This is a genomic window from Caulobacter sp. GW821-FHT10C03, from assembly GCF_059415485.1.
Genome location: NZ_JBWKNI010000003.1, coordinates 106,227 through 163,897, shown reverse-complemented (window position 1 = coordinate 163,897; position 57,671 = coordinate 106,227). Strand labels below are relative to the sequence as shown.

The 57,671-nt window shown below is 70.0% G+C and carries 44 protein-coding genes (2 of these 44 cut by a window edge); 30 read left to right on the top strand and 14 right to left on the bottom strand.

The genetic code is table 11. The features are described 5' to 3' along the window. On the top strand, positions 1–354 hold the 3' portion of the coding sequence (locus tag AC07NG_RS04820) for a DUF7684 family protein (RefSeq protein WP_494592551.1). The gene continues 78 nt to the left of window position 1, outside the view; 354 of the gene's 432 nt are visible here — the last part of the coding sequence; the start codon falls outside the window, past its left edge; it ends in the stop codon at positions 352–354. A gap of 173 nt (positions 355–527) precedes the next feature. Here the strand turns inward: AC07NG_RS04820 and pbpC are convergent, their stop codons facing one another. Continuing rightward, on the bottom strand, positions 528–2,681 hold the full coding sequence (pbpC, locus tag AC07NG_RS04815) for a multimodular transpeptidase-transglycosylase PbpC (RefSeq protein ID WP_494592549.1): 2,154 nt from the start codon (positions 2,679–2,681) through the stop codon (positions 528–530). Between the two features lie 53 nt (positions 2,682–2,734). Here pbpC and AC07NG_RS04810 point away from each other — a divergent pair, with 53 nt between their 5' ends. The 3 genes from AC07NG_RS04810 (at position 2,735) to AC07NG_RS04800 (ending at position 5,631) form a co-directional block, all read left to right on the top strand. Then, positions 2,735–3,223 (top strand): YcgN family cysteine cluster protein, encoded by a 489-nt coding sequence (locus AC07NG_RS04810; RefSeq protein ID WP_494592547.1) that lies wholly within the window; start codon positions 2,735–2,737, stop codon positions 3,221–3,223. Positions 3,224–3,427: 204 nt separating this feature from the next. Beyond that, complete coding sequence (locus AC07NG_RS04805) at positions 3,428–4,144, top strand: DUF6250 domain-containing protein (protein ID WP_494592545.1); 717 nt, start codon at positions 3,428–3,430, stop codon at positions 4,142–4,144. A 287-nt stretch (positions 4,145–4,431) separates the two neighbouring features. Continuing rightward, a complete protein-coding gene (locus AC07NG_RS04800; RefSeq protein ID WP_494592544.1) occupies positions 4,432–5,631 on the top strand; it encodes an acyltransferase family protein in 1,200 nt (399 codons plus the stop codon). Here AC07NG_RS04800 and AC07NG_RS04795 read toward each other — a convergent pair. Continuing rightward, complete coding sequence (locus AC07NG_RS04795) at positions 5,628–6,179, bottom strand: hypothetical protein (RefSeq protein WP_492853841.1); 552 nt, start codon at positions 6,177–6,179, stop codon at positions 5,628–5,630. The genes AC07NG_RS04800 and AC07NG_RS04795 overlap by 4 nt on opposite strands. Positions 6,180–6,388: 209 nt before the next feature. On the opposite strand from AC07NG_RS04795, the gene AC07NG_RS04790 reads away from it, so the two are divergent. From AC07NG_RS04790 to AC07NG_RS04775, 4 genes are all read left to right on the top strand, one after another. Further along, positions 6,389–8,221, top strand: a complete 1,833-nt coding sequence (locus AC07NG_RS04790) for an ABC-F family ATP-binding cassette domain-containing protein (RefSeq protein WP_494592541.1) — start codon at positions 6,389–6,391, stop codon at positions 8,219–8,221. A 757-nt stretch (positions 8,222–8,978) separates the two neighbouring features. Then, positions 8,979–9,908: a hydrogen peroxide-inducible genes activator gene (locus AC07NG_RS04785; protein ID WP_494592539.1), complete on the top strand. Its 930-nt coding sequence runs from the start codon at positions 8,979–8,981 to the stop codon at positions 9,906–9,908. Positions 9,909–10,023: 115 nt separating this feature from the next. Further along, positions 10,024–11,595 carry a catalase gene (locus AC07NG_RS04780; protein WP_494592537.1) on the top strand — a complete coding sequence of 524 codons (1,572 nt, stop codon included), beginning with the start codon at positions 10,024–10,026 and terminating at the stop codon, positions 11,593–11,595. Positions 11,596–11,652: 57 nt separating this feature from the next. Further along, positions 11,653–12,189 (top strand): ankyrin repeat domain-containing protein, encoded by a 537-nt coding sequence (locus AC07NG_RS04775; RefSeq protein WP_494592535.1) that lies wholly within the window; start codon positions 11,653–11,655, stop codon positions 12,187–12,189. A gap of 4 nt (positions 12,190–12,193) precedes the next feature. Here the strand turns inward: AC07NG_RS04775 and AC07NG_RS04770 are convergent, their stop codons facing one another. Continuing rightward, the gene (locus AC07NG_RS04770; RefSeq protein ID WP_494592533.1) at positions 12,194–15,430 is read right to left on the bottom strand and encodes a glycoside hydrolase family 2 TIM barrel-domain containing protein; all 3,237 of its coding nucleotides are present in this window, start codon (positions 15,428–15,430) and stop codon (positions 12,194–12,196) included. Positions 15,431–15,654: 224 nt separating this feature from the next. On the opposite strand from AC07NG_RS04770, the gene pseG reads away from it, so the two are divergent. The 4 genes from pseG (at position 15,655) to AC07NG_RS04750 (ending at position 20,467) form a co-directional block, all read left to right on the top strand. Continuing rightward, positions 15,655–16,683 (top strand): UDP-2,4-diacetamido-2,4,6-trideoxy-beta-L-altropyranose hydrolase, encoded by a 1,029-nt coding sequence (gene pseG / locus AC07NG_RS04765; protein ID WP_494592532.1) that lies wholly within the window; start codon positions 15,655–15,657, stop codon positions 16,681–16,683. 69 nt (positions 16,684–16,752) lie between these two features. Beyond that, entirely contained in the window at positions 16,753–17,316 is a 564-nt protein-coding gene (gene pseH, locus AC07NG_RS04760; RefSeq protein WP_494592530.1) for a UDP-4-amino-4,6-dideoxy-N-acetyl-beta-L-altrosamine N-acetyltransferase, read from the top strand. Between the two features lie 240 nt (positions 17,317–17,556). Continuing rightward, positions 17,557–20,091, top strand: coding sequence for a hypothetical protein (locus AC07NG_RS04755; protein WP_494592528.1), 2,535 nt, complete (start codon positions 17,557–17,559; stop codon positions 20,089–20,091). Between the two features lie 10 nt (positions 20,092–20,101). Continuing rightward, complete coding sequence (locus AC07NG_RS04750; protein ID WP_492853850.1) at positions 20,102–20,467, top strand: hypothetical protein; 366 nt, start codon at positions 20,102–20,104, stop codon at positions 20,465–20,467. Positions 20,468–20,480: 13 nt separating this feature from the next. Here AC07NG_RS04750 and AC07NG_RS04745 read toward each other — a convergent pair whose 3' ends face one another. Then, the gene (locus AC07NG_RS04745; RefSeq protein ID WP_492853851.1) at positions 20,481–21,605 is read right to left on the bottom strand and encodes an aldo/keto reductase; all 1,125 of its coding nucleotides are present in this window, start codon (positions 21,603–21,605) and stop codon (positions 20,481–20,483) included. 18 nt (positions 21,606–21,623) lie between these two features. After that, positions 21,624–22,619 (bottom strand): aldo/keto reductase, encoded by a 996-nt coding sequence (locus AC07NG_RS04740; protein WP_492853852.1) that lies wholly within the window; start codon positions 22,617–22,619, stop codon positions 21,624–21,626. A gap of 102 nt (positions 22,620–22,721) precedes the next feature. Between AC07NG_RS04740 and AC07NG_RS04735 the strand changes: the two genes are divergently transcribed. Further along, positions 22,722–23,615, top strand: coding sequence for a LysR family transcriptional regulator (locus AC07NG_RS04735; protein WP_492853853.1), 894 nt, complete (start codon positions 22,722–22,724; stop codon positions 23,613–23,615). Between the two features lie 17 nt (positions 23,616–23,632). On the opposite strand, the gene AC07NG_RS04730 is transcribed toward AC07NG_RS04735, so the two are convergent. From AC07NG_RS04730 to AC07NG_RS04720, 3 genes are all read right to left on the bottom strand, one after another. Continuing rightward, positions 23,633–24,352, bottom strand: coding sequence for a cytidylyltransferase domain-containing protein (locus AC07NG_RS04730; protein ID WP_492853854.1), 720 nt, complete (start codon positions 24,350–24,352; stop codon positions 23,633–23,635). Next, on the bottom strand, positions 24,349–26,184 hold the full coding sequence (locus AC07NG_RS04725; RefSeq protein WP_494592525.1) for a tetratricopeptide repeat protein: 1,836 nt from the start codon (positions 26,182–26,184) through the stop codon (positions 24,349–24,351). Before AC07NG_RS04725 ends, AC07NG_RS04730 begins: the two co-directional genes overlap by 4 nt. Positions 26,185–26,458: 274 nt before the next feature. Next, positions 26,459–28,807, bottom strand: coding sequence for a beta-L-arabinofuranosidase domain-containing protein (locus tag AC07NG_RS04720; RefSeq protein ID WP_494592523.1), 2,349 nt, complete (start codon positions 28,805–28,807; stop codon positions 26,459–26,461). 261 nt (positions 28,808–29,068) lie between these two features. On the opposite strand from AC07NG_RS04720, the gene AC07NG_RS04715 reads away from it, so the two are divergent. Continuing rightward, entirely contained in the window at positions 29,069–30,442 is a 1,374-nt protein-coding gene (locus tag AC07NG_RS04715; protein WP_494592520.1) for a glycoside hydrolase family 27 protein, read from the top strand. Between the two features lie 205 nt (positions 30,443–30,647). Next, positions 30,648–32,216 carry a tryptophan halogenase family protein gene (locus tag AC07NG_RS04710; protein ID WP_494592518.1) on the top strand — a complete coding sequence of 523 codons (1,569 nt, stop codon included), beginning with the start codon at positions 30,648–30,650 and terminating at the stop codon, positions 32,214–32,216. A gap of 169 nt (positions 32,217–32,385) precedes the next feature. Here AC07NG_RS04710 and AC07NG_RS04705 read toward each other — a convergent pair whose 3' ends face one another. Then, complete coding sequence (locus AC07NG_RS04705) at positions 32,386–33,756, bottom strand: cation:proton antiporter (protein ID WP_492853859.1); 1,371 nt, start codon at positions 33,754–33,756, stop codon at positions 32,386–32,388. A gap of 218 nt (positions 33,757–33,974) precedes the next feature. On the opposite strand from AC07NG_RS04705, the gene AC07NG_RS04700 reads away from it, so the two are divergent. The 4 genes from AC07NG_RS04700 (at position 33,975) to AC07NG_RS04685 (ending at position 39,346) form a co-directional block, all read left to right on the top strand. Beyond that, entirely contained in the window at positions 33,975–34,250 is a 276-nt protein-coding gene (locus tag AC07NG_RS04700) for a type II toxin-antitoxin system Phd/YefM family antitoxin (protein ID WP_494592516.1), read from the top strand. After that, complete coding sequence (locus AC07NG_RS04695) at positions 34,250–34,747, top strand: type II toxin-antitoxin system VapC family toxin (protein ID WP_110133299.1); 498 nt, start codon at positions 34,250–34,252, stop codon at positions 34,745–34,747. Before AC07NG_RS04700 ends, AC07NG_RS04695 begins: the two co-directional genes overlap by 1 nt. A gap of 270 nt (positions 34,748–35,017) precedes the next feature. After that, positions 35,018–37,195 carry an ATP-binding protein gene (locus AC07NG_RS04690; protein ID WP_494592513.1) on the top strand — a complete coding sequence of 726 codons (2,178 nt, stop codon included), beginning with the start codon at positions 35,018–35,020 and terminating at the stop codon, positions 37,193–37,195. Between the two features lie 72 nt (positions 37,196–37,267). Continuing rightward, positions 37,268–39,346, top strand: a complete 2,079-nt coding sequence (locus AC07NG_RS04685) for an ATP-binding protein (RefSeq protein WP_494592510.1) — start codon at positions 37,268–37,270, stop codon at positions 39,344–39,346. 11 nt (positions 39,347–39,357) lie between these two features. Here the strand turns inward: AC07NG_RS04685 and AC07NG_RS04680 are convergent, their stop codons facing one another. Continuing rightward, positions 39,358–41,109, bottom strand: coding sequence for a hypothetical protein (locus AC07NG_RS04680; RefSeq protein WP_494592507.1), 1,752 nt, complete (start codon positions 41,107–41,109; stop codon positions 39,358–39,360). After that, positions 41,106–44,852 carry a hypothetical protein gene (locus AC07NG_RS04675; RefSeq protein WP_494592505.1) on the bottom strand — a complete coding sequence of 1,249 codons (3,747 nt, stop codon included), beginning with the start codon at positions 44,850–44,852 and terminating at the stop codon, positions 41,106–41,108. Before AC07NG_RS04675 ends, AC07NG_RS04680 begins: the two co-directional genes overlap by 4 nt. 248 nt (positions 44,853–45,100) lie before the next feature. Between AC07NG_RS04675 and AC07NG_RS04670 the strand changes: the two genes are divergently transcribed. The 7 genes from AC07NG_RS04670 to AC07NG_RS04640 all read left to right on the top strand — a co-directional run bounded on the left by AC07NG_RS04670 (position 45,101) and on the right by AC07NG_RS04640 (position 52,433). Next, positions 45,101–47,161 (top strand): hybrid sensor histidine kinase/response regulator, encoded by a 2,061-nt coding sequence (locus tag AC07NG_RS04670; RefSeq protein WP_494592503.1) that lies wholly within the window; start codon positions 45,101–45,103, stop codon positions 47,159–47,161. Between the two features lie 239 nt (positions 47,162–47,400). Beyond that, positions 47,401–48,381 (top strand): ABC transporter substrate-binding protein, encoded by a 981-nt coding sequence (locus AC07NG_RS04665; RefSeq protein WP_494592501.1) that lies wholly within the window; start codon positions 47,401–47,403, stop codon positions 48,379–48,381. Positions 48,382–48,535: 154 nt separating this feature from the next. After that, the gene (locus tag AC07NG_RS04660; protein ID WP_494592499.1) at positions 48,536–49,267 is read left to right on the top strand and encodes an ABC transporter ATP-binding protein; all 732 of its coding nucleotides are present in this window, start codon (positions 48,536–48,538) and stop codon (positions 49,265–49,267) included. 160 nt (positions 49,268–49,427) lie between these two features. Beyond that, a complete protein-coding gene (locus AC07NG_RS04655) occupies positions 49,428–50,186 on the top strand; it encodes an ABC transporter permease (protein WP_492853868.1) in 759 nt (252 codons plus the stop codon). Positions 50,187–50,194: 8 nt separating this feature from the next. Continuing rightward, a complete protein-coding gene (locus AC07NG_RS04650; RefSeq protein ID WP_494592496.1) occupies positions 50,195–50,476 on the top strand; it encodes a hypothetical protein in 282 nt (93 codons plus the stop codon). Between the two features lie 137 nt (positions 50,477–50,613). Continuing rightward, the gene (locus AC07NG_RS04645; protein WP_494592494.1) at positions 50,614–51,342 is read left to right on the top strand and encodes a hypothetical protein; all 729 of its coding nucleotides are present in this window, start codon (positions 50,614–50,616) and stop codon (positions 51,340–51,342) included. Continuing rightward, entirely contained in the window at positions 51,342–52,433 is a 1,092-nt protein-coding gene (locus tag AC07NG_RS04640; protein WP_487290476.1) for a DUF2336 domain-containing protein, read from the top strand. Before AC07NG_RS04645 ends, AC07NG_RS04640 begins: the two co-directional genes overlap by 1 nt. A 97-nt stretch (positions 52,434–52,530) precedes the next feature. On the opposite strand, the gene AC07NG_RS04635 is transcribed toward AC07NG_RS04640, so the two are convergent. Continuing rightward, positions 52,531–53,286, bottom strand: a complete 756-nt coding sequence (locus tag AC07NG_RS04635; RefSeq protein WP_494592492.1) for a phosphatase PAP2 family protein — start codon at positions 53,284–53,286, stop codon at positions 52,531–52,533. 162 nt (positions 53,287–53,448) lie between these two features. On the opposite strand from AC07NG_RS04635, the gene AC07NG_RS04630 reads away from it, so the two are divergent. From AC07NG_RS04630 to AC07NG_RS04620, 3 genes are all read left to right on the top strand, one after another. Then, positions 53,449–53,823, top strand: a complete 375-nt coding sequence (locus tag AC07NG_RS04630) for an RcnB family protein (protein ID WP_487290474.1) — start codon at positions 53,449–53,451, stop codon at positions 53,821–53,823. A 283-nt stretch (positions 53,824–54,106) separates the two neighbouring features. Then, positions 54,107–55,114, top strand: coding sequence for a cobaltochelatase subunit CobS (gene cobS, locus AC07NG_RS04625; protein ID WP_487290473.1), 1,008 nt, complete (start codon positions 54,107–54,109; stop codon positions 55,112–55,114). A 115-nt stretch (positions 55,115–55,229) separates the two neighbouring features. Continuing rightward, positions 55,230–55,748 (top strand): DUF805 domain-containing protein, encoded by a 519-nt coding sequence (locus tag AC07NG_RS04620; RefSeq protein WP_494592490.1) that lies wholly within the window; start codon positions 55,230–55,232, stop codon positions 55,746–55,748. Here the strand turns inward: AC07NG_RS04620 and AC07NG_RS04615 are convergent. Continuing rightward, the gene (locus tag AC07NG_RS04615; RefSeq protein ID WP_494592488.1) at positions 55,745–55,987 is read right to left on the bottom strand and encodes a hypothetical protein; all 243 of its coding nucleotides are present in this window, start codon (positions 55,985–55,987) and stop codon (positions 55,745–55,747) included. The two genes, AC07NG_RS04620 and AC07NG_RS04615, sit on opposite strands and share 4 nt — an antisense overlap. A gap of 348 nt (positions 55,988–56,335) precedes the next feature. On the opposite strand from AC07NG_RS04615, the gene AC07NG_RS04610 reads away from it, so the two are divergent. Beyond that, positions 56,336–57,460: an NADH:flavin oxidoreductase/NADH oxidase gene (locus AC07NG_RS04610; protein WP_494592486.1), complete on the top strand. Its 1,125-nt coding sequence runs from the start codon at positions 56,336–56,338 to the stop codon at positions 57,458–57,460. A 142-nt stretch (positions 57,461–57,602) separates the two neighbouring features. Here the strand turns inward: AC07NG_RS04610 and AC07NG_RS04605 are convergent, their stop codons facing one another. Beyond that, positions 57,603–57,671 carry the 3' end of an Lrp/AsnC family transcriptional regulator gene (locus AC07NG_RS04605; protein WP_110120596.1) on the bottom strand. It continues 390 nt past the right edge of the window, so the window shows 69 of its 459 coding nt (coding positions 391–459); its start codon lies off the right edge, out of view; the stop codon is at positions 57,603–57,605.

The window sequence follows — 57,671 nt, the reverse complement described above, 5'->3', positions numbered from 1 at the left end:
GTGCTGGTGCTGGAAGCCGCCGCCGACCCGGCCTGGCGCGCCCGGATCACCGCCTGGCTGGTCCGGGCCGGCTGCCGCTACGCCCTGGCCTGGGGGATCGACTGCGAGGCCTGGCACGACGCCGTCGATGACGATGCGGCCCTGGTCTCGATCCAGGCTGATCCGTCCGGCGAAAACCTGTCCGACGACGACGACGTCATGACCACCTGGCATGCCGACGAGCCGCTCGAAGAGGTTGCCTGGTTCGCCGCCCACGCGGCCCTGCACCCGTCCCTCGACCTGCCCGCCACCCTGATCGTCCACATCGCCGCCGCGCCGGACGAGGCGCGACTGCGGGCGATCTTCCAGGCGTAAAAGCGTCCTTCTCCCCTTGCGGGAGAAGGTGGCGGCCGAAGGCCGACGGATGAGGGGTCGCACCAACGAGAAACGCCGCGAAAGCCGATCAGCTTTCGCGGCGGTGAGATCTGAGAGACCCCTCACCCGACCTCCCTCCGGGAGGCCACCCTCTCCCGCAAGGGGAGAGGGATCTAGTAAGGCAGCTCCGGCGGCGTCTGCGGTTGCGGCCCCGCCCCCGGCGCCGGCTCGTCCGGCGCGGCGTCGGCCTCCAGCTCCGAAGCCGTCCGCGCGAACTCCGACGACAGGGTCTCGTAAAAGCCGTTCCTCGGATCCGGCGAGGTCCTCGGCTCCGGGTCGGGCAGCAGCCACGGGAAATCCCGGATCGCCAGGTTCTGGTGCGCGGCCAGCATGAACCGCCGCCAGATGCTGGCCGGGATGTCGCCGCCGACCACCTTGTTCATCGGCTTGTCGTCGTCGTTGCCCACCCAGACGCCGGTCACGAAGTCGGGGGTGAAGCCCACGAACCAGGCGTCGCGCCAGTTCTGGCTGGTGCCGGTCTTGCCCGCCGCCGGCCAGCCGAACGCCGCCCGCTTGGCGGTGCCCTGGTCGACCACCTTCTTCATCATCTTGACCATCATGCTGGCCTTGGCGACGTCATAGACCTGGGTCGGGGCCAGCGGCCCGCGGCTGTAGATCGGCCGGCCGTCCTGGGCGGCGATGCTCTCGATGACGTAGGGCGCCACGCGCTGGCCGCCCAATTGGAACACCTGGAAGCCCGAGGTCATCTGCAGCAGATTGACCTCATAGGCCCCCAAGGCCACCGACAGGTCCGGCCGCTCGGGCAGGCTGGTCACGCCGAACCGGCGGGCCAGGTCCGCCACCCGCGCGCCGCCGGCCTCCTGGGCCAGCTTGACGGCGATGGTGTTGGTCGAGGTCACCAGGGCCTGCTCCACCGTCATCGGGCCGCGATAGTCGCCGCCATAGTTCTCCGGCTTCCAGTCGCCGAACTGCACCGGCGCGTCGACGCGGATGTCGGTCGGCAGCACGCCCTTCTCCAGGGCCGCGGCATAGACGAACGGCTTGAAGGTCGAGCCCGGCTGGCGACGGGCCTGCACAGCCCGGTTGAACGGGCTGGCGATATAGTCCGTGCCGCCCACCATCGCCCGGATCGCCCCGTCGGCCGAGATCGACAGCAGCGCCGCCTGGCTGGCGCCCGCATGCTCGCCGCCCAGGGCGATGGCCTGGCGCACGATGTCGGCGCCCGCCTTCTGCAAACGGCTGTCGATGGTCAGGCGCACCACCAGATCCGGCGCGTTCTGGCCGGCGATGCGGATGGCCTCGGTGGTGGCGTAGTCCAGCACCCAGCCATAGTCGCCCTCGTCGCTGACGGCGTCGGGCGACAGGCGCGGGGTGTCGTCCAGCGCCTTGGCCTCCTCCTCGGCGGTGATCCAGCCTTCCTTCTTCATGTTGGCCAGCACCAGCCGCGAGCGGGCCAGCGCCCCCTCCATGTCCCGCGTCAGGGCCAGGCGCGACGGCGCCTTGGGCAGCGAGGCCAGCAGGGCGGCTTCGGAAAGGGTCAGCTGGCTGGCCGGCTTGCCGAAATAGGTCCTTGCCGCGCCATCGACGCCATAGGTGTTGGCCCCGAAGAACACGCGGTTGAGATAGAGCTCCAGCACCTCGTCCTTGGTCAGGACCTGCTCGAGCCGCCAGGCCATCAGCATTTCCTGCAACTTGCGCTCGACCGTGCGGTCGGGCGTCAGGAACAGGCCCTTGGCCAGCTGCTGCGAAAGCGTCGAGGCGCCCTGCACCGTGCGGCCCGCCCGCCAGTTGACCCAGGCCGCGCGGGCGATGCCGTAGAGGTCGATCGGCCCGTGCTTGTAGAAGCGCTTGTCCTCGGCCGCCAGGAAGGCCAGCGGCACGTAGCCTGGCACCGTATTGACCGTCACCCGCTGGCCATAGCGCGGGCCGCGCGTGGCGATCACCTGGCCGCTGCGGTCCTCGAACCGCACGCCCGGCGCGCGGTTGATGGCGAACAGGGCCTCCCGGCTGGGCAGCTCCGGCGTGTCCTTCAGATATTTGAACCACACATAGGCCGCGCCGCCGCCCACGGCGATGAAGCCGATCAGGGCGCTGACCAGCAGGGTGATCCACACCCAGCCCCAGCCGCCCTTCTTGCGCGGCGGCTTCAGGTCGGCCCGGAACGGCTCTTCCGGCGGGCGCTGCGGAGGCTGTTGCGGGGGCTCCGGCGGAGACGGCGGAACAGGCGCGAATCCGCCCTGCGCCGGCGGCGTCGGGCGCGCGGGCGTGTCCTCGAACTTGTAGGGCGGCAGCGTCCAGTCGTTCACGTGCGGTGTTGCGTCCAGTTGGTCTTCTTGGCGATTGGGTTTAGGACGCCCCGATGATGGCGCGCAAACCTTTCTGGGAGACGAAATCCCTTCACCAGATGACCGTCCCCGAGTGGGAGAGTCTATGCGACGGCTGCGGCCTTTGCTGCCTGGTTCGCTTCGAAGACGAAGATACGGGCGAAGTGATCCCCACACGGGTGCACTGCCAGCTGCTCGACGCCCATCTTTGCCGCTGCAGCGACTACCCCAACCGTCGCAAGACCGTGCCCGACTGCATCAAGCTGACGCCGCACAACATCGAGGACCTGGAGTGGATGCCCCCCTCCTGCGCCTATCGCCGCCTGCACGAGGGCAAGACCCTGCCCCAGTGGCACCCGCTGATCACCGGCGACCCCGACAGCCCGCACAAGGCCGGCGTCTCGATCCGCGACCAGACCATCAGCGAAACCAGCCTCGACGACCCCGAAGACGCCATGGACTTCGTCGCCACCGACCTGATGGTCGACAAGGGCGACTGGCCGTATGAGCCGGACGAGGACTGAACCCTTCTCCCCTTGCGGGAGAAGGTGGCGGCCGAAGGCCGACGGATGAGGGGTCTCTCAAAAGGAAATCGCCTCACCCAGCCTGACCGCCGCCGCGGCGGTACGGCCTGAGAGACCCCTCACCCGACCTCCTTCGGAGGCCACCCTCTCCCGCAGGGGGAGAGGGGCTTCGCGAGCGTCTCCGGCCCTGCTACCCCTGCCCCCATGCTCACCCGCCGCGCCCTCGCCCTGTCCGTCCTCGCCCTGCCGCTGGCCACGACCGCCCGCGCGCAAACCCCAGAGCCCTGGCGCAAGGCAAACCGTCTCTATACGGACGATTTCACCCAAGGCCTCGCCAACTGGACGATCGAGGCCGAGAAACCCGCCGCCGCAAAAGCCGAGAACGGCGTCCTCGAGCTCGACGCCCCGGCCGGCCTCACCGCCTGGTTCAAGCCGCGCCTGCAAGGCCCGCTGCTGATCGAATACCAGGCCCAGGCCGTCTACGAAGGCGGCCGCAACGACCGGATCAGCGACCTCAACGCCTTCTGGATGGCCACCGACGTCCGCTCCCCGGACGACCTCTTCGCCAGCCCCCGCAGCGGCGCCTTCGCCGACTACGACCTGCTCAAGACCTACTATGTCGGCCAGGGCGGCAACTACAATTCCAGCACCCGCCTGCGCCGCTATGTCGGCCGGGCCGGCGACCGCCCGATGCTGCCCCAGCACGACCTCAAGGACGCCCGGACCTTGCTTCAGCCCAACCGCTGGGTCGCCGTCCGGCTGGTGGCCTATGACGGCCTGATCCAGTACTGGGCCGACGGGCGGAAACTGTTCGAGCTGGCCGACACCGATCCCTATCGCACCGGCTGGTTCGGACTGCGCACGACCTGGAGCCGGCTGCGGTTCAAGGAGTTTTCGGTGTGGCGGCTGGCGGGGGCGTAGACCCCCTCCGGCCCTCCGGGCCACCTCCCCCAGAGGGGGAGGATTTAGCTCAGCAGATGCTCCCCCTCTGGGGGAGCTGTCGCGGAGCGACTGAGGGGGCCGGCGCGGCGTCTCAAGTCTGAGAGACCCCTCATCCGTCGGCTATCGCCGACACCTTCTCCCGCAAGGGGAGAAGGACGATCGAAATCTTCCGAAACCTCGCCTCCGCCCCGTGACGACTCAAGGTTGATCGCGCACCATCCTCCCCGGCCGCCGCCCTTGCCTCCCGGCGGCCTTTCGGGATCATCATGAACGCCGTCTCCAGGGCCCTCGTCGCCCTCTTCGCCCCATCGCGCGACCAGCATGGGCGCGACCAGCATCGCCGCGCCTACGGACCCGACCTGCTGCGCGCCGCCGCCATCCTGCTGGTCATGACCTGGCACATGCCCAAGCCCGCCCGGCCCGAGCCGCTGCTCACCGTCCAGCCCTTCGGCTGGCTGGGGGTCGACGTGTTCTTCGTGCTCAGCGGCTACCTGATCGGCGCCCAGCTGCTGAAGGGGATCGCGGCGGGGAACGGCGTCGACTTCAAGCGCTTCTGGACCAGCCGCGCCTTCCGCATCCTGCCGGCCTTCCTGGTGGTGCTGACGCTCTATTTCCTGCTGCCCGGCTTCTCGGACGGCAAGGCGATCCAGCCGCTGTGGCGGTTCCTGACCTTCACCATGAACGTCGGCCTCGACTACCGCGTCACCGGCGCCTTCACCTCGGCCTGGTCGCTGTGCGTCGAGGAGCACTTCTACTGGATCCTGCCGCCGCTGGTCCTCCTGTTGGCCCGCTTCAGGGGATGGGGACCCAGCGTCGCCGTCGGCGTCGCCCTGATCCTCGGCGGCATGGCCCTGCGCTGGGGGATCTGGCACGGCCCGGCCGCCGATCCGTCCACCCGGCCGGCCGATTTCCTGCGGCTGATCTACTACCCGACCTGGACCCGGCTGGACGGCCTGGCCCTGGGCGTGCTGCTGGCCGCCGCCCGGATCTTCCGCCCCGCCCAGGTCGCCCGCTTCGCCCCGCCGACCGTCACCGGACCGCTGGGCCTGGCCGCCGCCGTCGCCACCGTGATCCTGTGCCTGCGCACCGCCGACGGCGTGGCGCTGGACCTCACCGGCGCGGTCTTCCTCTATCCGCTGGCCTGCCTGGCCACGACCCTGCTGCTCTGCGCCCTGCTCGACCTGGAGCCGGCCCTGCAGCGGCTGCCGCTCCAGCCCGTCACCGCCGTGGCGACCCTCGCCTACAGCCTCTACCTCGTCCACAAGCCGGTGCAGCACATGCTGCGCGAGGCCCTGGGCGACACCGTGCTGCGCGGCTGGACCGGCCTTGGCGCCTATCTCGCCGCCGACTTCGCGGCCGCCGTCCTGCTGTGGCTGCTGATCGAACGCCCCTTCCTGCGCCTGCGCGAGCGGGTGCTGCGCAAGCCGGTCCCGGCGCAGGCGGAGGAGATGAAGCGGGCGGCTTAGACCTGCCCCTGGGGCTTGGGGCGGAAGAAGGCCGCCAGCACGACCATCAGCAGGCAACCGCAGGCGAACAGGGCCAGCAGCACCGGCCCGCCCTCGCGCCAGCCGCCTTCAAGGAAGCGGATCAGCAAGGGCGCGCCGGCGACGCCCGAAAGCAGCACCCAGAGCAGGAACCCCGCGATCTTTTCGAGGAGCGATTCCGGTGCCGTCCCGCGTCCAAGGCTGTGCGCCTTGAACGCCAGCCCGGCCCAACCGGCGACGATCGGCGCCAGGCCGAGGGCCGTCGCGGTCAGGCGCTCGGTCGGGGGAATGATCGGCGCCGCCCAGGCGCAGAAGCCTAGCCAGATCGCCGTGCCTAGCACCGCCCAGACCAGGGCCTGGCGGGGCCCCCCCCGTGGCCTGTCGAGCAGATGAAGGGCCACGAAGAAGATCAGGAAGGCGGCCAGCAGGCCTGCCAGCCAGACGGTGTCGATCACGCCGTCCCGCCCGCCGCTGAAGAAGAATCGCAGGACGCTTTCGCCCACCCCGATCCACAGGAGGAACAGCGTCATCAACCACTCGCCGAGGCGGCGAAGGTGTTTGCTAAAAGACGACAGGGCCGGCGCGTTCATGCCCGCCAAGGTAGCGCTTCACCCAAACACCCGCAATCGGCTCGCCCGCCCGTCAAACTTTCCGCCTTCCCCCTCCCCGCGCCCTGCTATAGGCCCCATCTCCTTCGCCTCCCCCGCCTCGCCGCCCTCCCAGACGTAAAGACCGCTCCATGGCCGCCCCCGCCCGCGCCCCCGTGCTCGCCCTCAAGGACGTTCGTCTCGCCGACGGCGCCAAGCCGCTGTTCGACGGCGTGGACCTGGCCCTGGAGCCGCGCGTGCGCGCCTGCCTGGTCGGCCGCAACGGCGCCGGCAAGTCGACCCTGCTGAAGGTGCTGGCCGCCCAGGGCGCCGAGGCCGACAGCGGCGAGCGCGCCGTGCAGCCGGGCGCCAAGGTGGTGTTCGTCAGCCAGGAGCCGGACATCACCGGCGAGACCCTGCTCGACTACTGCACGGCCGGCGGCGCCCAGGATTACGAGGCCCACGCCACGCTCGCCGACTTCGGCCTGGACTTCCAGAAGAGCACCCAGGGCCTCTCGGGCGGCGAGCGCCGCCGCGCCGCGCTCGCCCGCGCCTTCGCCGAACAGCCCGACGTGCTGCTGCTCGACGAGCCGACCAACCACCTGGACATCTTCGCCATCCAGACGCTGGAAGAGGAGCTGGCCAACTCCAAGTGCGCGGCCCTGATCGTCAGCCACGACCGCGCCTTCCTCAACCGCGTCACCCAGCGCACCTTCTGGCTGGAGCACCGCAAGGTGCGTCGCCTCGACAAGGGTTTCGCCGAGTTCGAGACCTGGAGCGAGCAGGTGCTGGCCGCCGAGGCCGACGAGGAGCGCCGGCTGAACAAGCAGCTGGAGAAGGAAAACGCCTGGCTGGCCCGCGGCGTCCAGGGCCGCCGGGCCCGCAACGAAGGCCGCCGCCGCGCCCTGATGGACCTGCGCGCCCAGAAGCGCGACATCGTCGCCGACAAGCGCGGCTCGATGACCATGGCCGTCGAGAGCTCGGGAACCTCGGGCAAGCGCGTGGTCGAGGCCAAGGGCCTGACCAAGACGTTCGGCGAGCGCACCATCGTCGAGAACTTCTCGACCCGCATCCTGCGCGGCGACCGTGTCGCCCTGGTCGGCCCCAACGGCGCCGGCAAGACCACGCTGGTGCGCCTGCTGCTGGGCGAGCTGGAGGCCGACGCCGGGACCGTGCAGCTGGGCACCAATCTCGAGGTCGCCTACGTCGACCAGAACCGCATGGCCCTGTCGGAAAAGATCACCGTCTGGGACTTTCTCACGCCGTCGGGCGGCGACTCCATCCTGGTGCGCGGCCAGCCCAAGCACGTGGCCGGCTACGCCAAGGAGTTCCTGTTCACCGAGGCCCAGCTGCGCCAGCCGGTCACCAGCCTGTCGGGCGGCGAGCGCAACCGCCTGCTCCTCGCCCGCGCCCTGGCCACGCCGATGAACCTGATGGTGCTCGACGAGCCGACCAACGACCTCGACATGGACACGCTGGATCTGCTGGAAGAGCTTCTGGCCGATTTCGAGGGAACCCTCATTCTTGTCAGCCACGATCGCGACTTCATCGACCGCCTGGCCAGCTCAACCATCGCCATGAACGGCCACGGCCAGGTGCTGGAGACCCCCGGCGGCTGGAGCGACCTGATCGACCAGGCCCCGGACTTCTTCAAGGGCGCCCGCGGCGCGGCCGGCGACTTCGCCACCGGAACCGGCTCGCACAAGGCCATCGTCACCCCCGCTGCTCCGACCGCGCCCAAGAAGGCCGTCAAGCTGTCCTACAAGGACCAGCGCCGCCTGGAGGAATGCGAGGCCCTGATCGCCAACTCCCCCAAGATCCTGGCCGACCTCGAGAAGAAGCTGGACGACCCCAACCTCTACGCCCGCGACCCGGCCGGCTTCGACAAGATCATGAAGTCGCTCGACAAGGCCCGGGCGGACCTGGCCCAGGCCGAAGAGGACTGGCTGGCGCTGGAGGAGAAGCGGGAAGCGCTGGCGGGGTGATAGCGGGCTGAGCCTGGAATTGCTAATCGCTGCGAAGTAACATCAGGTTGATTTTTCAACCTCACGAAGTTATGATGGCCACACAAGTTCGGTGGCAATGCTCTTTTTGGGTTGCCCAATCGATCTTGCGATGTGGGGTGTTGCTCTCACTGGCTTCATTTTGGCAAAAACTAAAGTGAAATCGGAGATGCACATGAAACTACACATCAAAACTAAGTCTGAGGTTGGTAAGAACAAGAAGTCTGGCAAGCCTAGAAAATCTCGTTCTTTCAAATTTGAGACGACGTTCGGGACAAAGGTGTTGCTCGCGGTTGCGTGGAGCCTTGGTAGGACGCAGCACCCCACGTCAGCAAGATGATCTGGCATCTCCTAGAGGGAGCAGCCGAAGCGCCGCGGGAGGGGTTCGATCCCCCTCCCTCCACACCACCCCAAATTCCACAAGTTAGATAATTCAGTTACTTAGAACTTTTCATCCCGGCCGCAGCGAAGCGGAGCGCCGGGATCTCCTACCGTTCCGAACTGCCGACTTGGGAGGTCCCGGCTCTACGGACCGCTGACGCGCTCCTTCGGCCGGGATGACAATGAAGGGCCCCCATCGACCCGCTCAATCGAGCCGATGAAAACTATCAATTCGCCTTATCGGCCGGCACGGTGAAGTCTGGGAGCCGAGGAGCTCCCGCATGACACCCCGCCCGCTCGACGGCCCGCCCGTCGTCCTTTCCCGCGCGCCCGAAACGGCGATGGCGGGCGCTCGCCGATGATCCTGCCCACCTTGCGGCAGCTGCAATATCTGGTCAGCCTGCACGAGCACATGCACTTCAGCCGGGCGGCCGACGCCTGCAACGTCACCCAGTCCACGCTTTCGGCCGGGCTGAAGGAGCTGGAGACCATCCTCGGCGCGCGGCTGGTCGAACGCACCCGGCGGGTGACGATCTTCACGCCGCTGGGCGTGCGGGCGGCGATGCGGGCGCAGGACATGCTGGCCCAGGCCCGCGACCTGGCCGCCCTGGCCGGGGCCCCGGCCACGCCGCTGAGCGGCGCGCTGCGGCTGTCGGTGATCCCGACCATCGCCCCCTTCCTGCTGCCGCGCCTGCTGCCGGCGCTGGAGAAGAGCTGCCCCGAACTGCAGGTCGTGCTGCACGAGGAGATGAGCCACTGGGCCTGCGAGTCCCTCAGCCGGGGCGCGCGCGACTGCCTGGTGCTGGCCCTGCCCTATCCTTGCGACGGCCTCGACCACGTCACCCTGTTCGAGGACGAGATCCTGGTCGCCCTGCACGTCGATGACCCGCTGGCCCGGCGCCCGTCGATCGCCCCCCGCGACCTGCCGGCCGAGCGCCTGCTGCTGCTCGACGACGGCCACTGCCTGCGCGACCACGCCCTGGACGCCTGCGAACGTCGCGATCTCGACCGCGCCCCCGGGCGCGGGGCCGGCGTGCACACCCTGGTCCAGTTGGTCGAGGCGCGGATGGGCGTCAGCCTGATCCCCGCCATCGCCGTCGAGGCCGGAGTCATCGACGGCGCGCCGATCGTCACCCGTCCGCTCGACGCGCCCCGGGCGCACCGCACCATCGCCCTGGCCTGGCGGCGCAACACCCCGCGCGCCGAGGAGTTCGCCCTGCTGGCCCAGCATATCCGCCAGAGCCTGGCCAGCGCCGCACGGCCTGGACGCAAAGCCCTGGCCGGCTGATCGGCCCAGTCGATCAGGGCCCGAGATTCTATTCGTTTCCGTCGGTCAGGCCCCGTCCCTATTCGAAAGGACGCATCGCCAAAGACATCGCCACGACTGGCCGACAGGAGACCCGATGACGTCCCGCCCCTCCACCGCCATCCTCGCCGCCCTGGCCCTGAGCGCCACGAGCGCCGCCGCCTCACAGGCCGCCGACACGCCCCGCCAGACCCCCAGCCAGACTCAGGACAGCGGCGCCCCGGTGGGCGACAACCAGAATTCCAAGACCGCCGGCGAATGGGGCGGGGTGATGCTGGAGGACTTCCACCTCATCGAGAAGCTGGCCCGCTTCGACCGCGAGCGCATCCCCGAGCGCGTCGTCCACGCCCGCGGCACGGGCGCGGAGGGCCAGTTCGTCTCCAACGGCGAGCTCGACAGATACACCAAGGCGGCCCTGTTCAAGGCCGGCGTCACCACCCCGGTGTTCGTGCGCTTCTCGACCGTGATCCACCCGCAGGGCTCGCCCGAATATCTGCGCGACCCGCACGGCTTCGCCACCAAGTTCTATTCGAGCGAAGGCAACTGGGACCTGGTGGGCAACAACCTGCCGGTGTTCTTCATCCGCGACGCCATGAAGTTCCCCGACATGGTGCACTCGCTGAAGCCCTCGCCGGTGACCAACAAGCAGGACCCGACCCGACTGTTCGACTTCTTCAGTCACCAGCCGGAAAGCACCCACATGATCACCCAGCTCTATACGGACCTCGGCACGCCGCAGAGCTACCGGACCATGGACGGCAATGGCGTCCATGCCCTGAAGCTGGTGGATGAAGACGGCAAGGTGGTGTTCGCCAAGTTCCATTGGAAGAGCCAGCAGGGGATCAGGAACTACACCCCCGACGAGGCCCAGAAGGCCGGCTTCAACTACCTGACCGACGACCTCTACGCCACGATCGGCAAGGGCCAACCCGCCAAGTGGGACCTCTACGTCAAGATCCTCAAGCCCGAGGACATCGCCAAGCTGGGCTACAACCCCTTCGACGCGACGAAGGACTGGTACGACATGCCCGAGATCAAGGTCGGGACCATGACCTTGAACCGCATGCCGGAGAACTTCTTCCAGTCGACCGAGATGAGCGCCTTCTCGCCGGGCGTCCTGGTGCCTGGCATCGAGCCCTCGCCCGACCGCCTGCTGCAGGGGCGCCTGTTCAGCTACGCCGACACCCAGCGCCACCGCCTGGGCCCGAACTACCAGCAGCTGGCCGTCAACGCCCCCAAGGTCGCCGTCAGGAACGGCGCCCAGGACGGGGCGATGAACACCGTCCCGCGCGTCGGCGACGTCAACTACCAGCCCTCGCGCCGCACCGATGCGGGCGTCTATGCCGACACGGCCGCCTACAAGCTCAGCCCCTATGAGGTGACGACCACGATCCAGCAGAAGGCGATCGGCAAGCAGGAGCCGTTCGTCCAGGCGGGCCTCTTCTGGAAGCGCCTGCCGGAGGACCAGAAGGCCGCCCTGATCCGCAACCTGTCGGGCGACCTCAACGGCGTCACGGTTCCGGAGATCAAGGAGATCATGGTCAGCCACTTCTACGCGGCCGATCCCGACTACGGGACGCGCCTGGCGGCGGCGACCAAGGTCGACCTGGCCGCCGTAAAGGCCCGGGCCGCCAAGGCGCTGGAAGCCGCCAAGCTGGCCAGCAACTAAGCCTCCTCAGGACCCGGTCGGAAACGGCCGGGTCCGCTCTCCTTTCGGATCCCCCACATGTTCACCGCCATCCTCCTGGCCGCCGCCCTGCAAGGCGCGCCCGCCGCACCTGCGCCCGACCCCAAGGCCGCCTTCTTCGCCGCCGCCCGCGAGGGCCGGGCGGACATCGTGCTCGCCCTGCTCGACGCCGGCGCCCCGCTCAACGCCCGCGACGCGCGCGGCTACACCGCCCTGACGCTCGCCGCCTACAACAGCAAGGTCGACCTCGTCCGCACCCTGATCAAGCGCGGCGCCGACGCCTGCGCCGGCGACACCAGGGGCAACACCGCCCTGATGGGCGCGGCCTTCAAGGGCGACGACGCGGTCGCCCGCCTGCTGCTCGACGAGACCGCCTGCCCGGTCGACCAGGCCAACGCCCAGGGCCAGACCGCCCTGATGCTGGCCAGCCTGTTCGGCCGCGAAACCCAGGTCCGCCTCCTCCTCGCAAAAGGCGCCTCCCCCACCCGCCCCGACGCCACGGGCCAGACCGCCCGCACCCTGGCCGCCGCCCAGGGCGCGAGCGTGATCCAGGGGCTGTTGGGAGGAGCGGACTGAGGGGCTATTCCACCTCCGTCGCCCGCGCCGGCTTCGCCTTGCCCGCCTCCGTCCCCTCGCCCGTGAACGGCTCCAGGCGGAAGCTCACCCGCGTGGGTTCCAGCTTCGTCCGGTACTTCACGTGCGGCTGGCCGACGAAGTTCCAGGTGGTGTCGCCGCCGACGCCCCATTGGGCGGCGTCGATGAGGAGGGTTCCGGCGTCGTGGGGGACGATGTCGGTGGATTTCCAGGTTCCCGGGGCGCGGCGGTAGAGGTCCTGGTAGGGGAAGGCCAGGGCGTTCATCATCAGGGGGGCGCCGGCGGCCTCGACCCGCAGGCCCGCCGCCCCCTGGCCGCCCCCCTTGTCGCCGCCCGACAGTTCCAGCCAGCGCACGCCCGTCTTGTTGCCGGTGTCCTGGGGCCGCATGTAGTCGTGGTTCTGGTCGGCCAGGGCGCCGCGCCACAGGCCGACCGGGGCCGAGGTGAAGCGGTCGACGTAAGACTCGTGCGGGCCGCGCCCCAGCCATTCGACGGTCTTGGGCTGGCTGGGCAGGGTGAACCACAGGCCCACGCGCACCGGCGGCGGCAGGTCATCCTTCAGCGGGGTGAGGTCGCCGGTCACGGCCACCGAGCCGTCGCCGGCCATGACGTAGGTGGTGACGAACCTGGCCGCGCCGGCGCCCAGGGCGTGCTCGACCGTGACCTGGGCCTCTCCGCCGGCCAGCTTGCGGGCGGTGATCGCGCGCACCTGGCGCACGTCGGTCATCAGGCGCCAGGGCTTCTGCTGGGCGACCGTGCCGGTAGCCGTGTCGTTGTCGGTCTCGGCCCGGAAGAAGTTGGGCTGGCCGCCCTGGGCCAGCACCGCGCCGCCCTTGGCGTAGGCCGAGACGAGGCCCGTGGCGCGGTCGATGGTCAACTTGGCGCCGGCTGCCTCCAGCACGACGGCGTCCTTGCCGTCGATCAGGGCCACGGCGCCGGGGCGAGCGACGGCGGCCTTGGGCGTGGCCGAGACGGCGAACTGCTCCCAGCCGACCACGAAGCCGGCCGGGGTCATCGGCACGGCCCCGGCTTTCGCCTTGGCCCGCACGGTGACGAAGTATTCGACGCCCGGCCTGGTCGCGATCGCCGGCAGCGGCAGGGTGAGGGTCTCGACGCCCCGGGCCTTGGTGGCCAGGGCCGGCAGGGCGCCCGAGGCGACCTCGACGCCGTCGCCCTCCAGAACCCACTCGAAGTCGAAGCCCGACAGGTCGCGGAAGTCGTGGCGGTTGGTCACGCTCACCTTGCCGGTCGCCGGATCGAAGCCGCCGAACTGGATCGGCGAGAGCACCTTCCTGACTTCGTAATAGTGCGGGTTGGGCGTGCGGTCCGGCTGGATCATGCCGTCGCCGAACTCGATGTCGCCGCCCGGATTGGGACCGTACTCGCCGCCGTCGCCCCAGTAGCGGCGGCCGTCCTTGGCGTAGCGGTACATCGACTGGTCCACCCAGTCCCAGACGAAGCCGCCCTGCAGCTTGTCGTAGGCGTAGATGGTGTCCCAATAGTCCTTGAAGTTCCCGCCGCCGTTGCCCTGCATGTGGGCGTATTCGCACTGGATCATCGGCTGGGTGCGCGACGGGTCGGTGGCCCAGTCGACCATCTTCTCGATGTCGTCGTACATCGGCGCATAGATGTCGACGTAAGCGTTCGGCTGGTGCTCCCAGTCCAGCGTGCCCCAGCCCAGGTACGAGATCAGGCGGCTGGGATCGCGCTTGCGGGCGGCGGCGGCGGCCTTGGCGAAGTTGGGGCCGATGCCGGCCTCATTGCCCAGCGACCAGAAGATCACCGACGGGTGGTTCTTGTCGCGCTCGACCATGTTCAGCACCCGGTCGCGGTGGGCGGCTTCCCAGGCCGGGTCGAAGCCCAGCTGCAGGCTCTCGCGCAGCTCGGGATGCTTGTTGCCGTAGTCCATGTAGGCGTGGCTCTCGATATTGGCCTCGTCCATCACATAGAGGCCGTACTCGTCGGCCAGGGCGTACCAGCGCTCGTCATTGGGGTAGTGCGAGGTGCGCACCGCGTTGATGTTGGCCTTCTTCATCAACTCGATGTCGCGGCGCATCGAGGCCTCGGAGATGACGTGGAAGGTCTCCGGATCGTGCTCGTGGCGATTGACGCCGCGGATGACGATCGGGCGGCCGTTGACCGCCACCTTGCCGTCCTTGATCTCGACCGTGCGGAAGCCGATCCGCTGGGGCGTGGCCTGGACGACCTCTCCCTTCGCGTCGATCAGCTCGACCAGCAGGGTGTAGAGGTTCGGCGTCTCGGCGGTCCATTGGCGCACGCCGGGGACCGTGGCGTTCAGCGACACGGTGCGGGCGGCGCCCGCGGCGACCTTGGTCTCGGTCTTGAGGACTTCCTTGCCGCCGTCGAGCAGGGTCATCCGCGCGGTGAGCGGGGCCTTGCGGGCGGTCAGCGAGAGCTCGGTGCTCAGCACGCCGTCGCGGTAGGCCTTGTCGAGGCCGGCATGGACGAAGACGTCGCTGGTCCGGGCCTGGGGAACGGCCTTCAGATAGACCGAGCGCTCGATGCCGGAGACCCGCCAGAAGTCCTGGTCCTCGAGGTAGGAGCCGTCGGCCCAGCGGTGCACCTGGATCGCCACGAGGTTGGTCCCCGGCTTGACCCACTTCGTCACGTCGAACTCGGCCGGCAGCTTGGAGTCCTCGTAGTAGCCGACCTCCGCTCCGTTGACCCACACGCGATAGGCCGCCCCGGCCGCGCCGATGTGCAGGATGACGTCCTGGCCGCTCCAGCCGGCCGGAACCTCGAAGGTGCGGCGGTAGGAGCCGACCGGGTTGGTCGCGTGCGGGATCAGCGGGCGGTTGGCGGGGAACGGGTAGGTGATGTTGTTGTAGCGGGCCTGGTCGTAGCCCTGCGCCTGCCACATGGCCGGCACCTTGATGCTCTTCCAGGTCGAGGCGTCGTAGTCCGACTTTTCGAAGCCGTCGGGCACGTCGTCCGAGGACGGGCTGAAGTGGAAGGCCCACTGGCCGTCGAGGCTGAGGTAGCGGGCCGACCTGGTCATGTCGCCGGCCAGGGCGGCGGCTCTGCTTTCGAACGGGAAGTGGCTGGCGCTGGCCGGCATCTTGCCGCGGGCGTTGACCGCCGGGTTCTCCCAGTCGGGGCGGGTGGAATCGATCTGCACCGGATCGACCTTGGGCTGGGCGAGGCCCGCACCCGCCGCCGCCAGAACCGTCATCGCCGCGCCGGCCGCCAGGATCTTCCGCATGCACGCCTCCCTATACCCGCGTCCCGTTGGTCGGACGCTGTCGCCCTAGCATGGTGGATTCATTTGTCAGACAAAAGAGGACCAATGCGATTTGATGGGCGAATTCCGTGCCGGCCGCTCTTCAGCCCGCCTTCCCCGCTCCGCGCACAGCGGCGATAGGGGGTGGCGAGGGGGACGAATCCCAGCACACACTCGGCGCTTCCGCCCGCGCCCGCGAGACCCCCATGCCCGGACCGCGCATCCTGTTCGTCGTCGATGCGGGCCCCAGGGTCGGCGGCGGCCACTTCATGCGCAGCCTGAACCTGGCTCGGGCCCTGGAAACCCAAGGCGCCGCCTGGGCCTTCGCCGGGCCACCCGCGCTGGCCGGACTGATGGCCGCCTTCGCGCCCGGGGCCGAACCGGCCGGGATCTTCGAGACCAGGGACGCCCTGGTCGCCGGCGCCGCCGCCCTGGCGGCCGGCTTCGACGCCGTGATCTTCGACCACTACGGCCTTTCCGCCCCCGACCACCGCGCGATCGCCGGCGAGCGCCCGGCCCTGGCGGTGGACGACCTGGCCGACCGGCCGCTGGCCGCCGGCCTGGTGGTCGACGCCGGGATCTCGCGGCTGACGAGGGACTATCGGGGACTGACCCCGAATGACGCTGAACTGCTGCTGGGGCCAAACTTCGCCGCCCTGTCGCCCGCCTTCGCCGCCCTGCGCGAGACGGCCCTGGCCCGCCGCGCGACCGCCTCCGAGGTCGAACGGGTGCTGGTTTCCCTGGGCCTGACCGACGTGGGCGGGATCACCGCTCGCGTGGTCGCGGCCCTGCTGCCGGTGCTGGGCGAGCGGACGCTGGACGTGGTGGTCGGCGGCCAGGCGCCCAGCCTGCCGGCCCTGCGCGCCCTGGCCGCCGCCGACCCGCGCCTGACCCTCCACATCGACAGCCGCGACATGGCCGCCCTGACGGCCGCCGCCGACCTCGCCATCGGCGCGGCCGGGTCGAGCAGCTGGGAGCGCTGCGTGCTGGGCCTGCCGACCCTGTCGCTGGTGCTGGCCGACAATCAGCGGGAAGCCGCCGCGGCGCTATCGGCCCTGGGCGCGCACCTGGCCCTCGACGCCGCCACGCCGGACGAGGCCCTTGCCGGCGCCTTCGCCACCCTGGCCGCCGACGGCCCCGGCCGCGCGGCGATGTCGGCGGCGGCCGCGGCGGTCTGCGACGGACGCGGCGCGGCGCGGGTGGCCGAGCGGTTCCTGGCGCTCCTGAACCCTTGAGCTTACCCCCGGGCGGCGCTAGCCAAGGACGATGACGGCGCCACGGCGCCCATCCGGGGAGGCTCGAACATGCCCGACGTCAGGCTTCGCCCCGTGGCGGCGCAGGATCACGACCGGCTGCTGGCCTGGCGCAACTCGCCCGCCGTCGCCCCCTACATGTACAGCGACCACGCCATCACTCCGGCCGAGCACGCCGCCTGGTTCGCCCGCATCGGCGAGGATCCCGCGCGCCGCTACTGGATCATCGAGCTGGACGGCCTGCCCGTCGGCCTGGCCAACGTCGTCGACATCGACCAGAGCAACCGCCGCTGCACCTGGGCCTACTACCTCGCCGACCCGGCCGTGCGGGGCCTGGGCGTAGGCAGCTTCGTCGAATACTGGGTCATCGAGCACGTCTTCAACGACCTGGGCCTCGACAAGCTCTGGTGCGAAGTCCTCGAAGACAACGAAGCCGTCTGGCGCCTCCACATGACCTTCGGCTTCCAGCGCGAGGCCCTCTACCGCGCCCACGTGGTCAAGGGCGGCAAGGCCCTGAACGTGGTGGGGCTGGGGTTGCTGCGAGCCGACTGGGAAGCCGGGGAACGGGAGACGGCGCGCGGGAAGTTGGCGGCGAAGGGCTTCGGGGTGGGGTGAAAGGTCGCTTCGCGGGCGCCCAACCGAGCGCTGGAGCACTCTCCAGAGGCTGAACTTGAGAGTTCACGAAAAAGACGCGCGCGAGCATTAACTCTACTTGACGTTTAGCCGGACGTGCCTTGCTATGGTCGATGTCAGAGGACGTCGGGGGGCGTTGGCATGTGGCATTCCCTATTCAAGGGTCCAGGAATTCGTGCATCCGCACGAAGACTGCGCCGCAACGCCGCCGGGGCGGCCGTCATGGTGTTGGGCGCGGCGCACCTTTCGGCCTGCGTCGGACATGGCTCCATAGACTACGACCCGACCGTCCGAGACACGCCGGGCACGATCACGCTGGGCGACGCCAAGGTCTATTCGCGCGAGGCCCTGATCAACGAACGCGCGGCCGACATCGCCTGGATCGACAAGCTGATCGCCAACAGCGAGGACCCGGCCAAGGTCAGCTTCAAACCCGCCCTGATCCGCGAGATGGAGGAGATTTCCGCGTTCTCGGCGGCGCTGGGGCTGCGCTACGATCCCGCGGCGGCGATCAGCTTCAAGCGGCAGAACGAGACGGGCGAAATCCAGCAGCAGATCGACGTGCTGAAGGCGCAGATCCAGCTCGAGCAGCTGCGTCGCGACATCGAGCTCATCCGCGCCAAGCTGCCGGATCAGACCGCGCCGGTGAACGCCGACCTCAACAAGCTGGGCGCGGCGACGACGGCGACCACGTCCACGGCGGTGACGCCGCCGGATCCGTCGCAGGTGATAACGACGCTCAACACATTGATCGCGAGCGCGGCCGGCAGGCTCACGACCGAGGTGAAGCCGATCGGCAAGACCGAAGCGACGAGCAGCCCGCAGGACGATTTCCGCGACAGGCTGGCCTATCGCGACATGCTCAAGGCGGCCAGGAACGCGGCCGCCCTGGATGAGCTGCACGACGCCGGCCACAACCGGCTGGTCCGGCTGAACCTCCAGGCGATGGTCACGCCGGATCCGGCCAACCTGCGGGCCCTGGGCGCGATCCAGGTCAGGATCCGTGACGATGGCGCGGACGGCCCCGCCGACGTTCTCGCCAACTGGCTGCAGAAGACCAATAGTCAAAGCCCCTGGCGGGTCGATGCGGCGACTTTCAAATCCCACCCGGAGCTCGACACGCTCGAGAACAGCGGCGACTTCGCCCAGGCGCAGATCGGCGGGTTCCGGATGCTGGCGCCGGTGCTGCAGACCGAGAATGTCGTGCTCTATCCGCAGCCTCTTCTCACCCGGGCGGAGTGGGACGAGGACGATCTGAAGGACATCCGGTATTTCGGCGAACATACGGCGTCGCTGTCGGTGGACGGGCCGGCGCTGGAGACGGCGCTCATCGGGCTTTGCCGCCCCGGGTCGCCGCCCGCCCTGGCGCTTGACCGCGCCGACGCGCGAACCAAATCCTATGCGCTGGTCCGCTCGGCCAACCTGGCGGCGACCAATCTGGGCGTTCCCGCGCCGAGCCCGAAAGCCCTCGCGAAATACGCGCGGGCCAAGAAATACCAGGACCAGGTGATCGACCTGATCCGCCACCGTGCGGACTGCACGTCCCTGGTCGCCGACTATTCGCCGGCGACGCCGACCTGGCGGGTGCTGCGCAGGCCCGAACTGGGCAGCGCACAGCAAGTGCGCATCTACGAAGTGGGTCCGCGCGAACAGGCCCAGCAGATCTCCACGATGGCCCGCTCGGCCAACAGCCTGGCCCTGGCGGCGTCGATCGCCGCCGCCGACCCGGCTTCAGGCGTGGCCGGCAATCTCGGCGCCGGATTTCAGCGCGACGTGATGAACCGCGCATCGGCGCTCGATCGGGCGCCCGAGGTGGTGGGCTATTCGGTCGGCGGCAAACGCACTTTCGGCTGGGTGATCGGACCGCACGCGACCACCGACGCCCGCGGGCGCGCCGAAGTCCGTCAGGTCGCCAAGTCCTACGATCTCTCGGTGGACCTGTCGGTGCCCTCATGGTGGAGCGTGCTCGATCTCGAGGTCACGACCGTATGGGCGCCGTCTCCCCAGAAGCTCGCCCGCGGCGCGCTGGTCGCGATGGACGGCGAGCCCAAGTCCGAGGCGAAGCCTGAAATCCTGCCCGTTCCGCTCGTGGCGAACCTTTCCGACGACCAGGCCTTCAACCAGCTCCTGTTGCAGGACTCCAGGCGGACGCCAAAGCTGGACGAGGTCGTCGGCGGCCCCGTCAATGGCTGCACGGCGACGACGCTTCTCCTCAACGGTCGTAACCTGTGGCGCGCCGAAAAGGTGCTTCTGCTTGGCCTGTCGCTTGGACGCGAAGCCATCACCATCGCGCCGGACATGGAGGGGATCATCGTCACCGTGCCGCCGGTGGCGGCCATCGCGGGCGAACGCGCCTTCCGCCTGAACGACAACATCCGGGTGCTGACCCCGCTCGGTCAGGTCGCCAAGCCCATCGCCTACGACGCAACCCTGTCGGGCGACGCGTGCAAACCCGCCCCCGCCGCGGCCGCCGCGGATCCCGCCGCCGTGGCGATCGGCAAGGCGGCTCCAACCAGCTTCTCCGTGCCCAGCCTGATCAGGATCGATGTCACCGGGAAAAACCTGAAGAAGGTCGAAAAGGTCACCCTGGACGGGCGGGAAATGACGATCGCCGCGGCGGCGGACGGAACGTCGCTCAGGGTCGAGCTCGCCCGCGATCAGGCCGAGGGCATCGAACCCGGAACGGTTCAACTCGAATTCTTCGCCGACAAGAAGAGCGTCGGCACGCCCCAGTCGATCAGGATCACCCGCAACTAGGAGATAGGGCATGCCCGTGGGGACGGCCGAGAACCTCGGCACGCAGTGGTGGGCGATCAACGCCGATGGGGGCGGACTACTGGCCAGGTTCGATCACCGCCAGTTTCCATTGGTGCGGGACGGCGCCCGGGTGACGTTCACCGACGTCGACGGAGACGGCATCGCCGACAACGTCCAGCCCGTGCACGCCATCACACGCTACCTGTCGCGCGTAGCGGCGGCTGATACGCTGGATGAACCGACCCGCACCCAGCTGTCCGACACCATCATGGACGCGCTTCTGGCCGCCGCGACCGAGACCGGCAAGGATCGCCGGATCCGGCTCCGGCGCCTGCGCACGAACCTGGATCGTTTCCGACCGCCAGGACTGGCCTGAGCGGCCGCCGAGGTCACCCCCTCGGCGGGGCCTCGACCTCGGAATAGGCCAGCACGGCCGGCGGCAGCCGCAGGCCCTGGACCTCGATCGCGGCGACGGCGGCGTTCAGCTCGGCCAGTTCGGCCGGGGTGAAGCGGACCAAGGCGGCGCCGACGTTCTCGAGCATGTGCGCCATCTGGGTGGTTCCCGGGATCGGCACGATCCACGGCCTTTGCGCCAGCAGCCAGGCCAGGGCGATCTGCCCGGGGGCGGCGCCTTTGCGCTCGGCCCAGGTCTTCACCAGGGCGACCAGCGCCAGGTTGTGCGGCAGGCTTTCGGCCGAGAACCGGCCTTCAAGCTTGCGGATGTCGCCGTCGGCGTAGCGGGTGGCCGCATCGATCGCGCCGTTCAGGAAGCCCACGCCCAGCGGGCTCCAGCAGACCAGGCCGATCCCCAGCTCCTCGCAGGTCGGCAGCACCCAGGCCTGCGGCCCGCGCCACAGCATCGAATACTCGTTCTGGACGGCCGTGACCGGCAGCTCGGCATGGGCGCGGCGCAGGGTCTGCTGGCCCATTTCGCACAGGCCCCAGTGCAGCACCTTGCCCTGCGCCATCAGGTCCTTGATCGCGCCGGCGACGTCCTCGATGGGCACGGCCGGATCGACGCGGTGCTGGTAGAGCAGATCGATCCGGTCGGTCCGCAGGCGTTTCAGCATGCCCTCGACCGCCAGCTTGATGTGCTCGGGCCGGCTGTTGAGGCCGGGGCGGCGCTGGCCGGTCTCCAGGTCGACGTTCCAGCCGAACTTGCTGGCGATCACCACCTGGTCGCGGATCGGGGCGACCCCCTCGCCGAGGATCCGCTCGACCTCGTGCGGGCCGTAGGCCTCGGCGGCGTCGAAGAAGGTGACGCCGCGATCGTGGGCCGTCCGGATGATGTTGATCATCTCCGGCCGGTACGGGACCGTGGTCTGGTAGGTGCGGCTCATGTTCTGGACGCCCAGGCCGACGCCGGAGACCTCCAGCGTTCCGAGCCTGCGGCGCTCGAGGCCGGCGGGCCTGGCCGTCCGCGCCTGGGCGGGGGCGGCCATGGCGGCGGGCGCGGCGAGGCCCAGGGCCAGGAGATCGCGGCGACCGACGCCGCGCGGGGTGCGCTGGTTCATGGTCATCGTCTCCGGCGGCTAGCGGTTGGTCTGGGCGAGGACGGCTTCGGGCAGCCGCGCCCCGACGACGGCGATCTTCGCGGCCGCTCCGGCGATCCGGGTCAGGTCGGACGCCGTCAGCTCCACCTCCGCCGCGCCCAGGTTTTCCGTCAGGCGGTGGCGCTTGGTGGTGCCGGGAATGGGGACGATCCAGGGCTTCTGGGCCAGCAGCCAGGCCAGGGCGACCTGGGCCGGGGTCGCCTGCCTGGGCTCGGCGATGGCTTTGAGCAGGTCGACCAGCGCCATGTTGGCGGCGCGGGCGTCGGCGGCGAAGCGGGGCGAGATCGAGCGGAAGTCGGTGGGATCAAGCTGCGTCTGCGCGTCGATCTTGCCGGTCAGGAACCCGGCGCCGAGCGGGCTGAACGGCACGAAGCCGATCCCCAGTTCCTCGCAGGCGGCCAGCACGCCGTTCTCCTCCACGTCGCGCGTCCACAGGGAGTATTCGTTCTGCAGCGCGGTGACGGGCTGGACGGCGTGGGCGCGCCGCAGGGAGTCGAGGCTGGGCTCCGACAGGCCGAAATGCCCGACCTTGCCGGCCGCGATCAGGTCCTTCACCGCGCCGGCGACGTCCTCCATCGGCACGGCCGGGTCGACGCGGTGCTGGTAGAGCAGGTCGATGCGGTCGGTCCGCAGGCGCTGCAGCTGGGCCTCGACCACCGCCTTAATGTGCTCGGGCCGGCTGTTGAGGCCGCCCGTCCGCGCGCCCGTGGTCATGTCGATGTCGAAGCCGAACTTGGTGGCGATCACCACCTGGTCGCGGAACGGAGCCACGGCCACGCCCAGCAGGGCCTCGTTGGCGAACGGCCCGTAGGCCTCGGCGGTGTCGAACAGGGTCACGCCGCCGTCGAAGGCGGCCTGGATGACGGCGACGGCCTCGGCGCGCGGCGTCGCCGGGCCATAGGCGGCGCTGAGGCCCATGCAGCCGTAGCCGAGGGCGGAGACCTCCAGGCCCTGGCCGAGTTTGCGCGTCTGCATGGGGTGTCCTCCTGAACGGGCTTGCGAGCCAGGAAGATAGCGCTGGCCCATTCCGGCGATTAGACGCGATAATCGGCATGTCGTTTTTAGCAGGACTAACAAATGGCCCAGGGCTTCGACGAACTGGCCGCCTTCGCCGCCGTGGCCCGGGAGCGCAGCTTCACGCGAGCGGGGGCCAAGCTGGGCGTCTCGGCCTCGGCGCTGAGCCAGACGATCAAAGGTCTGGAGGCGCGGCTGGGCCTGCGGCTCCTGGCCCGCACCACCCGCAGCGTCGCCCCCACCGAGGCCGGCGAGCGCCTGCTCTCGACCATCGCCCCGCGCCTGGAGGAGATCGAGCAGGCGCTCGCCGCCTTAAGCGAACTACGCGAGCGGCCAGCCGGCACGATCCGCATCACCGCCGGCGAGCACGCCGCGCGCTCGGTCCTCCAGCCCGGTATCGCCAGGCTGCTGCCGCACTATCCGGACATCCGGGTCGAGATCGTGGTCGACTACGGCCTGGTCGACATCGTCGCCGAGGGCTTCGACGCCGGGGTGCGCCTGGGCGAGCAGGTGGCCAAGGACATGATCGCCCTGCGCATCGGCCCGGAGATGCGCATGGCCGTGGTCGGCTCACCGGCCTATTTCGCCACCCGCCCGAAGCCGCTGACGCCCCAGGACCTGACCGACCACAACTGCATCAACGTGCGCCTGCCCACCTATGGCGGCCTTTTCCCGTGGGAGTTCGAGAAGGACGGCCGCGAGCTGAAGGTGCGGGTCGACGGCCAGCTGGTCTGCAACACCCTCGACCAGCGGCTGGACTCGGCGCTGATGGGCCTGGGCCTGGCCTATGTTCCGCAGGACGTCGTCGCGTCCCGGATCGCCGCCGGCGACCTGATCAGCGTGCTGGAGGACTGGTCGCCGCCGTTTCCGGGCTACCACCTCTACTACCCGAGCCGCCGCCACGCCTCGCCGGCGTTTTCCCTGCTGATCGAGGCGTTGCGGTATCGGGAGGGGTGATGACGGAGGGGCGGCCCCTACCCTCGCGGGAAATCCCCGAGCCTCTGCAAATCTTCCCGCCCCGCCACCAGCGCCCGCACGTCGTCCGACGTGAACGCCGGGTTGCCCGCATAGAGCGCCCCGTAGACCTCGCGCACGAAGGCCAGGTCGGAGGGCAGGTCGACCGTCCAGCGCACCGCGCTTTCGTCGACGGCCTGCATCACCCCGTCGAGCACGAACCGCTGCGGATTGCGGTAGAAGAACGGGGTGACGTGTTCGCGTTCGTAGGGGTCGGCGGCCTCGGAGGCGGCGAGGCGAAGATGGCCGGCGCTGGTCAGTTCGGCGTCGAGGCCGATGGGATAGGTGCGCGCCGGGTGGGTGGTGGCCGAATAGTCGGCGCCGACGGCCTGGTGGTGCACCAGCAGGCGCTCGATCAGCGCGGGGTCGGCCAGGGGGCAGTCGGCGGTCAGGCGCAGGACGAGGTCGTCGTCGGCCAAGCCCGCCACGGCGCCGGCGAAGCGGGCCAGGACGTCGTCGAGCGGGCCGCGGAAGGCTTCGACCCCGGCGGCCTCCAGCGTATCGGCCAGGACGTCGTCGCTGGCGTCGTCGGAGGTGGCGACGATCAGGCGGTCGAGCGAGGGGATGCGGCGCAGGCGCTCGATCTGGCGCAGGATCATCGGCGCGCCGACCACGTCGGCCAGCACCTTGCCCGGCAGGCGGGTGGAGCTCATCCGGGCCTGGAGGACGGCCGCGATCATCGGGCCGCCTTTTCGGCGAGGGCCTGCGCCACCTCGTCCATGACGCTGGCCCAGGTCTGGAGGTTCTCGGTCACGAAGGCGCGGGCCTGCGGGTACCAGGGGTAGCGGTCGGTGCCCAGGCGGGTCCAGGCCGCGGCGGCGGTGACGATCCAGATCGGCGCGCCGCAGGCCCCGGCCAGGTTGATGGTGGCGTTGGAGAAGCCGACCGTCAGGTCCAGCGCGCTGGTCAGGGCGGCGATGTCGTCGAGATCTTCCTTCAGGTCGATGCCCGGCGGGGTCCAGAGATCGACGCCGAATTCCTCGCGGGCGATGCGGATCTCCTCGTCGCAATCGCCGTACTGGATGTTGACGAAGCTGACGCCGGGGGTGCGCAGCACCGGCTCCCACAGGCGGAAGGGCGAGAACAGGCGGGCGCGCTCGCCGTCGAGCTTGAGGCTCTTCCACAGCACCCCGACCTTCAGGCCCGGCCGGTCGGCCAGCACGCCCCGCCAGTGGGCGACGCGGTCGGGGTCGGGGGTCAGGAAGCGCTCGCGGTCGGGGAAGCTCTCGGCGCTCGGGCGCAGGGTCTGGAGCAGCGAGGCGATCGGAGTCCAGGCGTCGAAATCGTCCCAGCGCTCGATCTCGGGGGCGGTGCGGTAGACGCGGCCTTCGAGGGCGACGGTGCGGTGGCGGGTGACGTCGGCGTCCGGGAAGCTGCGGGCGAAGAGGGGCACGAGGCGCCGTTCGACCACCAGGGAGAGCTTGCCGTCGGGGCCCAGGGCCTCGCGCACGTCGGGCAGCAGGCCGGCGAACATCACCTCGTCGCCCAGGCCCTGCTCGGCCATGACCAGCAGGCGCTTGCCGGCCAGGGGCTCGCCGGCGGCCAGCTGGCGGCCTTCCAGCACGAAGCGCGGGGCGTCGGGCAGGTCGGGCGAGGTGCGCGCCTCGTAGGCGGCCCAGCCCTCGGCGACGCGGCCCAGGGCCAGCAGGATGGTCGAGCGGGCGAACTGGATGGTGGCGACGTCCTCGCGGGCGACGCTGTGGCGGATGGCCTGGTCGCAGTCGGCCAGCGCGCCCTCGGCGTCGCCCAGGTCGAGCCGGGCGTAGGCGCGGTTGTGATAGGCCTTGGCGAAGGCGGGATCGAGCCGGATGGCCTCGTCGAAGAAGGTCAGGGCCGTGGCGCCGTCGCCCAGGCTGCACATCACCGTGCCCAGGGTGTTCCACAGGATCGGCTGCTCGGGATGGGCGCCGATGGCGGGTTTCAGCACCTCGATCGCCTCGGACTCGGCGTTGAGGTCGCGCAGGGCGCTGGCCAGGTTGTTGAGGCCGGCCACGTCGCCCGGCTGGTGGGCCAGGTGCAGGCGGAAGAGCTTGGCGGCGATATCGGGCATGCCCATGCGATAGGCCAGGCGGCCGACGTCGGCGGCCACCGCGTCCTGGTTGGGCAGCAGCTTCAGGGCCGCCTCGTAGCAGTGCATCGAGGCGGCGAAGTCGCCCAGCTTCTCGCGGGCCACGGCCAGCACGTGCCAGGCCACGCCCAGGCCCTGGTCCTGCGACAGGGCCTTCTGGGCCAGTTGCTCGGCCTTGGCGTAGTCGTGACGGCGCACGGCCAGGATCGCCTGGTCGAGCAGGCGGCTCTGGGCGTGGTCGCGCACGCCTTGGGTGGCCTGCTTCAGCCGGGCCAGGGCCTCCTTGGAGGCGGAGTCGCCGACGGGCGCGGCCTTGAAGCCGACATAAGCGGCGGCGGGCGCGGCCTCCTGGCCGAGGGCCAGGGCGCTGGCCGAGACGGGCTTGGGCGCGGCCTTCGTTGGGGCCGACCGGGCGGGAGCGGGGCGGTTGTGTCGCGAAGCCATGGCTCTCCTGCCGGTTGGTCGGTTGCGCGCACCATCTTGCCAGAGGATTAACGCCGGCTTTAGCGCGTTATGGGGAGGGGGGTGTTGGAGGCCACGCCAACGCCGGAACGGGGACCGCCCTCGGGCGTCCTTTTTCACCGAGCATCCCCGCGAAGGCGGGGATCCAAGCGGGGTCGGCGGATGATCCACGGCCGCGCCCCATCCTGGAAGTCAGCTTGGGTCCCCGCCTTCGCGGGGATACTCGGTTTAGGGGGCAGGCGGCGCGAGTTCGCCCCTACGCCGTAGCCGCCGCCCCCGCCGCCAGCACCCTCGCCTCGTAGACCGTCACCGGCTTGTCCCCGGCCTCGATCCGCACCCTCGCCGTCCCCTCGCCCGCCGGCAGCGGGACGTCGGCCGTGAAGAAGCCGTCGCGGCGGTCGGTCGGGGTCGCGAAGCGGCCGGTCTCGACGCCGTCGGCCAGCACCCTGGCCGACTGGCCGATGTCCTGGCCCCAGTAGACGAGCTGCAGGGTCAGCGGGCCGGGGCGACGCTTGAGGGTCATCTCCAGCCAGCCGCCGGGGGCGATGCGGCGGCCGCTGCGGCCGTTCAGCTGGATGATCTCGCCGGCGCCGGCCTTCACCGCGTGGTCGACCTCGGGCTGCTGCTCGCCCAGATAGACCGCGTCGACGGTGCGGGCGACGGTGTCGATGCGCTGCTTCTCGGCGGCCAGATAGGCCGGTCCCTCGGCCGCCCAGCGGGCCGGGGTGAACACCGGCAGGTAGATCGCCTCGCGTCGGTTGTAGCCGGTGAAGAACGGCGTCAGCTCCACCCGTCCGCCCTGGGCCAGGGGGGCGTCGAAATTGTGCGGGTGGGCCCGCGTGACGCGCAGCAGGGCGGCCGGATCGCCCTGCCCCAGCAGGGCCGGCGCCGGACGGTCGAACGGCCGGTCGGCGGGACCAAGGTCGGCCGACAGCACCAGCGGCCCCGACAGCAGAGCCACGAGGTTGGGATCGTCCGGCGTCGGCTCGGCCCGCACGGTCATCGGCACGGTCAGCCGCAGGCGGTCGCCCGCCTTCCAGCGGCGCGAGACCCGGGCGTAGCCGTCGCCCCGGGTCTGGATGGCGACCGGCTGGCCGTTGAGTTCGAGCGTGGGCTTGATGCTCCAGGCCGGCAGGCGCAGGGCCAGCTCGCGCTCGCCCTTCGGGGCGCGCTCGATGGTCAGGGCGACATGGCCGAAGCTGGGATACTGGGTGTCCAGGTCAATGGCGAAGTCGCCCTCGCCCAGGTCGAGCCTCGAGGCGATGAAGAGGTTCAGCCACAGCGTCTCTCCGCTGCGCCACCAGATGCTGTCGGCGTGCTTGGCGTGGCTTTCCATGCCGCTGCCGACGCAGCACCAGAAGCTGTCCTCGTAGGTGGAGTAGCTGCGGCGGCCGCCGGCGGCCATCGGCATGAAATAGACGAAGCGGCCGTCGGCCGGGTTCTGGTGGGCCAGGATGTGGTTGAGCTGGGTGCGTTCGTAATAGTCGAACAGGGCGCCGTCGGGCTTCCAGCTCCACAGGTGGCGGGTCAGCTTCAGCATGTTGTAGCTGTTGCAGGCCTCGCAGGTGGTCTCGGCCATGTGGCGGGCGATCTGGCGCGGCTTGCCGAAGTGCTCGCGGTCGGAATTGCCGCCGATGACGTAGCTGTGGTCGCGGGTGACGGCCGTGTGGAAGAACCGCGCCGCCGTCGCCTCGGCCGGATCGCCGCCGACCTCGTAGAGACGCGCCAGGCCGATGACCTTGGGGATCTGGGTGTTGGCGTGCAGGCCGGCCAGCTCGTCGCGCTCGGCAGCGATCGGGTCGAGCACGGCCTTGTGGCGCAGGCGGCGGGCGATCTTCAGCCAGCGCGCGTCGCCGGTCAGGGCGTAGGTCTCGGCATAGGCCTCGTTGAGGCCGCCGTGCTCGGTGACCAGGATCTTCTGCACCTGCTCGTCGCTCAGGCCCTCGATGATCGTGGCGAAATAGCCGGCCAGGCCCGTGGCGACGTCGAGGGCGCCCGGCGTGGCGGCCAGGCGATGGGCGTCGAGCAGGCCGGCGTGCACCTTGTGCCAGGTGTAGACCGGCACCCAGCCGTCGTTGAGGCTGAAGCGCGAGGACCGGATGTCGCCCCGGCGCAGTTCCTCGAACACCTGCTTGCCGGCCGCCGCGTCGGACTGGCCCCAGCGGGTGGTCCCGCCGACATAGCCGTCGCCGTGGGCGGCCTGCACGCGGGCCAGCTCGGAGACGGTGTAGGCCAGGCGCTCGCGCAGGGCGGTGTCGCCGGTGTGGGCCACCTGCAGCGAACACGCGGTCAGCCAGTGGCCCAGGGTGTGGCCGGCGATGCTCTGGGCCTCCCAGCCGCCATAGACAGGGGCCTTCGGCGGCAGGCCCGCGCCCTGGTGGAAGTTGTGCAGCAGCCGGTCGGGCGACAGCGAGAGGAGATAGGCGCGGTTCGCGTCGGCGGCGCGCTGGTGATACGAGGCCTTCAGGACGATGTGGCGGGCTGGGACGGGGGTCGCCACGATCCGGGGGCTTTGCTCGACCGGCTTGGCGGCGGCGGTTGCGGCGAAGGCCAGGGCGCTGGTGGCCAGCAGGAAGGCGCGGCGGCTCGGCTTGTGCGGGTCCATGGCGTTCTTCCCTGGGGCATTTGTCTGACTATTGTGGGCAAGAGAGCATGATGGGTGGCGGGGCTCAAGTCGGCGGCCCTCCCTCCTCCCGTAAAATCCCCGCGAAAGCGGGGACCCAGGGGTTTTATCGTCGAGCGCGGCGGGTGGCCGAAAAAGCCTGGCTCCCCGCTTTCGCGGGGATTTTACGGGTTGGGGTGTGATCCCGCTCCACCCGCTTGCCAGACCCGCCATATTGTCTGACAAGAGCAAAAACACGGGAGGATGCGAGTGACCCTGGACATGCACCGGCGCGGCCTGCTGGCCGCCGGACTTATGGCCGGCGCGGCCTCGACCACCGCCTCCGCCGCCGCGACCAAGCCGGCCTCCAAGCCCAAGAAGGCGCCCGCCCTGCTCGCCCCGCGGCCGCCCATGGGCTGGAACAGCTGGAACAGCTTCGCCACCACCATCACCGAAAGCGAGGCGCTGGAGACGGCCCGGATCATGGCGGCCAAGCTGCTGCCGTTCGGCTACGACGTCTTCACGGTCGACATCCAGTGGTACGAGCCCGAGGCGGCCAGCTACGAGTACAACCGCAATCCCCAGCCGGCGATGGACGGCTTCGGCCGGCTGATCCCCGCGCCCAACCGCTTTCCGTCCAGCGCCGGGGGCAAGGGCTTCAAGGCCCTGGCCGACCAGGTCCACGCCCTGGGCCTGAAGTTCGGGGTGCACCTGATGCGCGGCATCCCGCGCGCGGCGGTGAAGGCCAACCTGCCGATCCTGGGGACCAAGGTCCGCGCCGCCGACATCGCCGACACCTCCAGCATCTGCACCTGGAACCCGGACATGTACGGCGTCGACATGAGCAAGCCCGGCGCCCAGGCCTATTACGACAGCGTCTTTCGGCTGCTGGCCGACTGGGGAGTCGACTTCGTCAAGATGGACGACATGAGCCGGCCCTATGACGCCCATGCGCCCGAGATCGAGGCGGCGCACAAGGCGATCGCGGCGACGGGACGGCCGATCGTGCTGTCGCTGTCGCCGGGCGAGACCCCGGTGGCGCGGGCCGGCCACGTGCGCCGCTACGCCCAGATGTGGCGGATCTCGGACGACTTCTGGGACGAGTGGTCCATGCTGGAGGCCCAGTTCACCCGGCTGGAGAACTGGAACGAGCACCGCGTCGTCGGCGGCTGGCCCGACGCCGACATGCTGCCGCTGGGGCGGCTGGCTTTGGGCAAGCGCGACACCAAGTTCACGCCCGACGAGCAGCGCACCCTGATGACCCTGTGGGCCATCGCCCGCTCGCCGCTGATCATGGGCGGCGACCTGCGCCACCTGGACGCGCCGACGCTCAGCCTGCTGACGAACCGCGCCGTGCTGGCGGTCAACCAGGCCAGCACCGGCAACCAGCCGCACTTCATCGCCGACGGCATGCGGATCTGGTCGGCCCGGCCGGAGGGGGTGCAGAACGCCCGCTACCTGGCGCTGTTCAACACCACCGAAAAGCCGAAGGCCGTGGGCCTGCCGCTGCGGGACCTGGGACTTTCGGGGTCCGTGACCGCGCGGGACCTGTGGAGCGGCGAGGACCTGGGCCGCGTGTCGGGTCGGGTGGAGCGGGTGGTGGCCCCGCACGGGGCGGCGTTGCTGCGGTTGGGGTAGCAGGACCCTTCTCCCACGCCCCCAAACTCCGAGCATCCCCGCGAAGGCGGGGATCCAAGCCGAGGCGGCGGGGGATCCACGGCCTCGCCACACCCCGAGAGTCAGCTTGGGTCCCCGCCTTCGCGGGGATACTCGGATCTAAATGGCGAAGGGCCAAGCTCTGCTCCCTCCCCCGAAACGGATGCCCCTGCCGCGCAAACGCGCTATGCACGGACCCATGGAGCGTGGGCGCAGCATCCTCATCGTGGGCGGCGGGACGGCCGGGTGGCTGACGGCCGCCTATCTGGCCAAGAGCCTGCGCATCGCCGAGCAGGATCACCTGCGCATCACGGTGCTGGAGTCGCCCGACATCGGCATCATCGGCGTGGGCGAGGCGACCTTCCCCACCATCCGCACGACCTTGCAGTTCCTGGGGATCGACGAGACGCGGTTCATCCGCGAGACCTCGGCCACCTTCAAGCAGGGCATCCGCTTCATCGACTGGGGGCACGCGCCGCAGGACGGCCAGCGCCACCAGTACTTCCATCCGTTCGAGGCGCCGTTCTCGGCCGACGGGGCGAGCCTGGCGCCCTACTGGCTGCTGCAGGACGAGGCGACGCGGCCGCCGTTCGCCGAGGCCATGACCATCCAGGCGCGGGTGGCCGGCGCCCAGCGCGCGCCCAAGCGGCCGCACGAGGGCAATTTCGCCGGGCCGCTGAACTACGCCTACCACTTCGACGCCGCCAAGCTGGCCCAGGTGCTGGCCGACCGGGCCCGGGAGCTGGGCGTGGAACGGCTGGAGGGGCTGCTGACCGACGTGGCGCTGGACGCCGACGGGGCCATCGACCACATCACCTGCGCCGAGCACGGCCGGCTGGAGGCCGACCTCTATGTCGACTGCACGGGCTTTCGGGCCGAGCTGATCGGCCAGGCCCTGAAGGCGCCGTTCAAGTCGACCCGGCCGGTGCTGTTCACCGACCGCGCCCTGGCCTGCCGGGTTGCGTACGATCGGCCCGACGCGCCGATCCAGAGCTTCACCGTCGCCACCGCGCACGAGGCCGGCTGGATCTGGGACATCGGTCTGGCCGGCGCGCGCGGCGTCGGCTGCGTCTATTCCAGCGACCACATGGACGATGCCCGCGCCGAGGCGATCCTGCGCGCCCACATCGGCGGCGACGTCGAGATCACCCCCAAGGCGATCAGCTTCGAGGCCGGCTATCGCGAGCGGCAGTGGGTGGGCAACTGCGTGGCCGTGGGCCTGTCAGCGGGCTTCCTGGAGCCGCTGGAGTCGACCGGCGTGGTGCTGATCGAGGCGGCGGTGGCGATCATCGCCGAGCTCTTTCCCCATAACGGACCGATCGACGCCCCGGCCCGGCGCTTCAACCAGCTGATGACCGCGCGCTACGACAACATCATCGCCTTCCTGAAGCTGCACTATTGCCTGAGCCGGCGCACCGAGCCGTTCTGGCGCGACAACGCCGACCCCGCCTCGATCCCCGAGCGGCTGGCCGAGCTCTTGGAGCAATGGCGTCACCGCCCGCCCAGCCGCTACGACTTCATCCTCGATCTCGAGACCTTCGCCTTCTTCAACTACCAGTACATTCTCTACGGCATGGGCTTCAAAACCGACCTGTCGCCGGGCCGGGGCGAGTTCCCCGACGTGCAGTCGGCCGCCCGCCAGTTCGCCCGCATCCGCGCCTTCGGCGAACGCGCCACCCACGACCTGCCCAGCCACCGCGACCTGATCTCGCAGATCAACCGCTTCGGCTTCGACCGGCCGCTCGAGCCGGCCTGACCCCCTTCTCCCCTTGCGGGAGAAGGTGTCAGCGAAGCTGACGGATGAGGGGTCGCACCCACGAAAAACGCCGCGACAGCTGATCGGCTGTCGCGGCGTCTTGCTTTTGAGAGACCCCTCACCCGACCCCCTTCGGGGGCCACCCTCTCCCGCAAAGGGAGAGGGAAAATTAGGCCGCGTTCGGCACCCGGGCGTCGACGGCGTCCAGCTCGCCGCTTTCGCGGGCCTTCTTGCCGTAGACGACCTCGAACAGCGGGCTGGCCATCACCGTGGTGACGATCGCCATCAGCACCAGCATCGAGAACAGGGTCGGGCCGATGATGCCCTTCTGCAGGCCGATATTGATGATGATCAGCTCCATCAGGCCGCGCGAGTTCATCAGGGCGCCGATGCCCATGGCCGTGGCGTGGTTCTCGCCGGTGGCGCGGGCGGCGACGTAGCAGGCGCCCCACTTGGCCAGGATCGAGGCGGCCAGGATCCCCAGGGCGATCAGCAGCAGGGTCGGCGAGTTGACCATGTCCATCCGGGTGTTGAGGCCCGAATAGGTGAAGAACATCGGCAGCAGCAGCACGACGGCCAGCGGCTCGACCTTCTTCTTCAGCTCCTCGACCAGCTTGCCGCGCGGCATGACGACGCCGAGGATGAAGCCGCCGAAGATGGCGTGGATGCCGACGGCGTCCATCAGGAAGGCCGAGATGCAGAAGGCCAGGATGACCAGGGCCAGGACGCCCGTGCTCATCTCGCCCTCGCGCTCGACGATGCGGCCCAGCGGGGCCAGGATCTTCGGACCCAGCAGGACGACGAAGGCCACCCAGGCCAGGCCCCCGCCGATGGCCAGCAGGGCAACACCCGGGCCGCCGCCGAAGGTGGCCAGCACCACCGCCAGCACGCACCAGGAGACGGCGTCGTCGAAGGCGCCGGCCGTCAGCGACAAGGTGCCCAGCGAGGTGTTGGCCAGGCCCCGCTCGTTGATGATGCGGGCCAGCATCGGGAAGGCGGTCAGGGCGATGCAGGCGCCCATGAACAGGGTGGCCGGCCCCTGGCCGATGGTCGGGGCGAAGAGGCCCGGCGCCTTCAGCAGGAACGGGGTGATCGCGGCGGCGATCAGGAACGGCGCGGCGATGCCGGCGAACGACACGCTCATCGCGCTCTTGGCCTTGGCCTTGAAGTGGCCGGCCTGGAAGCTGGTGCCGACCATGAACATGTAGAGGCCCACGCCCAGCTGGGCGCCGACGTACAGGACGTTCTTGGTCTCCTTGGGGAACAGGGCCAGCTGGAAGTCGGGGAACAGCAGGCCCAGCAGCGACGGGCCAAGCACCACGCCGGCGATCATCTCGCCGACCACCTGGGGCTGCTTGAGCAGCTTCTGGCCCAGCCAGCCGACGACGCGGCAGGCCAGCACGATGACGGCCAGCTGCAGGAAGAAGTGCACGCTGAAGTCGGTGGGCGTGAAGCTCTTGGCGGCGGCCTTGGTGGCCGGCCCATGGGCGTTGAGCAGGTCCGTCGCCGTGGCGATGGTCTGCGCGAGTAGGTCTGACACCGGTTCGTTCCCCCTAGGATCGTTCTTTGCGGCAAGCCGGTTTTTCGCCTCTGCCTTGGGCCCCATGCCGCGCAGAGATCTGACCAATGCGCAATGCGTCGGAGGTTGATCGCGGCCGCGCGGCTTTCGATTGTTTTCGCTGGCGAATTATCCGTTGCCCGAACGCCACTATGTAGGTACGTACCTATACGACAGCCCTGTCATTCCAGGTTGAAGCCATGAAGGTCGTCACCAGCCGCGAGCTCAATCAGGATGTCAGCGCGGCCAAGCGCGCGGCGAGAATCGAGCCGGTGTTCGTCACCGACCGGGGCCGGGCCACCCACGTGCTGATGAGCGTCGAGGCCTATCGCAAGCTGGCCGGCCAGGCCGAGACCATCGTCGACCTGCTGGCCATGGACGAGCCCGCGCCGCCCCGGCCTTCAGGAGCCGAGGCCAAGCCCGCCAGGTCGTCGGCCGCCTGGGGCCGGCCGCCCGCGAAACCGGGACGCGGCTGATGCACCTGCTCGACACCGAGATCGTGCTGGAGCTGCGCGGGGCCAGGGCCGGGCGCACCGATCCGGGCCTGGCGCGCTGGGCCGCGGGCGTGGCGCGCTCTGGCCTGTTCATCTCGGCGATCACCCTGCTGGAGCTGGAGGCCGAGGTCGCCCAGGCCGAGCGACGCGACAAGATCGCCGGCAAGGCCCTGCGGACCTGGCTGGACGAGCAGGTGGGTCCAGCCTTCGAGGGCCGGATCCTGGCCGTCGACGCCGCCGTGGCGCGAACCCGCTCGCGCGTGCCCCTGGCCGACCCCCGCGACGCCCTGCTGGCCGCCACCGCCCTGGAGCACGGCCTGACCCTGGTCACCCGCGACGTCGCCGCCTTCAAGGTCGCCCGGCTGAAGGTGTTCAACCCCTGGGGCTACGCCCAGGACGCGGTCGAGGACGACGAGGACTGGGGCCAGGCCGCCAAGGCCGGCTCGCAGTGGATCCGGAACCTGTTCGTACGGGGGTGAGGGAGCGGCCCCGCCGCCCCTCATTTGTCATCCCGGCCGTAGCGAAGCGGAGCGCCGGGACCTCGCACCGCTGATCCGTCCGGCGTGGGAAGTCCCGGCTCTACGGATCGCTGGCGCGCTCCTCCGGCCGGGATGACAATCCCTTGGAAGTCCGCCTCGCAACCTCCCCGGCGTCGGCGCACTTAACCAAAAACCGACGTTTCGTCCGCATTGTACGGCCAGACCGCGCCCCTGGCCCCCTCTTCGGCCCCGGGCGCGCTGGGGAGTATCGTGGGGACCGACCGCCTCGACATCGCGATCGATCGCGCCGACGCGCGCCGATCGGCCCTGCGCCGCTGGCGCCGGCCCGTGGCGCTGACGATCGCCTATCTGGCGTCGATGGCCTACAGCCTGTTCCTGACCGGCGCCGCCCAGGAGATCGCCACCATCTGGACGGCCAACGCCGTGCTGATCGCCGGGCTGCTGGTGCTGGACCGCCGCCGGGGCGTCGGGCTGCTGGTGGTGTGCACGCTGCTGCACCTGGCGCTCAGCCTGCTGACCAGCAAGTCGTCGGCCTTCGCCGTGGCGGTGACGGCGCTGGACGCCGTGCAGATCACCGCCACCGCCGTGGCCCTGCGGCTGCTGCGGCTGCCCGGACGGGTGCGGGGGATGCGCGGCCTGCTGGTGCTGACGCTGGTGTCGGCGGTGTTCACGGCCGTGACCTCGATCGGCGTCAACGGCCTGGCCTCGCTGGCCGAGGGCGGCGGCTTCTGGACCGGCTGGAGCGGCTGGACCACCAGCAACGTGCTGGGCGTGGCCGTGGCCCTGCCGACCATACTCATCCTGATGGACCGCCGCCACGCCGAGGCCTTCCCGGTGCGCGGCTGGCTGGAGCCGACCTTCGGCCTGGCCGCGATCGGCGTCATATCCTGGCTGGTGTTCACCGGCCCGCCGCAGCTGCGGGTGCTGGTGCTCGCGCCGGTGGTGCTGGCGGCCTTCCGGGGCGGTCCGCGCGCGGCGGCCCTGTCGGTTATGATCGCCCTGGCCACGGCCATTCCGGCGGTGCTGTCGATCGTCGGGCTGGACGCCAAGGCCGCCGCCGAGCCGATGCGCCACCTGCTGCTGTTCCACGTCGTGCTCTATGCGGTGAGCATGGCCGCCGCCCTGGCCCTCAGCCGCCAGGCGCGGCTTTCGGCCCTGCTGGTGCGCCGCCAGGCCGCCGCCCGCGCCGCGCAAGCTCGCGCCCAGGCCGCCAACGCCGCCAAGTCGGAGTTCCTGGCCACGATCAGCCACGAGATCCGCACCCCGCTGAACAGCATCCTCGGCTTCACCGGCCTGGTGGCCGACGACGCCGCCCTGTCGCCCGAGAACCGCCGGCGCCTGGATCTGGTCGGCCGCGCCGGCCGCTCGCTGGCCGAGATCGTCGGCGACCTGCTGGACTTCGCCAAGGTCGAGGCCGGCCGCCTGGAGTTGGCGCTGGAGCCCACCTCGCCCGCCGCCCTGCTGCGCGACGCCGCCGCCATCATCGCTCCGGAGGCCCAAGCAAAAGGCCTGGCCGTCACGGTTTCCGTGGAGGCGCTGGGCGGGCAGGATCCCGAGGCGCTGTTCGCCCTCGACGAGACCCGTCTGCGCCAGGTGCTGCTGAACCTGCTCAACAACGCCGTGAAGTTCACCACCCAGGGCCAGGTCGCCGCCCGGCTGGTGGTGGGACCCGAGACCGGCGCCCTGAGGTTTTCGGTCACCGACACCGGCATCGGCATCGCCCCGCAGGTGCAGACGCGCCTGTTCCAGCGCTTTTCCCAGGCCGACAGCTCGATCAGCCGCGCCTATGGCGGCACGGGCCTGGGCCTGGCGATCAGCAAGGCGCTGGTCGGCCAGATGGGCGGGACGATCTGGGTGGAGAGCGCGCTTGGGGCCGGCGCGGCCTTCCACATCGCCCTGACCGCCGAGCCGGCCGCCGCCGTCGAAACCGCCGACGAGGCCCTGCCCGCCCCGGCCGCCGCCCGCGTGCTGCTGGTCGACGACCACCCGATGAACCGCGAGTTGGGCGACGCCTTGCTGACCCTGGCCGGCTGCCAGGTGTTCACCGCCGAGGACGGCTTCCAGGCCGTGGAGGCCGCCCGCAGCGGCGGCTTCGACCTGATCCTGATGGACGTGCACATGCCGGGCATGGACGGCCTGGCCGCCGCCCGCGCCATCCGCGCCTTCGACGGGCCGGCCGCCGCCACTCCGATCCTGGCGCTGAGCGCCGACGTCCTGCCCGAGCAGGTGGCCCGCTGCCGCGCCGCCGGCATGGACGGCCACGTGCCCAAGCCGATCCGTCGCGAGGAGCTGATGGCCGCCGTGTCGCGCGCCCTGGCCGAGGGGCCGAAGAAGGCCCGCGAGGGCGAGCGCCGGGCGCCGGAGCAACCGGAGCGCGACGGAACGTCGCAGAACTTGGCCGCATACGGAAAAAGCGTTCTGCCTTAACCCTTTTTCCGGTTCGGCGTGATCGATGGGGATACCCGGCCGCCCGCGCGACCGGAGGGGGAATACGGGGCCTTGGACGCAACATCCGCACCAGGACGTGAGAGCGCCGCCGCGCCGTGGCTGCGGCTGGCCGGACTCGCCGCGGCGTTCGTGATCTCGTTCGCGTTCAGCGACCTCCTGACCCGCGACTCCAACGGCATGCCCTCGCTGTGGCCGATGAACGCCATACTGGCGGCGGCCCTGCTGCACCTGGGACCGGTGCAGCGGCGGATCATGCTGGGCCTGGCCCTGGCCACCAACGCCGTGGTCCACCACCTGGCCGGCGACCCGTGGCTGGTCATCGTCATCTATGCCGCCTGCGACATGGCCGAGACCCTGGGCGCGGTGGCCGTCATCCGCCGCCTGCGCGGCCCCCGGGCCTCGATCCGCAGCGTCCGCCACGCCCTGGTGCTGGTGGCGGCCATCCTGCCCATCACCCTGACCGCCGCGGCCGTGGGCGCCAGCCTGACCGCGCCGCTGGTCGGGGCGAATCTGGCCAGCTTCTTCTCCGGCTGGGCCTCGGCCAACGGCATGGGCATGATCATCACCCTGCCCGCCGCCCTGATCATCCTCGACCGCACGCCGGACCTGGCCTTCCGCCGGCCGCTGCCGGTGCGGCTGGCGCTGTACGGCCTGGTGGCGGCGGTCACCACCTTCGCCTTCCTGAAGACCCGCACGCCGATGCCGTTCCTGATCTTCCCCGCGGCCATGCTGGCGGCCTTCCAGCTGGGGCCGCGCGGGGCGGCCTGGAGCGCCGTGGTGATCATCGCCGTCACCGCCCCCCTGACCATCGGCAGCGACGGCGTGGCGCGGATCGCCCCGCGCTGGGACGAGGTCGACCGCATCCGCATGGTGCAGGCCTTCGTGACCACGGTGTTCTTCACCTCGCTGGCCGCGGCCCTGTCGCTCTACAAGGAGGCGCGGCTGAAGACCCTGATGGCCCGCCGCAGCGCCGCCGCCCGCGCCGCCCGGGCCCGCGCCCAGGCCGCCGGCCGCGCCCGCACCGACTTCCTGGCGACCATGAGCCACGAGATCCGCACTCCGCTGAACAGCGTGCTGGGCTTCGCGGGCCTGCTGGCCGAAACCGAGGACGGCCTCTCTCCCGCCGGCCGCCGCAAGCTCGAGCTGATCGCCCAGGCCGGCGGCTCGCTGGCCACCATCGTCGACGACATTCTGGACTTCTCGCGCCTGGAGGCCGGCCGCGTCGAGCTTAGGCCCGAGGCCGTGGACCCGGCCGCCCTGCTGGCCGACGCCGCCTCGATCATCGCCCTGTCGGCCCAGTCCAAGGGCCTGTCGCTGTCGGTCGAGGCCGACCTGGAGGGGGCCGGCGACTACGCCCTGGATCCGGCCCGCCTGCGCCAGGTGCTGCTGAACCTGCTCAACAACGCCGTGAAGTTCACCGCCAGCGGCGGGGTGCGGGCGACGGTCGCCCTGGAGAGCGGCGGGGACGGCGCCGAGCGCCTGCGCTTCACCATCGCCGACACCGGCATCGGCATCGCCCCCGAGGTGCAGGACCGGCTCTTCCAACGGTTCAGCCAGGCCGACGGCTCGATCAGCCGGGCGTTCGGCGGGGCGGGCCTGGGGCTGGCCATCAGCAAGACCCTGGTCACCCGCATGGGCGGCGAGATCGGCATCGACAGCGCCCTGGGCCAGGGCGCGACCTTCTGGTTCACCGTCCCCGCCGTCCCGGCCCGCGCCGCCGACGCCGCCCGGGTCGAGCAGGAGGCCGCCGCCCGGGTGCTGCTGGTCGACGACCATCCGATGAACCGCGAGCTGGGCGCGGCCATGCTGACCCTGGCCGGCTGCGCGGTGCAGACCGCCGAGGACGGCGACGAGGCCGTGCGCATCGCCGCCGACGGCGGCTTCGACGTCATACTGATGGACATCCACATGCCGCGCATGGACGGCCTGGCCGCCGCCCGCGCCATCAAGGCCCTCGACGGCCCCGCCGCCCGCGTGCCGATCATCGCCCTCTCGGCCGACGTCATGCCCCACCAGATCGAACGCTGCCGCCAGGCCGGCATGGTCGACCACGTCGCCAAGCCGATCCAGCGCGACGCGCTGATCACGGCCCTGAACCAGTGGATCGGGCGGGAGACGGCGGCGGCCTAGGAGGCCTGCGGTTACTCGCGAACCACGAAGTCGATCGCGGGTCCCCCCCGGAACGGCAGGTCCGTCAGCACCATGTCGTTCTCCCGGAACTCGACCTCCCAGTTGGGCTTCAGGCGACAGGTGACCCTGAACACGGCCGTCTTGAAGGCGACGAAGAACGAGTAGAGCAGATCCTCTTCGGCCGTCTTTCCCAAGAAGTTGATCGGGGAGACGACGCTGGAGACGCGCTCGCGATCGGCCTGGGTCGCCGTGTCCGACCAAGGCGCGCTGTCGATGGTTTCGAGCAGGATGAACCGCCCGTGCGGCCCGATGACGAAGGCCAGGAACAGGCGGATGAATGTTGTCGCTGTCTCCGTGGAAGGCCGTCGGTCCGAGGCCCGCACCAAGGTGTAGAGCCAGCCCTTTTCGGCCATCGCCAGTTCCGCGCGCTCGTCGTTGGCGAAGGCGGGCGTCAGATAGTCGCGTCCCTCGACGGCGACCAGGATCAGGGACGCCCCAGGCAGGAAGACCAGGTCCGCGATCCGGCTTCGATCCCCCGAGGGCGTTCCGCCGTTCGCCGCCACGACGGCCTCCTGCGCCCGTTGCAGCCTGGCCTGCTCGTCTCCCGCGATCGCGCGCAGCGGCAAGCCGGCGAAGGTTTCGATATCCACGGGCGATACGACCGTCTTGAAACGCTGTTCCGCTGGAAGCGCGTCGTCCGGCAGGCGGGAAGGCCAGACGTCCAGATCGGACTGCCGCCGGCAGCGTCGAAGCACGCGCCAACCGAAGGGATTGATCCGGTGCTCGAACAGCGGCCGCTCCCCAGACGGCAGAAAGTCGGACAGACCCGCAACCTCGAGCGGCTTGGACGCGGTCAGGTCAACGCGGCCGTTCGGCGTCAAACGCGCGATGAGTTCATAGAACTCTCCGAACAGGCACATGGTCCCGGTCGCCAGATAGCCGTCATCCACGGCCTGGACTTCCAGCGGACGAACGGCGGCGCGGAGGAGATCCCGCCCTTCGGCCGGAAGGTCGGGCGAGAAGGGTATTGCGCGACCGGGTTCGAGCACCGCGCCCGCGCGGCCAGCGTCGTTGACCTCGAACAGCGCCACCCAGGCGCGCACATAGTCCGCCGCCAGTTCGGGAGTCTCCAAGGCCAGGCTTCCACGTTGGCCCAGTTCGAGAAACGCCCCCGCCGACGGACTGATCGAGGCGAGTTCGTCGTCGCTGATGATGAAGGCCTTGGCCGCCATCGGAATCGTCTCTTCATCGACGACCATGGCTTCGATCAGGCGCCACCCGGGCGCGAACGACACCGTCTCGCACGACCAGGCGATCCGCAGGTTTTCGACCGCCAGCGCGAACTGGGGCTGACGCCTCATGATCGAATTGATGTCTTTTTGAGACTGTTCACTCTCGACCACTTCACCCACACGCAGGGTGCTCGGATGCGACATCTCGCCGCGAGGCGGTTCCGCTTCGGCGATGGGTCCGCTGCCCTGGGCGGGAGGGGCCTGCGGCCCCCGGTAGCTCTGGTACCGGTTGGCCACTTCGATGAGGGAATACTTCATCGGCTCGTCCGCGGGACAGGACCGCGCCAACTGGAAGGACAAGTCCGCGAAAAGCGTGGCGTGCTTCTGGCCCAGTCGCCCAACGACGGGATCCAGGCGGCCGACCATATCGGCGACGTCTCCCCATCGCTCCTCGCTCGTGGCGCGATACAGAAGCCGACTGAAGACGAAGAAGAGGCGCTGATCGGGATAGAGTTCTGATGGAAGGCTCATTGCGCGGCCTGCTTGGAAATGTGTTTGAGGATCAGGTCCAAACTCATGGTGTCGCCTCTCTGGTCGGCGACGACGGCGATGGTCGCACAGAGCGGCGAGAGGTCCTGTTCGGGCTTGCCGGCAAGAACGAGGGCGGCGGCATGGCGCAACTTTTCGGGGGCGAGAAACGGAGCTCGCAAACACACCGCGTGTAGTCGCTGCGCATCGAGCTTCCGATCTGACTCTCCGCAATCGAGCTCGAAAAGGCCGCTCCAAGCCCTCAGCATGGCGACGTCACCCTTCAGGTAGGCCTGCCCGCACATGGCCACGACCGCATCGGCGACCACTTCATGCAGGCTGTGCGTGTCGCCGGTGACGATGTGGTCGGGGGCGAGCAATACGCGCGTGAAAACCCCTCGCAGGAATTCAGCCGTTTCTTCCGGAATCTCTCCGATGTGGGGAACCAGCCCATAGAGAGCGTACGCCAGACCTCGGATCACGCTTGCTGGTTCGCCTTGGCAGATGGTTTCCAGAATTTTCAGACGAAGATCGGCGGACGCGTGGGTCTTCATGCCGGCAAGCAAGCTGCCGACCTGGCCGATCAGATTCGAGCCTTCAGACTCGATCCAATCCATGCCATCGGACTGCGCCCGAGCCAGGAAGTCGGCCAGATATGCGTCTGCTTCTTCCCCGGCGCCCGAGAAGCTTCCAAGAGCGACCTCCAAGCACAGAATGCGGGTATGGATGAACCTCGCCCTCTTCTCGCTCTCCGCCAATCCAGCCTGAGAAGGATCGCCGACGAGGCCGCGCTTGAGCGTCTCACAAACCGCCGGCAGCCATTCTTCGAGGCTCTCCCGCTCCTCGGAGGACATAGTCACCTGGACCTGGTCGGCCGCCATTCCATTGAAAGCGGGATTGAGGGTCAGCCAGAGACGGTGAATGGAAAGCTGCGCAAGGCCAAAGGCGAAATCGACTGTCGCCGTTCCTTGCTTGGTCAGTCGGAAGATGAAATCCGCCAGGGACACACTGAGGGCGGACTGCTCGGGCAGGGCATAGGCGAGATTCAATAGGGTCGTCATGAGCGGCTGTTGCGGCTTTCGACGCGCCAACAGCGGCTGAGGCAGCTTCTGGATGGCCTCGCCGACTTCCTCGAGACGAGGCAGCTGGGCCTCGTCGTTCTTGTCTCGCAACCTCTCTGCGTTGAGATAGGTGTACCCTGACAGATGGCGCATGATCCAGAAGAGCGCCTCTTCGTCGTCTTCTTCCCGCAAACGCTGCCAGGCCCGCTGCACGATCGACCCGACCGCGTCGAAGTCGCCCAGGGCGTCGAGCACGAACATCAGGTCGCGTTCCGCCGTCAGGAGCGTCGCGCGGATTTCCGCGGCGGGGCGCAGCGCCAGGAGTTCCTCCTCCAGACGCATGACCTCCTGGATGGTCTCGCGGCGGGGACAGGCCTGATCGGAACCCGACGCGGCGGGAACCGGCGGGGGCGCGAAGCCGATGATGTCGGCGCTGGAGCCCACCGTGAAGAAGGTCGCCGCGGCGTTGAAGGTGTCGGACAGCGGCGAGGCGATCTGCGGCGGCTCGATGACGCTGCTGCCCAGGAACTGCGGCGCATAGCGCGGGTCGCTCTCGACCAGCTCCTTGCGATAGGCGGTGCTGGCGACGTAGGCGGCTTCCTTCAGGGCGGTAGCGATGGAGGTCAGGACGTCTTCGCCGAGAGCCTCGATCGGCGCGGCGTAGAGCTTCAGGCGAGAGGCCAGCCGCAGCGCCTCGCCGGCCAGGCGCAGGTGCTCGTCGGCCAGGGCCTGCCGGTGGCCCGAGGTGAGCCCCGGACTTTCGGCCTCCTTGACCAGCACGCGCGCCGCCGCGCCGAGGTCGGCGATCAGCGACCGGAGCAGCTCGATGACCCAGGCGTCCGCGACGCCGGCCGAGGGCAGCAGGTCGCCGCAGGCCGCGACCCGGATCGGAAAGTCGCTGAAGGTGCGTCGGACGAAGGCGGCGGCGTCGCGCGCGGCCGCCCGCCAGGCCGTATCGACCAGGAAACTTCGCTGCTTGGGGGTCAGTTCGTGCTGCTCGGGGTCGAGCCTCTGCAGCACGAAGAAGGCCCCGAGAATGTCGGGCTCCAGCGCGCCGAGGGTTTCATGGTTCGAACGGCTGGTCATGCGCTGGAAGCGCTCGCCGTCGAAGGCGTAGGAGCCCAGGGCGAAGGAGGGCAGCACCTTGGCGGCCAGCGTGACGTCCTTGATGGCTTCGTCGAGTTCGTCCTGCGTCACGTGCCCGAGCGTGAACGTGGACAGGCAGAGCAGGTTCTCGTGCAGCATCTCGCGCTGGGTCTCGGTCAGCGGGTCGCTCGCCGACGACTGGCGCCAGAACAGCTGACGGTCGCGCTGGATCAGCCCCGCCAGGGTCTGGTCCTTCTCGATCTGGAACACCAGTTCCTGCCAGCCCTTCGACCCCGGCCCGCCGCGATCGGCGATCATCGAGGCCAGGGCTTCGGCGGCGATCGCCGCGAACAGGGGACGCGGGGTCCGCTCGCCCAGCGCCGTCGCCTGGTCCAGCCGCTTGGCCGCGACGATCAGCAGGTCGTCGGGCGGCAGATCCTCGACGTGCTGGCGGAGGCGGCGCTGCATCAGCCCGATGACCGCTTCGCGCGAGACGGGCTGGAGGCTCAGGACGCCCTTCTCGCAACCCGCGGCCTTGTAGAGGCGCGGCCGGATGGTTTCGCCTCCCGGCCCCACCAGTTGTTCGACGAGCGAGCGGCCGCCTTCCCGCGCGATCAGCAGGACGCGCAAGGGATATTCGAAGTCGACACAGCGCTGCGCGAAGGCCGCCAGCAGGCGCTTGAGCGCAACCGGCCAATCGAGCGCGTAGTCGATGACCATCAGTGTCGGCTTCCGCGGCCGCCAGTTGCTGTTCAGCAGCCAGGAGAGATCGGCCTCCACCAGCCGCCCCGCCCGCCAGCGGACGCGGGAGGAACGCACCAGTTCGAAGGCCAGGCGGCTCTTGCCCTCGCCGCCGCGCCCCGCCACCAGCAGCCAGGAGAACGGTCGCGCCGTCACGTCGTCCGGGTCTCCGAGGAACGCCCGGAGCAAGGCCATCTCCTCGTCGCGCCCGACGAAATCGTCGTGCAGCGCGCCATAGTACAGGGTGTCGATGACGCTGGCGGTCGTCCCCACCGTATCGGGCCAATTCAGGCGCAGCTCGGCGAGGTCGTTGATCCGCGCTTCCAGCACGGCCGCGAGCTGGCCGAGCAGATCCTCGAACCTGCGGGTCAGCTTGTGCTGATCGACCTCCGCGTGGAGCGCCTCGACGACCTCCGTGGGCGTGACCTGGTTCACCTTGATGCCGAACGGCGTGAGGCCCGACCGCTTGATGTCGTCGATCATCGCCTGACGCAGCTTGGCCTTGTCCTCGAAGCGGCCGAGAACCCGGGTGAGCATTCGCAACAGGCGGTCCAGCGCCGGAATGCGCGCCATGAGCCGCAGAAGGCCCGCCTGGATGGACTGGCTGGCGAGGTCGGGCCCTAGCTCGATGGCCTTGATGGCCAGCACCTTGACGCCCGCGAACACGGTCGGCGCGACGATCCGCGGGCAGCCCAGTTCCGTCAGGCCGTCGACGCAGACCGTGTTGAGTTCATTGGATTCGAGCAGCGTCTTCAGCCGCTCGATCTGTTCTCCGAACAGTTTGGCGACGATCTCGCCGGCCGGAAGATCGTCGTCTTTCTCGACCTTCGCGACCGCCCCGCCGGTGTTCTCACTCATCTGGCCCCCGCCACCCTGGTGCAACGCCAGTTTGACCCGAAGCTCAGCTATAGAGCAACTAGAAGCATATACGCAATTTATACGATAGCTAAGTGTTGCCAATCAAAGGGATAGCCGTCGCCAACACCCCTTCGTCGGGTAGTCGACGCTACTGAAATGGATTGCGGCAAAGCGTCACAGAGTTCATTGCTGCCGAAACTGAAACCGCCGTTCGGCGTAAGTTTTCCGTCCGGGGGAACGGGAACAGGATGACGCGAAGCGCCGCCTTACAGGAAACGGGGCGACAGACGACGCTGCTGGTCGTGCTGGCGCTCGCCTTCGTCGCGACCCAGCTGTTCAGCGACGCCCTGACCCGCGGCCCCTACGGCATCGCCGCCCTGTGGCCCTGCACCGCCCTGCTGGCCGTCGGCCTGATGGCCCTGGGGCCGCCCCGGCGGCTGATCCTGACGGTGGTGGTCGGGGTCGCCCATGTCACTGTCTGCCTGGCCCTGGGCGACGCGCCGGAGCGGGCCCTGATCTTCACCGCCGTCAACCTGGCCGAGGCCTGGGGCGCGCGCGAGGCCGTGCGGCGGGCCTTCGGCGGACCGCCCCGGGTGCGGACCATGCGCCAGCTGGCCCTGCTGGTGACGGTGATCGCCCCGGTGGTGGCGGTCACGGCCGGGGTCGCGGCCGGGCTGCTGAGCCTGCTGGAGCACCAGCCGTTCCTGGGGGTGTGGCGCGACTGGTTCGTCAGCGGAGCCCTGGGCATGGCGCTGATCGTGCCGGCGGTGCTGGTGCTGATCGACGCCGAGCACCGGCGCACCTTCCACCGCTCGGCCGGCGAGCGGGCGGGCCTCTTCCTGCTGATGGCGGTGCTGACGGCGGCGGTGTTCCACGACACCCGCGCGCCCCTGCCCTTCGTGCTGTTCCCCGCCGCCATCCTCTGCGCCTTCCGGCTGGGTCCGCGCGGGGCGGCCGAGGCGGCCCTGACCATCGCCGTCGTCTCCCTGCCGCTGGGGGTGTGGAACATCTGGCAGGGCCACCTGCTGGCGCCGTGGAACCCGCCGCAGATGACCCGGCTGATCCAGTGCTTCGTCACGGTGGTGTTCGTCACCGCCCTGGCGGCGGGCCTGGCCCTGGCCCAGCAGGAGCGGCTGCGGCGCCTCCTGGTGCGGCGCGAGCAGCTGACCCGCTCGGCCCGGGCCCGGGCGCTGGCCGCCGCCGAGGCCAAGACCGAGTTCCTGGCCACGATGAGCCACGAGATCCGCACGCCGCTGAACTCCATCCTCGGCTTCGCCCAGCTCCTGGCCGGGCGCGAGGACCTGCCGGCCGACGCCCAGCGGCAGGTGGGCATGATCGACACGGCGGGCGCGGCCCTGCTGACCGTGGTCAGCGACATCCTCGACGTCTCGCGGGTGGATTCCGGCCAGGTCGAGCTGCTGCTGCAGCCGGCCTCGGCCAGCGCGGTGCTGCACGACGCGGTCGGCATCGTGCAGTCGGAGGCCGAGGGCAAGAACCTCAGCGTCGAGATCGACGTCGTCGATCCGGTCGAGGGCCTGCACGACCTGGACGCCCTGCGCCTGCGCCAGGTGCTGCTGAACCTGCTCAACAACGCCGTGAAGTTCACCGAGCGCGGCAAGATCGTCGCCCGGCTGGTCATCGAGCCCGGCGAGGTCGAGGACCGCCTGCGCTTCGAGGTGATCGACACCGGGGTGGGCGTGCCGATCGAGGACCAGGCGCGGCTGTTCCAGCGGTTCGTACAGCTCGACAGCGGCGCGACGCGGGCCTACGGCGGCGCGGGGCTGGGGCTGGCGATCAGCAAGTCGCTGGTCGAGCTGATGGGCGGGCGGATCGGGGCCGACAGCGCGCCGGGGCACGGCTCGTGCTTCTGGTTCGAACTGCCGGCCGCCGAGGCCGAACCCGTGGCCGCGCCGCCGCCCGAGGCCGCCCGCGATCCCCGGGCGGCGCGGATCCTGCTGGTCGACGACCATCCGATGAACCGCGAGATCGGGGTGGGCCTGCTGCGCCTGGCCGGCTGCCATGTCGAGACCGCCGAGAACGGCCGCCAGGCCCTGGCGGCGGCGGCGCGCGGCCATTTCGACATCATCCTGATGGACATCCACATGCCCGAGATGGACGGCCTGGCCGCCACCCGGGCCATCCGCGGCCTGGAAGGCGCGGCAGGCAAGGTCCCGATCATCGCCATGAGCGCCGACGCCCTGCCCCAGCAGGTCGAACGCTGCTTCGCCGCCGGCATGGTCGACCACATCGCCAAGCCCGTGCAGCGCGAGGTGCTGTACGCCAAGATCGGGCGCTGGCTGGAGGCCTGACACCGTTCCCTCTCCCCTTGCGGGAGAGGGTGACCTCGCGGAGCGAGGTCGGGTGAGGGGTCTCTCAAACCTCAACACTGCAAGCAGCGGTCAGGCCGGGAGAGGCGTCTCAAGCCTGAGAGACCCCTCATCCGTCGGCCTTCGGCCGCCACCTTCTCCCGCAAGGGGAGAAGGATCGACCTTCCCCCTTTCTCCCGCCCCCGCTAACCTCCGCGCCGCATCGTACCGGGGGATCCGTCATGACCTTTTCGCGCCGCGCCGTGACCGCAGCCGGCCTCGCCGCGCTCGCCGCCGCCTGTTCGCCCGCCAAGAAGGACGCCGCCCCCGGCCTGACCAAGCTGAAGCTGGCCACCGACTGGCGGGCGCAGGCCGAGCTGGGCGGCTACTACCAGGCCGTGGCGACGGGCGAGTTCAGCAAGCGCGGGCTGGACGTCAGCATCGTCCAGGGCGGTCCTGGGGTGAACGTGCCGCAGCTGCTGGCCACCGGGGCGGTGGACATCGGCGTCGGCTCCAACAGCTTCATCGTGCTGAACCTGGCCAAGGAGAACGTGCCGGTCAAAGCCGTCGCCGCCTACATGGACAAGGACCCGCAGGTGCTGATCGCCCACCCCGGCCAGGGCTTCGCCAGCATCGCCGACATGAAGGGCAGGCCGATCCTGCTGTCGGACGCCTCGGTGACGGCCTTCTGGGTGTGGCTGAAGGCCAAGCACGGCTTCACCGACGCCCAGGTGCGCAAGTACAACTACTCGGTCGCGCCGTTCCTGGCCGACAAGAGCCTGATCCAGCAGGGCTATGCGACCTCGGAGCCCTATCTGATCGAGAAGGCCGGCGGGGAGAAGCCGGCGGTGTTCCTGCTGGCCGACGACGGCTACCCGGCCTACGCGTCGTTCGCCCTGGTGAGCGACGCGATGATCCAGGCCAAGCCCGCCCAGGTGCAGGCGATCAGCGACGCCCTGGCGGCCGGCTGGAAGAGCTATCTCTACGGCGACGCCAAGCCGGGCGACGCCTTGATCCTCAAGGACAACCCCGAAATGACCCAGGACCTGCTCGACCAGGCCCGGGACAAGATGCGCTCCTACGGCATCGTGCCCAAGGACGGGATCGGCGCCATGACCGACGCGCGGTGGGCCGAGTTCTTCCAGGTGGCGGCCGACCAGGGGGTCTACGACAAGGGCCTGGACTACAAGAAGGCCTACAGCCTGAGCTTCCTGCCGAAGTGATGGCGGGCTTGCGCGCAAGCCCCCTTCCCCCTCGATGGGGGAAGGGCCGGGGATGGGGGTGGCGCGGCGGTCCGACCGGACGCGGCGTGATTTCCATCGACCGCCGTAGTCACCCCCACCCCCGCCCCTCCCCCATCCGCCAACGGGAGGGGTGATGACCATCGCCGCTCTTTCCGCCGTCGAGGTCGACTACCCGCGCGGTCGCGCCCTGGGGCCGATCGACCTTGCGCTTTCCGCCGGCGAGGTGGTGGCGCTGGTGGGGCCGTCGGGGTGTGGGAAGTCGACGGCGTTGCGGCTGCTGGCGGGGCTGGAAAACCCGACGCGGGGGAGGGTCGCCCGGGCGGCGGGCAAGGGCGAGACGTCGGTGGTGTTCCAGGCGCCGACCCTGGCGCCGTGGATGAGCGCGGCGGCCAATGTGGCCCTGCCGCTGGAGCTGGCGGGCGTTCCGGCGCGGGAGGCGCGCGGCAAAGCGCGAGAAGCCCTGGCGCAGGTCGGTCTCGACGGGGCGCAGGACGCGCGGCCGGCCCAGCTGTCGGGCGGCATGGCCATGCGGGCTTCGCTGGCGAGGGCGCTGGTCACCCGGCCGCGCCTGCTGCTGCTGGACGAGCCGTTCGCGGCCCTGGACGAGATCACCCGCCGCGCCCTGGCCGACGACGTGCTGGCGCTGTGCGCCGACCTGTCGCCGGCCGTGGTGTTCGTCACCCACAATGTCGAGGAGGCCGTCTACATGGCCGGCCGGGTCGTGGTGCTGACGCCGGGGCCGGGGGTCGTGGCCGGCGAGGTCGTGGTCGAGGGGCCGCTGGCAAGGCCGGCGGGGTTTCGGACGACGGCGGCGTTCCGCGAGACGGTGGAGGCGGTTTCCGCGCTGCTGGAGGCGGGGCGGTGACTCCAATCTCAAAACACCATTGTCGTCCCGGCCGAAGCGTAGCGAAGCGCCGGGATCTCCCACCGCGGCCGCATGCTGAAACGTGCGAGATCCCGGCTCTGCGGCCCGCTGCGCGAGCCTTCGGCCGGGACGACAATGAAAGAAAACGGGGAGCAGGATCATGACCCGCCTCCTCGCCCCTGTCCTGTTCATCGCCTTCCTGCTGGCCGCCTGGGAAGGCGCCTGCCGCCTCCTGCACGTGCCGGCCTATCTGCTGCCGGCCCCGTCGGAGATCGCCAAGGCCCTGGTCGAGGCCGGTCCCCTGCTGGCGCTCAGCGCCTGGGGCACGCTTTCCACCGCGCTGGCCGGGCTGGTCCTGGCCGCCCTCGTCGCCCTGGCCCTGGCCTTCGCCGCGGCCCTGCGGCCGGTGGTCGAGGACGCCTTCCGGCCGGTCGCGGCCATCCTGCAGGTGACGCCGGTGATCGCCATCGCGCCGCTGGTGACGATCTGGGCCGGCATCGACCATCCGGGCCGGGCGGTGACGGCGCTGGCGGCGGTGATCGCCTTCTTCCCGATCTATTCGGGCGCCGTGGCGGGCCTGAAGGCGGCCGATCCGGACCTCTCGCGGCTGTTCGACCTCTATGGCGCCAGCGCCTGGCAGCGGCTGGTGAGGCTGCGCCTGCCCTCGGCCCTGCCGGCGATCCTCGAGGGGATCAAGGTGGCGGCGGGCCTGGCTCTGGTCGGCGCGGTGGCGGCCGAGTTCGTGGCCGGCTCGGGCTCGAGCCAGGGCCTGGCCTGGCGGATGCTGGAAAGCTTCAACCGCCTGCAGACCGCGCGCGGCTTCGCGGCCCTGGCGGTGCTGGCCCTGCTGGGCGTTGCTCTGCACGCGGCCCTGGCGGCGGCCGAGCGGCGGTTGCTGGCGTGGTGGCGGGGGCGATGAGGTTCAAGATGTTTCGGCAGATTGTTGGGGTCGCGCTCGCGACCGTGCTGGCGTCGTGCGGAAAGACCGACAAGGTTTCAGGATATGATGCGCTGTCCCGGCAAATCGAACGAAACCCCGTCGGGGAAACGCCGGACGAATGGATTGAAATGCGCAACCTCACCGGTGAGTGGGAACGCACTGGACTAATATTCGGATACATCGATGACCACGGCGAATGCCTCAAAGCCATAGCCGGGTTGAAACAATCCAATCCGGCCCGTGAGTATCGCTGCGTCGTCGCCAACTAGGTCAGCCTACCACCGCGCTGCTTCATGCAACCGCCACCCAAAATGTCGCACGCCCGACGCTGGAGCCACGCCGTTAGGCGGGGATTAAGCGGCGTCGGCTAAGGGTTGCAGACTGCAATACCCACGTCCGGACCGGCATGCGCCTCGTTCTGTCCCTGCTGCTGCTCGCCAGCGTCGCCCTTCCGGCGCGCGCGGAGGACGCACGTGAGAGCCGCTACGGGCCGCGCAGCCAGCGCGCGGAGACCGCCGCCCGCGCCGACTACGCCGGTCCGACCCTGAGCTGGGCCGGCAAGGCCGCCGCCCCGGCGCCCGACGCCCAGGACCCCCGCGCCAACGGTCGTCCGGCGCCGGTCGCCGCCTGGGCCGGCTACGCCAACGCCGCGCCCGCCCCGCAGCGGACCGCTCCCGCGCCCGTCTACGCTCCGCCCGTTCCGCAGGCCGTCCAGCAAGCGCCCCAGCAGGGCGCCCTGCCGACCAGCCTCTATTCGCCGCCCGTGGCCTCGGCCCCGATCCCGCCAGCCGCCCCCGCCGCGCCGCGCGAGCTGGCCGGCGGTCCGCCCGCCCAGACGCCACTGCCGCAGGCCCAGACCACCACCTACGCCGCCAACGCCCGCGCGCCGGACGGCCTGGCCCCGCGCACCTATTCGGTCGGACGGATGTTCGGCCTGACGCCCGACCGCATCGAGGCCCCCGGCCCGCCCAACACCGTGCTGATGGCCGTCGACCCGGCCGCCGTCGCCACCGCCCCCGCCGATGACGGCGAGGCCGACCACGGCTCGGCCGCGTGGCTGGCCGAGGCCGCCCAGGAGGCCGGCCGCGACGCGCCGACCAAGAAGAAAAAGACCGCCGAGGAGAGCGACCTCTGATGCTGCAATCGCGGCTGCACGACCTGATCGCCCTCGCCGACGAGCCGTCCAGCGCCCGCCGCCGCGACCTGCTGCGCGGGGTGACCGACCTGTTCTTCACCGCCGACGACCACGGGGCCGTCGAGATGGGCCTGTTCGACCAGGTCATGGGCCAGCTGGCCGGCGAGATGGAGGAGGCCGTCCGGGTCGAACTGGCCGAGCGCCTGGGCCAGTCGGCCAGCCCGCCGCCGGCCCTGACCCGCAACCTGATCAGCGACAGCATCGCCGTCGCCAGCCCGATCCTGTCGGGGGCCGCGACGCTGTCGGACGCCGACCTGCTGCACGTGGCCCAGACGCAGGGCCAGGAGCACCTGCGGGCGATCTCCAGCCGGGCCCGCGTGTCGAGCGCGGTCTCCGACGCCATCGTGGCGCGCGGCGACGACGACACCCTGGGCGTGCTGATCCGCAACGAGGGCGCGGAACTGTCGCGCGCGGCGCACGAGACCGTGGTCGACCGCGCCCAGGCCAATCCGGCCCTGCACGAGGCGGTGATCGACCGCCAGAGCCTGCCGGTCGACCTGCTCAACGAGATGTACTTCGTGGCCGAGGCGCGTCTGCGCGACCGGATCATGGCCCGCAACGAGGCCCTGGACCCGGCGGTGCTGGAAGCGGCCCTGGCCGCCGGCCGCAACCGCCTGGCCACCCGCGACGGCGCCCTGCCGGCCGACTACGACGCGGCCATGGCCGAGTTCGCCAAGATCAAGGCCCGCGGCGGCGTCACGCCCCAGGCCCTGGCCGGCATGCTGCGCGCCAAGCAGACCACCCTGTTCCTCGGCGCCCTGTCGGACATGGCCGACATCGACTTCCACACCGCCCGCAAGATCCTCGAGCGCAAAGAGCTCGACGGCCTGGCCGTGGTCTGCAAGGCGGCCGACTTCGACCGCGCCCTGTTCCTGACCTTCGCCCTGCTGATCCTGGATCCGTCGGACGAGGTGATGGGCAAGGCCAAGGCCTATGGCGAACTCTACGCCGCCCTGCCCCGCGAAAGCGCCCTGCGAACGATCCGGTTCTGGCGCATGCGGCGGAAGACCGGGGCCGTGGCGGCGGCTTAACCTGTTCCCTCTCCCCTTGCGGGAGAGGGTGGCCCCCGCGAAGGCGGGGGTCGGGTGAGGGGTCTCTCAGAACGTTGCGGAGAGGTCTTTCAACCCCTCATCCGTCGGCTTCGCCGCCACCTTCTCCCGCAAGGGGAGAAGGAAAGAACCTGGACCACCCCCACGCCGCCAGCCAGCAGGCCATGGCCCAGGCGGCGCCGACGCACCAGCCGGCCAGCACGTCGCTGGCCCAGTGGACGCCGAGATAGATCCGGCTCAATCCCACCAGCACCGAGAAGAACACCGCCGCCCCGAGCGCCAGGGCCTTCAGCCGGCGTTTCTGCGAAAACCGCGCGGCCAAGGCGCCGAGGGTCAGGAACACCACCGCCGACAGCATGGCGTGGCCGGAGGGGAAGCTCGGATTGGCCGCCTCGACGGCGCGGTAGACGAGGTCGGGCCGCTCGCGCAGGAACAGGTGCTTGAGGCCCTGGCTGATCGCCACCCCGCCGGCCGCCCCGACCAGCACCACCAGGGCCTCGGCCCAGCGGCGCAGGCTGGCCAGGACCGCCAGGGCCAGGATCACCAGCAGGGTCAGCACGGTCACCGAGCCCAGGGCGGTGACGTCGGCGGCGGCGGTGTGCAGCCATTCGGGTCCGACCAGCTGGTGCGGCTGGCCCGGCAGACGCAGGGACTGCAGGACCTGCAGGTCGAGCCGGCGGGTGTCGCCCTCGACCACCTCGTCGGCGATGTTCAGGAAGGTCAGCAGGCCCAGGCCCGCCACCAGCAGGGCGGCGGTGGCGGCCAGTTCGCGCCGGGCGGCCTTGAGCAGCACGGGCAGGTCGCGGCGGGGGTTGAGGCGAAGCTTCAGGGTCATGCGCACTCAACGCGTGAAATCGCCGATCGACGCAACTCGAATAGCGCAGGTATTGCTACAATATTTCATGAATGAAACATGAACCGTTCCTGATCTTCGCCGTTCATCACCAGTCCAAAACGACCTGTCTAAGGTGGGGACATCGAACGAAAGGACTACGCCATGAAGCGTCTCATCATTACCGCCGTCGCCGCCTCCCTGCTGGCCGGGACCGCCCTGTCGGGTACGGCCATGGCCCAGCCCCGTCACGACGACCGCTATCAGCAGCAGCGCGCCTACGAGCAGGGCCGCAAGGACCAAGCCCGCCAGGAACGCCGTGACGACCGTCGCGACGATCGCCGCGAAGCCCGCCGCTGGGCCAAGGGCCAGCGCCTGGACGCCCACTATCGCGGCGACGGCTACTACGTGAAGGACTACCGCCGTCACGGCCTGCGCCAGCCGCCGCGCGGCTACCGCTGGCAGCGCGTCAACGACCAGTACGTCCTGGCCGCCGTCGCCACCGGCCTGATCGCCTCGGTGATCATCGCCAACCACTAAGGACTCCACCGATCCCTCTCCCCTTGCGGGAGAGGGTGGCCCCGCAGCGCGGGGTCGGGTGAGGGGTCGCACCGACCTTGGACGCCGCGACAGCTGCTCAGCCGTCGCGGCGTTCGGCGTTTACGCCTCCCCCGCAAAGCGGTGGAGGAGAAGCGGAGCGGATGGGTTTGAGAGACCCCTCATCCGTCGGCTATCGCCGACACCTTCTCCCGCAAGGGGAGAAGGATGATTTTGACGCAATTCCCCCTTCCCCTCCCGGGGGTCGAAGCGCTAATCGGAAAACATGCCCGAACTGACCGACAGCCACGCCGCCGATCCCCTGATCACCCTGGCCCCGGACAAGTGGGTGACGCTTCGCGACGCCTTCGGCGTGGACAGCGACATGAAGGTTCCGGCCTTCAGCCATCGCGACAGCCACGTGCCGGAGATCGACAGCGCCTACCGCTTCGATCCGCAGACGACCAAGGCCATCTGCGCGGGCTTCGCCAAGGACCGCCGGGTGATGGTCCAGGGCTATCACGGCACTGGCAAGTCGACCCACATCGAGCAGATCGCCGCGCGCCTGAACTGGCCGCTGGTCCGCGTGAACCTCGACAGCCACGTGTCGCGGATCGATCTGGTCGGCAAGGACGCCATCGTCCTGAAGGACGGCAAGCAGGTCACCGAATTCCGCGAAGGCATCCTGCCCTGGTCGCTGCAGCGCCCGATCGCCCTGGTGTTCGACGAATACGACGCCGGCCGTCCGGACGTGATGTTCGTCATCCAGCGCGTGCTGGAGGCCGGCGGCAAGCTGACCCTGCTCGACCAGAACCGGGTGATCCGCGCCAACCCCTATTTCCGGCTGTTCTCGACGACCAACACCATTGGTCTCGGCGACACCACCGGGCTCTATCACGGCACCCAGCAGATCAACCAAGGCCAGATGGACCGCTGGTCGATCGTCACCACGCTGAACTACCTCGAGCACGACGTCGAGGCCGCCATCGTGCTGGCCAAGAACCCGTCCTACGACAACGCCGAGGGCAAGCGCACCCTGGCGGCCATGGTCCGCGTGGCCGACATGACCCGCAACGCCTTCATGAACGGCGACATCTCGACGGTCATGAGCCCACGTACGGTGATCACCTGGGCCCAGAACGCCGAGATCTTCGACGGCGACATCGGCCTGGCCTTCCGCCTGACCTTCCTCAACAAGTGCGACGAGCTGGAACGCCCGACCGTCGCCGAGTTCTACCAGCGCGCCTTCGGCCAGGACCTGCCGGAAAGCGCCGCCCGGGTGAAGGTGGCCTAAGGGCCCTCCCCGTCCGGAAAGATCGAAAGGCGGCCCCCGCGAGGAGGCCGCCTTTTTCTTTGCGCGAACGGCGGGCGGCCCTAAACCTTGGGCTTCAAGCTTGACCGGACCGCCGATGCTGACCTCCCTGCGCCACAACCTGACCAGCCTGACCCGCTTTTCCGGCCGCGACCGGCGCGGGCTGTTCTGGCCCTATGCGGCGAGCGTGCTCGCGCTGGGCTTCGTCTCGCTCGGCGTGACGACCTCGACGATCATGACGGTGATCTTCACCGGGCCGACACAACCGGGACAGGACGATGCGGCGTTGCTGGCGCCGTTCTTCTGGGCGATGCGCCTGTGGGTGCTGGCCATGGTCGCCCTGCTGGCCGCCGCCGTGGCGCGCCGCCTGCACGACCGCGGTCGCTCGGCTCTCTGGGGCCTGCCCGCGCCGGTGTTCCTGACCATCGGCCTGATCCTGTTTCCGATCCTGTTCGGACAGGCCATGAGCGGCGCCGAGATGACGGCTTCGGTCATGGTCCTGCTCCTGGCGCTTTTCGCCAACAACGTCGCCTACCTGGCCTCGCTGGTGCTGCTGCTGGTCCTGCTGGTCAAGGACAGCGACGCGGACGCGAACCGCTACGGGCCGGCGGCCTAGGAGGTCGCTCCCGGCCGCCCCAGCACGTCCCTCACCACCGCGCCGCACGAGGCGCAGGCGATGGCGGTGTCGAGGCCGGTCTGGCCGTAGCGCCTGACGACGAAGCCCGGAGAGACGACGTCGACCCGGAAGCCGTAGGGCTCGGCAAGGGGGTCGTCCCATTCGGATAGATCGACGCGCCCGCGTGTGCCGCAGGCCTCGCAGCCGACGTTCCAGGACCAGAAGTCGCGCTCGACCATGGCCGCCCCTCCCCGGGACGACGCCGCGCCCTCGGAGAAACGGTCATATCAGAAGCCGAGGCGCGGCTTGGTCGGTTAGCCGACCAAGCCAGGCCCCAGGGCTGATCCTCCCCCTCTGGGGGAGGTGGCCCGGAGGGCCGGAGGGGGGACGTTTTCAGCTTCCGAGGCGACGGCCAGCTTGGTCCCTTCTCCCCCCCACCGATCGCTACGCGATCGCCTCCCCCAGAGGGGGAGGTTTCTTCCCACCTGTTCCCCACAGGCACAGCTGCTTTTCCACCATCGCCCTTGAGCCGCCCCGCCCGCGCCCTCATCTGCGCCCTTCCTCCCCGCCGAAAGAGCACGCCCTTCATGTCCGCCCTGTTCACGCCCTTCCGCCTGAAGGACGCCGCCCTTCGCAACCGCATCGCCATCCCGCCGATGTGCCAGTACAGCGCCGAGGACGGCGTCACGACCGACTGGCACCTGCCGCACTATGCGGGCCTGGCGCGCGGCGGGGCGGGGCTGGTGATCGTCGAGGCGACGGCGGTGTCGCCCGAGGGCCGCATCTCGCCCGGCTGCACCGGCATCTGGACCGACGAGCAGGCTGAAGGTCTCGCCAAGATCGCCGCGGCCATCAAGGCGGCCGGGTCCGTTCCCGGCATCCAGATCGCCCACGCCGGCCGCAAGGCCAGCGCCAACCGTCCGTGGGAGGGCGATGATCACATCGAGGGCGGCGATCCGCGTGGCTGGGAGACCATCGCCCCGTCGGCCATCGCCTATGGCCAGGGCCTGCCCAAGGTTCCGCGCGAGATGACCCTGGCCGACATCGAGCGGGTGAAGGCCGACTTCGCCGCCGCCGCCCGCCGCGCCCGCGAGGCCGGTTTCGAGTGGCTGGAACTGCACTTCGCCCACGGCTACCTGGCCCAGAGCTTCTTCTCGCGTCACTCCAACCACCGCACCGACCAGTACGGCGGCGACGCCCTGGCGCGCGGCCGGTTCATGGAAGAGACCCTGGCGGCCGTCCGCGCCGAATGGCCGGAGAACCTGCCGCTGACCGCCCGCTTCGGCGTGCTGGAATATGACGGCCACGACGAGGAGACCCTGGTCGAGTCGATCGACCTGACCCGCCGGATGAAGGCCGGGGGCCTCGACTTGCTGAACGTCAGCGTCGGCTTCACCATCCCGGGCACCAATATCCCGTGGGGGACGCCGTTCCTGGGGCCGATCGCCCGGCGGGTGCGCGAGGAGGCCGGCCTGCCGGTGGCCTCGTCCTGGGGCCTGGACGCCCCGCGCCTGGCCGAGCGCCTGGTGGCCGAGGAGCAGATGGACCTGGTGATGATCGGCCGCGCCCACCTGGCCAATCCGCACTACGCCTACGAGCTGGCCCAGGAACTGGGCGTTCCGCGCCCCACCTGGGCGACCCTGCCCGCGCCCTATGCGCACTGGCTGGACAAGTATCGTCCGGCGGCGGAGCTGGCGGCGGCGGCGGAGTAACTACCCCTTCTCCCAGAGGGAGAAGGAGGGGCCCACGCCGTAGGCGTGGGAGGATGAGGGGTTTCAGCGGTGAGGGCGTACCCCCTCACCCTCCCATTGCTGCGCAATGGGCCCCTCCCTCTCCCCATGGGAGAGGTGAATCTTACAGCGGCACCGCGAAGGTCTGCTTCATGGTCTGGGCCGGGATGTCGGTCTTGACGTTGAGCACGCC

Coding starts and splice junctions, on each gene's coding strand:
- AC07NG_RS04810 (WP_494592547.1), top strand. CDS start 2,735: ATGATGGCGCGCAAACCTTTCTGGGAGACGAAATCCCTTCACCAGATG.
- AC07NG_RS04805 (WP_494592545.1), top strand. CDS start 3,428: ATGCTCACCCGCCGCGCCCTCGCCCTGTCCGTCCTCGCCCTGCCGCTG.
- AC07NG_RS04800 (WP_494592544.1), top strand. CDS start 4,432: ATGAACGCCGTCTCCAGGGCCCTCGTCGCCCTCTTCGCCCCATCGCGC.
- AC07NG_RS04795 (WP_492853841.1), bottom strand. CDS start 6,179: ATGACGCTGTTCCTCCTGTGGATCGGGGTGGGCGAAAGCGTCCTGCGA.
- AC07NG_RS04790 (WP_494592541.1), top strand. CDS start 6,389: ATGGCCGCCCCCGCCCGCGCCCCCGTGCTCGCCCTCAAGGACGTTCGT.
- AC07NG_RS04785 (WP_494592539.1), top strand. CDS start 8,979: ATGATCCTGCCCACCTTGCGGCAGCTGCAATATCTGGTCAGCCTGCAC.
- AC07NG_RS04780 (WP_494592537.1), top strand. CDS start 10,024: ATGACGTCCCGCCCCTCCACCGCCATCCTCGCCGCCCTGGCCCTGAGC.
- AC07NG_RS04775 (WP_494592535.1), top strand. CDS start 11,653: ATGTTCACCGCCATCCTCCTGGCCGCCGCCCTGCAAGGCGCGCCCGCC.
- AC07NG_RS04770 (WP_494592533.1), bottom strand. CDS start 15,430: ATGCGGAAGATCCTGGCGGCCGGCGCGGCGATGACGGTTCTGGCGGCG.
- pseG (WP_494592532.1), top strand. CDS start 15,655: ATGCCCGGACCGCGCATCCTGTTCGTCGTCGATGCGGGCCCCAGGGTC.
- pseH (WP_494592530.1), top strand. CDS start 16,753: ATGCCCGACGTCAGGCTTCGCCCCGTGGCGGCGCAGGATCACGACCGG.
- AC07NG_RS04755 (WP_494592528.1), top strand. CDS start 17,557: ATGGTGTTGGGCGCGGCGCACCTTTCGGCCTGCGTCGGACATGGCTCC.
- AC07NG_RS04750 (WP_492853850.1), top strand. CDS start 20,102: ATGCCCGTGGGGACGGCCGAGAACCTCGGCACGCAGTGGTGGGCGATC.
- AC07NG_RS04745 (WP_492853851.1), bottom strand. CDS start 21,605: ATGAACCAGCGCACCCCGCGCGGCGTCGGTCGCCGCGATCTCCTGGCC.
- AC07NG_RS04740 (WP_492853852.1), bottom strand. CDS start 22,619: ATGCAGACGCGCAAACTCGGCCAGGGCCTGGAGGTCTCCGCCCTCGGC.
- AC07NG_RS04735 (WP_492853853.1), top strand. CDS start 22,722: ATGGCCCAGGGCTTCGACGAACTGGCCGCCTTCGCCGCCGTGGCCCGG.
- AC07NG_RS04730 (WP_492853854.1), bottom strand. CDS start 24,352: ATGATCGCGGCCGTCCTCCAGGCCCGGATGAGCTCCACCCGCCTGCCG.
- AC07NG_RS04725 (WP_494592525.1), bottom strand. CDS start 26,184: ATGGCTTCGCGACACAACCGCCCCGCTCCCGCCCGGTCGGCCCCAACG.
- AC07NG_RS04720 (WP_494592523.1), bottom strand. CDS start 28,807: ATGGACCCGCACAAGCCGAGCCGCCGCGCCTTCCTGCTGGCCACCAGC.
- AC07NG_RS04715 (WP_494592520.1), top strand. CDS start 29,069: ATGCGAGTGACCCTGGACATGCACCGGCGCGGCCTGCTGGCCGCCGGA.
- AC07NG_RS04710 (WP_494592518.1), top strand. CDS start 30,648: ATGCACGGACCCATGGAGCGTGGGCGCAGCATCCTCATCGTGGGCGGC.
- AC07NG_RS04700 (WP_494592516.1), top strand. CDS start 33,975: ATGAAGGTCGTCACCAGCCGCGAGCTCAATCAGGATGTCAGCGCGGCC.
- AC07NG_RS04695 (WP_110133299.1), top strand. CDS start 34,250: ATGCACCTGCTCGACACCGAGATCGTGCTGGAGCTGCGCGGGGCCAGG.
- AC07NG_RS04680 (WP_494592507.1), bottom strand. CDS start 41,109: ATGAGCCTTCCATCAGAACTCTATCCCGATCAGCGCCTCTTCTTCGTC.
- AC07NG_RS04675 (WP_494592505.1), bottom strand. CDS start 44,852: ATGAGTGAGAACACCGGCGGGGCGGTCGCGAAGGTCGAGAAAGACGAC.
- AC07NG_RS04670 (WP_494592503.1), top strand. CDS start 45,101: ATGACGCGAAGCGCCGCCTTACAGGAAACGGGGCGACAGACGACGCTG.
- AC07NG_RS04665 (WP_494592501.1), top strand. CDS start 47,401: ATGACCTTTTCGCGCCGCGCCGTGACCGCAGCCGGCCTCGCCGCGCTC.
- AC07NG_RS04660 (WP_494592499.1), top strand. CDS start 48,536: ATGACCATCGCCGCTCTTTCCGCCGTCGAGGTCGACTACCCGCGCGGT.
- AC07NG_RS04655 (WP_492853868.1), top strand. CDS start 49,428: ATGACCCGCCTCCTCGCCCCTGTCCTGTTCATCGCCTTCCTGCTGGCC.
- AC07NG_RS04650 (WP_494592496.1), top strand. CDS start 50,195: ATGTTTCGGCAGATTGTTGGGGTCGCGCTCGCGACCGTGCTGGCGTCG.
- AC07NG_RS04645 (WP_494592494.1), top strand. CDS start 50,614: ATGCGCCTCGTTCTGTCCCTGCTGCTGCTCGCCAGCGTCGCCCTTCCG.
- AC07NG_RS04640 (WP_487290476.1), top strand. CDS start 51,342: ATGCTGCAATCGCGGCTGCACGACCTGATCGCCCTCGCCGACGAGCCG.
- AC07NG_RS04635 (WP_494592492.1), bottom strand. CDS start 53,286: ATGACCCTGAAGCTTCGCCTCAACCCCCGCCGCGACCTGCCCGTGCTG.
- AC07NG_RS04630 (WP_487290474.1), top strand. CDS start 53,449: ATGAAGCGTCTCATCATTACCGCCGTCGCCGCCTCCCTGCTGGCCGGG.
- cobS (WP_487290473.1), top strand. CDS start 54,107: ATGCCCGAACTGACCGACAGCCACGCCGCCGATCCCCTGATCACCCTG.
- AC07NG_RS04620 (WP_494592490.1), top strand. CDS start 55,230: ATGCTGACCTCCCTGCGCCACAACCTGACCAGCCTGACCCGCTTTTCC.
- AC07NG_RS04615 (WP_494592488.1), bottom strand. CDS start 55,987: ATGGTCGAGCGCGACTTCTGGTCCTGGAACGTCGGCTGCGAGGCCTGC.
- AC07NG_RS04610 (WP_494592486.1), top strand. CDS start 56,336: ATGTCCGCCCTGTTCACGCCCTTCCGCCTGAAGGACGCCGCCCTTCGC.